This window comes from Planctomycetia bacterium (assembly GCA_021413845.1).
Classification (GTDB): Bacteria; Planctomycetota; Planctomycetia; order Pirellulales; family PNKZ01; genus PNKZ01.
Genome location: JAIOPP010000094.1, coordinates 115,344 through 165,185, shown reverse-complemented (window position 1 = coordinate 165,185; position 49,842 = coordinate 115,344). Strand labels below are relative to the sequence as shown.

The 49,842-nt window shown below is 62.0% G+C and carries 33 protein-coding genes (1 of these 33 cut by a window edge); 18 read left to right on the top strand and 15 right to left on the bottom strand.

From position 1 onward, the window contains the following. On the top strand, nucleotides 1-829 hold an 829-nt coding region (locus K8U03_17515), incomplete at its 5' end, for a molybdopterin-dependent oxidoreductase (GenBank protein MCE9606691.1). A 130-nt stretch (nucleotides 830-959) separates the two neighbouring features. Here K8U03_17515 and K8U03_17510 read toward each other — a convergent pair. Both K8U03_17510 and K8U03_17505 read right to left on the bottom strand, forming a co-directional pair. Further along, nucleotides 960-1,328, bottom strand: a complete 369-nt coding sequence (locus tag K8U03_17510; GenBank protein MCE9606690.1) for a DoxX family protein — start codon at nucleotides 1,326-1,328, stop codon at nucleotides 960-962. 31 nt (nucleotides 1,329-1,359) lie between these two features. After that, nucleotides 1,360-2,295: an FAD:protein FMN transferase gene (locus K8U03_17505; GenBank protein MCE9606689.1), complete on the bottom strand. Its 936-nt coding sequence runs from the start codon at nucleotides 2,293-2,295 to the stop codon at nucleotides 1,360-1,362. A 230-nt stretch (nucleotides 2,296-2,525) separates the two neighbouring features. Here K8U03_17505 and K8U03_17500 point away from each other — a divergent pair, with 230 nt between their 5' ends. The 6 genes from K8U03_17500 (at nucleotide 2,526) to K8U03_17475 (ending at nucleotide 15,231) form a co-directional block, all read left to right on the top strand. Then, on the top strand, nucleotides 2,526-3,614 hold the full coding sequence (locus K8U03_17500) for a formylglycine-generating enzyme family protein (GenBank protein ID MCE9606688.1): 1,089 nt from the start codon (nucleotides 2,526-2,528) through the stop codon (nucleotides 3,612-3,614). Nucleotides 3,615-3,686: 72 nt separating this feature from the next. Then, nucleotides 3,687-5,024, top strand: a complete 1,338-nt coding sequence (locus tag K8U03_17495; protein ID MCE9606687.1) for a Gfo/Idh/MocA family oxidoreductase — start codon at nucleotides 3,687-3,689, stop codon at nucleotides 5,022-5,024. Between the two features lie 406 nt (nucleotides 5,025-5,430). Next, entirely contained in the window at nucleotides 5,431-8,346 is a 2,916-nt protein-coding gene (locus K8U03_17490; GenBank protein MCE9606686.1) for a protein kinase, read from the top strand. Between the two features lie 224 nt (nucleotides 8,347-8,570). After that, nucleotides 8,571-11,270: a HEAT repeat domain-containing protein gene (locus tag K8U03_17485; protein MCE9606685.1), complete on the top strand. Its 2,700-nt coding sequence runs from the start codon at nucleotides 8,571-8,573 to the stop codon at nucleotides 11,268-11,270. A 43-nt stretch (nucleotides 11,271-11,313) separates the two neighbouring features. Beyond that, entirely contained in the window at nucleotides 11,314-13,110 is a 1,797-nt protein-coding gene (locus tag K8U03_17480; protein MCE9606684.1) for a c-type cytochrome, read from the top strand. Nucleotides 13,111-13,173: 63 nt separating this feature from the next. Further along, nucleotides 13,174-15,231 carry a PAS domain-containing protein gene (locus K8U03_17475; protein MCE9606683.1) on the top strand — a complete coding sequence of 686 codons (2,058 nt, stop codon included), beginning with the start codon at nucleotides 13,174-13,176 and terminating at the stop codon, nucleotides 15,229-15,231. On the opposite strand, the gene K8U03_17470 is transcribed toward K8U03_17475, so the two are convergent. Then, nucleotides 15,204-19,010, bottom strand: coding sequence for a tetratricopeptide repeat protein (locus K8U03_17470; protein MCE9606682.1), 3,807 nt, complete (start codon nucleotides 19,008-19,010; stop codon nucleotides 15,204-15,206). The genes K8U03_17475 and K8U03_17470 overlap by 28 nt on opposite strands. Before the next feature lie 334 nt (nucleotides 19,011-19,344). Here K8U03_17470 and K8U03_17465 point away from each other — a divergent pair, with 334 nt between their 5' ends. The 3 genes from K8U03_17465 to K8U03_17455 all read left to right on the top strand — a co-directional run bounded on the left by K8U03_17465 (nucleotide 19,345) and on the right by K8U03_17455 (nucleotide 23,645). Continuing rightward, nucleotides 19,345-19,962: a LemA family protein gene (locus K8U03_17465; protein MCE9606681.1), complete on the top strand. Its 618-nt coding sequence runs from the start codon at nucleotides 19,345-19,347 to the stop codon at nucleotides 19,960-19,962. A gap of 57 nt (nucleotides 19,963-20,019) precedes the next feature. Further along, on the top strand, nucleotides 20,020-22,080 hold the full coding sequence (locus K8U03_17460) for a M48 family metalloprotease (protein ID MCE9606680.1): 2,061 nt from the start codon (nucleotides 20,020-20,022) through the stop codon (nucleotides 22,078-22,080). Between the two features lie 164 nt (nucleotides 22,081-22,244). After that, a complete protein-coding gene (locus tag K8U03_17455) occupies nucleotides 22,245-23,645 on the top strand; it encodes an RtcB family protein (protein ID MCE9606679.1) in 1,401 nt (466 codons plus the stop codon). A 7-nt stretch (nucleotides 23,646-23,652) separates the two neighbouring features. On the opposite strand, the gene K8U03_17450 is transcribed toward K8U03_17455, so the two are convergent. The 3 genes from K8U03_17450 to K8U03_17440 form a co-directional block, all read right to left on the bottom strand. Further along, nucleotides 23,653-24,783 carry a glycosyltransferase family 4 protein gene (locus tag K8U03_17450; protein ID MCE9606678.1) on the bottom strand — a complete coding sequence of 377 codons (1,131 nt, stop codon included), beginning with the start codon at nucleotides 24,781-24,783 and terminating at the stop codon, nucleotides 23,653-23,655. Nucleotides 24,784-24,823: 40 nt separating this feature from the next. Next, nucleotides 24,824-25,714, bottom strand: a complete 891-nt coding sequence (dapA, locus tag K8U03_17445; GenBank protein ID MCE9606677.1) for a 4-hydroxy-tetrahydrodipicolinate synthase — start codon at nucleotides 25,712-25,714, stop codon at nucleotides 24,824-24,826. A 71-nt stretch (nucleotides 25,715-25,785) separates the two neighbouring features. Then, a complete protein-coding gene (locus K8U03_17440) occupies nucleotides 25,786-26,496 on the bottom strand; it encodes a pyridoxine 5'-phosphate synthase (GenBank protein ID MCE9606676.1) in 711 nt (236 codons plus the stop codon). A 124-nt stretch (nucleotides 26,497-26,620) separates the two neighbouring features. Here K8U03_17440 and K8U03_17435 point away from each other — a divergent pair, with 124 nt between their 5' ends. After that, complete coding sequence (locus K8U03_17435; GenBank protein ID MCE9606675.1) at nucleotides 26,621-26,812, top strand: hypothetical protein; 192 nt, start codon at nucleotides 26,621-26,623, stop codon at nucleotides 26,810-26,812. Between the two features lie 243 nt (nucleotides 26,813-27,055). Continuing rightward, entirely contained in the window at nucleotides 27,056-27,391 is a 336-nt protein-coding gene (locus K8U03_17430) for a hypothetical protein (GenBank protein ID MCE9606674.1), read from the top strand. On the opposite strand, the gene K8U03_17425 is transcribed toward K8U03_17430, so the two are convergent. Continuing rightward, nucleotides 27,370-28,773, bottom strand: coding sequence for a hypothetical protein (locus tag K8U03_17425; GenBank protein MCE9606673.1), 1,404 nt, complete (start codon nucleotides 28,771-28,773; stop codon nucleotides 27,370-27,372). The genes K8U03_17430 and K8U03_17425 overlap by 22 nt on opposite strands. 313 nt (nucleotides 28,774-29,086) lie before the next feature. Beyond that, entirely contained in the window at nucleotides 29,087-30,676 is a 1,590-nt protein-coding gene (locus K8U03_17420) for a Do family serine endopeptidase (GenBank protein MCE9606672.1), read from the bottom strand. A 558-nt stretch (nucleotides 30,677-31,234) separates the two neighbouring features. Between K8U03_17420 and rnc the strand changes: the two genes are divergently transcribed. Then, nucleotides 31,235-31,993 (top strand): ribonuclease III, encoded by a 759-nt coding sequence (rnc, locus tag K8U03_17415; GenBank protein ID MCE9606671.1) that lies wholly within the window; start codon nucleotides 31,235-31,237, stop codon nucleotides 31,991-31,993. A gap of 19 nt (nucleotides 31,994-32,012) precedes the next feature. Here the strand turns inward: rnc and K8U03_17410 are convergent, their stop codons facing one another. From K8U03_17410 to thiL, 3 genes are all read right to left on the bottom strand, one after another. Then, nucleotides 32,013-34,868 carry a hypothetical protein gene (locus K8U03_17410; protein MCE9606670.1) on the bottom strand — a complete coding sequence of 952 codons (2,856 nt, stop codon included), beginning with the start codon at nucleotides 34,866-34,868 and terminating at the stop codon, nucleotides 32,013-32,015. Nucleotides 34,869-34,944: 76 nt separating this feature from the next. Next, nucleotides 34,945-35,436: a tRNA (adenosine(37)-N6)-threonylcarbamoyltransferase complex ATPase subunit type 1 TsaE gene (tsaE, locus tag K8U03_17405; GenBank protein MCE9606669.1), complete on the bottom strand. Its 492-nt coding sequence runs from the start codon at nucleotides 35,434-35,436 to the stop codon at nucleotides 34,945-34,947. Then, nucleotides 35,433-36,368: a thiamine-phosphate kinase gene (gene thiL, locus K8U03_17400; GenBank protein ID MCE9606668.1), complete on the bottom strand. Its 936-nt coding sequence runs from the start codon at nucleotides 36,366-36,368 to the stop codon at nucleotides 35,433-35,435. Before thiL ends, tsaE begins: the two co-directional genes overlap by 4 nt. A gap of 144 nt (nucleotides 36,369-36,512) precedes the next feature. Between thiL and K8U03_17395 the strand changes: the two genes are divergently transcribed. Further along, a complete protein-coding gene (locus tag K8U03_17395; GenBank protein ID MCE9606667.1) occupies nucleotides 36,513-38,039 on the top strand; it encodes an efflux RND transporter periplasmic adaptor subunit in 1,527 nt (508 codons plus the stop codon). A gap of 69 nt (nucleotides 38,040-38,108) precedes the next feature. Further along, a complete protein-coding gene (locus tag K8U03_17390) occupies nucleotides 38,109-41,222 on the top strand; it encodes a CusA/CzcA family heavy metal efflux RND transporter (GenBank protein MCE9606666.1) in 3,114 nt (1,037 codons plus the stop codon). On the opposite strand, the gene K8U03_17385 is transcribed toward K8U03_17390, so the two are convergent. Then, nucleotides 41,219-41,617, bottom strand: a complete 399-nt coding sequence (locus K8U03_17385) for an NUDIX domain-containing protein (protein MCE9606665.1) — start codon at nucleotides 41,615-41,617, stop codon at nucleotides 41,219-41,221. The genes K8U03_17390 and K8U03_17385 overlap by 4 nt on opposite strands. A gap of 341 nt (nucleotides 41,618-41,958) precedes the next feature. Between K8U03_17385 and K8U03_17380 the strand changes: the two genes are divergently transcribed. Next, the gene (locus K8U03_17380; GenBank protein ID MCE9606664.1) at nucleotides 41,959-43,194 is read left to right on the top strand and encodes a sulfotransferase; all 1,236 of its coding nucleotides are present in this window, start codon (nucleotides 41,959-41,961) and stop codon (nucleotides 43,192-43,194) included. 27 nt (nucleotides 43,195-43,221) lie between these two features. Here K8U03_17380 and acnA read toward each other — a convergent pair whose 3' ends face one another. After that, nucleotides 43,222-45,945, bottom strand: a complete 2,724-nt coding sequence (acnA, locus tag K8U03_17375; protein ID MCE9606663.1) for an aconitate hydratase AcnA — start codon at nucleotides 45,943-45,945, stop codon at nucleotides 43,222-43,224. A 490-nt stretch (nucleotides 45,946-46,435) separates the two neighbouring features. On the opposite strand from acnA, the gene K8U03_17370 reads away from it, so the two are divergent. After that, nucleotides 46,436-47,953: an AAA family ATPase gene (locus tag K8U03_17370; protein MCE9606662.1), complete on the top strand. Its 1,518-nt coding sequence runs from the start codon at nucleotides 46,436-46,438 to the stop codon at nucleotides 47,951-47,953. 92 nt (nucleotides 47,954-48,045) lie between these two features. On the opposite strand, the gene dcd is transcribed toward K8U03_17370, so the two are convergent. Together dcd and nth are read right to left on the bottom strand one after the other, a co-directional pair. After that, nucleotides 48,046-48,624, bottom strand: a complete 579-nt coding sequence (gene dcd / locus K8U03_17365; GenBank protein MCE9606661.1) for a dCTP deaminase — start codon at nucleotides 48,622-48,624, stop codon at nucleotides 48,046-48,048. Next, nucleotides 48,621-49,397, bottom strand: coding sequence for an endonuclease III (nth, locus tag K8U03_17360; GenBank protein ID MCE9606660.1), 777 nt, complete (start codon nucleotides 49,395-49,397; stop codon nucleotides 48,621-48,623). The genes dcd and nth overlap by 4 nt, the downstream gene beginning before the upstream one ends. A gap of 255 nt (nucleotides 49,398-49,652) precedes the next feature. On the opposite strand from nth, the gene K8U03_17355 reads away from it, so the two are divergent. Continuing rightward, nucleotides 49,653-49,842, top strand: partial view of a DUF309 domain-containing protein gene (locus K8U03_17355; protein ID MCE9606659.1) — the beginning only. The gene runs 224 nt beyond the window's last position; only the first 190 of its 414 coding nucleotides appear in the window; it begins with the start codon at nucleotides 49,653-49,655; its stop codon lies off the right edge, out of view.

Below are 49,842 nucleotides of genomic sequence, written 5' to 3'. Positions count from 1 at the left end.
AAAGTTTTTCTCCGCCGCAGCTCCGTGTCCCGGCGCGCCCTGGCACATCGGCGCGGTGGCTAACGTGCGATTCGGCGGCGTGCCGCTGCGGCAGGTGATTGAGATCCTCAAGTTGAACGTCGATGATCGTGCGCACTTCATCACTGCCGAAGGAAGCGACGGCCCCCCGAAGCCCGACGCCGCTGACTTCGAACATAGTTTGCCGCTCGGCGACGCGCTCGACCGGACGATCCTCGCGCTCACGCTGAACGGCGAACCCCTTCCGGCCGCGCATGGCGGACCCGTGCGGCTCGTAACGCCGGGCTACTACGGCACGATGCACGTAAAGTGGTTGAACCGGATTCGCTTCGAGGCGAGCGAAACGGCGAACCATCATCAAGTGCGCCGCTATCGAACACCGCTCGCCCCGATCAAGCCCGGCGCGAAGTTTGAATACGACCTCGGCAATAGCGAGCCGAACTGGCGGATGCGCACCAAAAGCATCATTCTTTCACCAAGCGACGAGACGAAAATCGAAAAGTCGGCCGGTGCCGACAACAAAATCAATGTGGTCGGCGTCGCCTTCAACGACGGCGGTTGCCGAATCGATCGGGTCGAGCTGTCAACCGACGGCGAAGTTTGGCGTCGAGTGGAAATTGTAGTTCCCGACAGCCCTTACGCTTGGTATCGCTGGCACACGGCGGTCGATCTTAAGCCGAGTGAACACACGCTCCGCTGCCGCGCCATCGATGCGCTCGGCCGAACCCAACCGCTCGACGGCGCGATCCATTGGAACCCCGCCGGCTACGCCTGGAACGGGGTGCATACGATACGGGTCAAGGTACTATGAGTAGAGGGGAGCGAGATGCACCTTCGCGTTGCGCTCTACGCTTCTCCAATACCCCAGATGTATATCCGGGGCGCGGGCCATCCTGATCGCTCGAAGCCGCCCGTGGCGGACGGCACGTGTAACGTGCCTGCTACTTGGGCGTTCGCGTGAGCGAAAAGGCCCAGAGAATGAACATCGCTTGAAGCGGCAGCCGCCATAGATGCACGTAGGGCGGGGCCGGTAGAATCTCTTGGTGTTGATAAACGTAGATGTTGGCCGGGAAGATCGCGATCATCAGCGCAATGATGCCCCACGCCGCAAGCCGCGTGTAGCCCGGCACGAGCAACAGAGCCCCCAAGCCCATCTCCGCCACGCCGCTCAAGTACACCAACGGCAAATGCCACGGCAGATACGGCGGCATGATCTTCACATAAAACTCGGGCCGCAAGAAGTGCATCGCTCCGGCACCGAGGAGGAAGATCGCGTAAAGGAACTTCGAGATTAATTGCGGTTTCGACATGGATTGGTCCGTTGATACGAAGGACCGGGGGCTAACGCCCTGCGGCTGAGGGAGGACTCGTTGCCGTGGATCGAAAACCTTTCGATTGCGTCGTGACGGTCATTCCCGACTCTTCGCGCACGATGAACGCTTCGGCTCCCGCCGTCTTCTCTACCAACTGCAATCCTCGTTCCGGCCCGAGCACGCTGACTGCCGTGGCGAGGCTGTCGGCGGTGATGCAATCTCGGGCTGTGATGGTGACGCTCGAGCGCGTCGTGAGGCCGAGACCCGTGTGTGGGTCGACGATGTGCGAATAGCGGCGGCCGTCGAGCTCGACGAATTGAAACGCATCGCCCGAGGTCGTGAGGGCGGCGTTGACGAGTTCGACGTACCGGCTCGGCGGTCCTTTCGATTCCGTCAGCGGTGCGATTCCGATCGTCCACGCACGCTTACCCGGCGGAGGATCGCCGCAGAGGATGTCGCCCGAGGCGTCGATCATGGCGCGCGTAATGCCGTGCGATCGGATGACGCGCAGCGCTTCGTCGGCCGTGTAACCCATGGCGATGCCGCCGAGATCGAGCAGCATGCCGGGCACCAGCAATTCGGCGGTGCGCGCCTGCGGATCGAGCCGCAGATTTCTAAAGCCGACGCTCGCGCGGGCCTTCGCGAGCCGCTCTGCCGACGGAAAGGTCTTCGTGCGCCGCGCGCTGCGCCAGGCTTTCACCAGCGGCCCGACGGTCGCATCGAACGCGCCCTCGGTCGCCGCGGCGAGCTTTTGCGAGCGTTCGAGCACGAACCATAAATCTTCGCCGAGAGGGACGGCCTTCCCCGTGCCGGCCGTGACGCTAAGGCGAGTGAGTTCACTCGCCGGATCGTAGTCGCTCAGTTTCTTATCGAGTTCGGCGACCCGCGCATAAGCCGCCGCGGCGGCGAGGTTTGCGGTTCGTTGCTCGGCTGCATACAATACCAGCTTGAAATCCGCACCCATTCGGACTTCGGAATACTCGTAGCGCAAGAGTCGCGAATCGTCGGCAAGTGTCGTCTCGGTAACGGGCGTCTCGGCGGAGGTCGTCTCGATCGCTGCCGAGAGGAGCGCCGCGAGGAGTGCGATGAAGCCCGCCCCGAGTTGAAACCGCGCCGAACCTGTTCGTCGAATCCCGTTTTGCATCCCGCCGCTCGCTGATACAGTATCGTCTTCCCTCGAGGATTTCCGCCGACATGCTCAGCCTAGTCTCCCTCCGCTCCGTTTGCCATTCTTCTGTCGGCGTCCGTTTCGTCGGCTTGGTTTGCTCGGGAATCTTTTTCGTCGCCGCCGCGAACGGATCTTCGGCCGCTGAAAATGACGCGAAGAAAGCGCCGCCGGCCGAAGTCGCAGGCCTGGCGAAAACGGCAGCCGAGATGAAGCCTTATCTCGAGCAGATCAAAGACTCCGATGCCGAGTTCGAGATGCTGCCGATCCCCGGCGGCAAGTTCAAGATGGGGAGCCCGACCTCGGAAGAGAAGCGAGGCGAAGACGAGGGGCCGCAGCACGAAGTCGAGATCGCGCCGTTTTGGATGGGCAAATACGAAGTGACGTGGGACGAGTACGAAGTCTTTATGTTTCAGCTCGACATCGCGCGCCGCAAGCTCGACAACCGCGAGCCGACCGCCGCGGAAAAGATCGCCGACGCTTGCTCGAAGCCGACGAAGCCCTACACCGACATGACGTTCGGCATGGGCAAAGACCGCTTCCCGGTGATCTGCATGACGCAATACTCGGCGATGAAGTATTGCGAATGGATCAGCAAGAAGACCGGCCGCTACTATCGCCTGCCGACGGAAGCGGAATGGGAATATGCCTGCCGCGCCGGGTCGACCACGCCGTATAGCTTCGGCGAAGACGCTTCGCAGATCGGCGACTATGCCTGGTACTACGACAACAGCGACGGCAAGTACCATGAAGTCGGCAAGAAGAAGCCGAACCAGTGGGGCTTGTACGACATGCACGGCAACGTCGCCGAGTGGACCTTCGATCAATACGACCCGACGTTCTACGCGAAGTCGCCGGCGAAAAACCCTGTGAATTCGCCGAAGAAGTCGGAGCCGTGCCCGGTTCGAGGGGGCTCCTGGGACGACGATCCGGAAGCGCTGCGGAGCGCCGTCCGGATGCCTTCGACGACCGAATGGAAGCAGCAAGACCCACAAATTCCGCAAAGCATCTGGTACTATACCGACGCCCTCTTCGTCGGCTTCCGCGTCGTTCGCCCGTTGGAAGAGCCGAGCGCCGAAGTGAAAGCGAAGGTCTACGCGCCGGGCCCCCCGCAGTAACACGCGAATCGTTTTTTTCGAATTCAAGATCGAACACGTCTTTCCATTCCCCTTCTTTTTTGGAGCCGATCCATGGAACCTTCTCCTCTCAAGCTGCCGAGCACTTCTCGGCGCGACTTCATCACGAAGAGTTCGCTCGCAGTCGCCGCCGGCGGCTTGGCGCTCGAGCTCGGCTCAGCTCGCTTCGCGCATGGAGCCGAGAAAGACGACACGATTAAGATCGGCGTCATCGGTTGCGGCGGTCGCGGCACCGGTGCCGCACTGCAAGCGCTTTCCACCGAAGGCTCCGTGAAGCTCGTTGCGATGGGGGACGCCTTCGAGGACTCCGTCGAGAAGGCTTATAAGAATCTCGAAAACAGCAAAGGCCGCGACGGCCAAAAGCTCTCGACCGATCGGCTCGACTGCCCGAAAGAGCGCCGCTTCTCCGGCCTAGATGCTTATCAAAAAGTTTTGGCGTGCGATGTCGATCTGATCGTCTTGGCGACTCCGCCCGGTTATCGTCCCGTGCATTTCGAAGCGGCCGTGAAGGCCGGCAAGCACGTCTTCATGGAGAAGCCGGTCGCGGTCGATGCGCCGGGCGTGCACCGCGTGCTGGATGCCGTGGCCGATGCGAAGAAGCAAAAGCTCGCGGTCGGCGTCGGTCTGCAACGGCACCACGAGAAGAAGTACATCGAGACGATCAAGCGTCTGCAAGACGGCGAAATCGGCGACATCATTGCGGCCCGGGCCTATTGGAACGGCGGCGGCGTTTGGGATCCGCGCGTCACGCGCGATCAAACGAAGTCGGCGATGGAGTACCAAGTGCGCAATTGGTACTACTACAATTGGCTCAGCGGCGACCACATCTGCGAGCAACACATCCACAACCTCGACGTCATCAACTGGGTGAAGAACGCTTACCCTGTGAAGGCCGAAGGCATGGGTGGCCGTGAAGTCCGCGTCGACCCGAAATACGGTGAGATCTACGATCACCACGCCGTCGAGTTCGAATATGCCGACGGCTCCCGGATGTTTAGCTATTGCCGCCACATTCCGAACTGCTGGAACAGCGTCAGCGAACACGTGCACGGCTCGAAGGGAACGGCGAACGTCGGCAACGGCGAGATCTTCGTGAAGGGGGGCGACTCCTGGAAGTATCGCGGCAAGGGAGACGGCAACCCTTACCAAGTCGAACACGACGACATGCAAGCCAGCATCCGCGCCGGCAACCCGATCAACGAAGGTTACAACGGCGCGATGAGCACCATGACCTCGATCCTCGGCCGCATGGCGACGTACGGCGGCAAGGAAGTGAAGTGGGAAGACGCGCTCAACTCGAAGATCGTGCTCGGACCGAGCGACGCCATCAGTTGGGACACCGAACCGCCGGCTCCGGTTGTCGCGGTGCCGGGCCAGACGAAGGTCGTCTAAGACTTCGAGCTGCGGCAGAGAATGGTTATTCAAGGGGAGGTGCTTCGATCATCGAAGCGCCTCCCCTTTCTTTTTTTCCTATTTACTACCGAAACGGGTAACCAAGGTGCCGGCAAGGCAAACGTATGGTTGAGCTGTCGCCGGAAAGCAGTCGTAATAATCCGGCAGCCCCTTAAACTAGGCAAACCGGGGGCCTGCGGTTGCCGAAAAGCGTTGACGTTCTTGAACCGCGAATTTACGATAAGTGAATCACATCGAATAAGACCCGAACATTCGTTCGGAAGAAGATAGCCTCCTATCACTACGGAAAACATTGCGGCTCGTCACCTCAAGGGTGACGTTTGCAAATCTTTCCGTTTACCGGAACCGCGACAGGATGTCGCAGGACAGGGACGAGACCAGGGACATGGGTTCTTCGGCACGCATACCTCCCGAGCAGCCACCGGTACCCGAACCGCCCGCCGGTTCGTTGGCCGACTCGACGGAATTGCACGTGCCCGACAGTCGGACCTTCTGGCCGGAGCAGCTCGGTGAAAGCGTCGCCGATGCGACCGTGATCTCGAAGCCGGGCCGCTCGACCGAAGAGAACGCCGGCAATCCGGCGGTAGGCGGCACGGTCGTGCCGGCCCCTTCGCACGAACTCTCTAAGCTCTTAGCCGGCGAACGGCTCGGGCACTACGAGCTGATCGAATTCGCCGGCGGCGGCGGCATGGGAGCCGTGTTCCGCGGGCGCGACTGCACGCTCAACCGCGAAGTCGCGATCAAGGTTCTCTCGCGCACGCAAGCCTGCGACGACGAGACCCTCAAGCGATTCAAGAACGAGGCCCAATCGGCTGCGCGGCTGGACCACGAAAACATCGCTCGCGTCTATTACGTCGGCGAAGATCGGGGCCTGCACTTCATCGTCTTCGAATTCATCGAAGGGGTGAACGTCCGCCAATTGGTCGAGAAGGTCGGCCGCATCCCGCTCGACGATGCCGTGAGCTATACGCTGCAAGTCGCCGATGCGCTCTCGCATGCGTCGGCGCGCGAGATCGTGCATCGCGATATCAAGCCGTCGAATATCATCATCACCGCGCAAGGCCGAGCGAAGCTCGTCGACATGGGGCTCGCCCGCCTACACGGCATCCAGCCCGGCGCGGAAGACCTGACGGCCAGCGGCGTGACGCTCGGCACGTTCGACTACATCTCTCCCGAGCAAGCTCGCGACCCGCGCGGGGCCGACGTGCGCAGCGACATCTATTCGCTCGGCTGCACGCTCTACTACATGCTCACCGGCCGGCCGCCGTTTCCCGAAGGGACCGTGTTGCAGAAGTTGCTGCAACACAACAGCGACGACCCGATCGACCCTCGCGAATTCAACCCGACTTTACCGGAAGCGGTCACGACGATCTTGCGCAAGATGCTCGCGAAAGATCCGCTGCGTCGTTATCAAACGCCGGCCGATCTGATCGCCGACTTGCTCCATCTCGCCGAGCGCATTGGAATTCGCCGCAACGAAGTGCGCCTCGCCACGAAATGGGAGTCGGGCCCGCAAGCGGCCACGGCTTGGCAACGGCATCTCCCGTGGATCGTGCCGATCGCGGCCCTCGCGGCGATCATCGTCGGCTTGGAGTTCTACGATCGGGCCCGCGACGACGACTGGAACTCGCTCCGCCTCGATCCGCGCATGGCGCAAGCCCCCGGCACCCCCGAAGAGAATCGAAAGCCGGCCGGCAACGACAACGGGCCGCCGACCGCGATTCCCGATCCCGGCGCAGCGCCGGCGACACCGGTCCCCACCGGCTCGGGCGCCGCGAGTGCCGTGGCTGTGCAACCGGTTCCGACCGGCACGGCCGCCGCGAACACGACTCCTGCCAATGGCAGCACTCCGCTGACGCTGCCGACGACGCTTACGAAGATTGACCTGAGCACGCCGTTCGTAAAGAGCACGACCCCGGTTGTCCCAATGATCGACCCGACCGTCGCACCCGCCGGCGTGACGCCTGCCGTCGCGACGCTTCCCACGCCCCCGGCAGACCCTGCGGCGGTTGCTCCCGTCGGGCCGCGCAAGCTGCCGGCACCGCGCGACGGCGTGCTCGTCGTTTGCGATGCGCCGGACGATTCCGGTCGCTACATGAGTTTGCGAGCGGCATGTTTCGCAGCCAAGAACGGCGATGTCGTCGAGCTTTGCTACGACGGCGAGCGCGTCGAACGTCCGCTGGTGCTGAACAACCTCAAGCTCACGGTGCGGGCCGGCGAAGGGTATCGCCCGAGGATCCGCTTCCGCCCGGCCGAAGCGGCGATCCCGAACTTGCCGCACATGATGGCGACAATCGTCGGCGGCCGGCTCACGATGGTCGGCATCGAAATCGGCTTCGACGTTCCTTCTCCGCAAGATTTCCCCGCCGATCATTGGTCGCTGTTCGAGTTGCAACATGCCGAATATCTCGGCTTGGAGCGCTGCGTGTTGACGATCAACAACGCCTCGGCCGACGGCCGAGCTTATCATCCGAACGTCGCACTGCTCGGCACGAGCTTGCCGCCGGGTGCGCCGTCGTCGATGAACATGCCGATGACGACCGAAGGAGCCACGCCGGCGCCGACGGTCGAACCGGTCGAGGTATGGCTCGAACATTGCGTAGTCCGCGGCGAAGCATCGTTGTTGCGGGCCGCCGAACTACAGCCGATTTCGCTGCACTGGAACGATGGCTTGCTATCGGTCAGCGAATCGGCCGTCGTCGTGACCGGCGGAGCGATCTTGCCGAAGGACGTCGACGTGCGGATCGATCTGAACCATCTCACCGCGGTCACGGCGGCCCCGTTCGCGCAGATCAGCGACAACTTCGATGCCCCGCATCTTCCTTCGATCGCGATCACCTGCTCGGACTCGATCCTCTATTCGCTCACCGGCGCTCCGTTGGTCGACTACGACGGCATCGACGTCCGCAACGATTTCCTCAAGACCTTCCAATGGACCGGCGAACGGGTCTTCTATGAAGGTTTCAAGCCGGAAGGGTTTTGGCGTTTGGCCTCGGGCGACGACGTGGCGCAAATGCTGACGTTCGACGATTGGCGCGCGCAGTGGGGCCCGCAACGGGAATTGCAAACGGTCTGGCGCGAGGTGCGATGGAAGCGGCCGATCCCGCTCTCGCCGATTTTCCACTCAATGCATCCCGACGATTTCGCCCTCGACGACGCCGGCGCCGCGCAACGGGCCGTCCGCGGAGCGGCCGACGGCAACGACGTCGGGATGGTCCGGGCGCTGCTTCCCCTTTTCAGTTCCCTCTCCAAAACCGACGGCGATCTCCGAACGCAGTCCGTCGGGTCGCGCACGCCGTAGCGCCGCCGTCAGGCCGGAGCGGCGTGCCTCGGCCGAAATGCATTCAGCGCTGCGACGCTTGGCGATTCGCCGGGTCGGCAATGCCGCTCAACCCCTTGTTTGCCGCGGGTTTCGAGCTTAGCCTTATAAGGCCTCGGCAGGACCTGCCGAAAACGTTCCCTTCCGAAAGAATCGGCCCTCCGGCATACCCTCCCACCTTCGCATTTCCGGATCTTAAACTTATGATGCGCATCGCTTCGCTTTCCCGGCGGTCGATTCCGAGCATTCTGATCGTCGGACTCCTCTCGGTCTGCCTCACGCCGGCCGCCTCGGCCGAGTTGCCGAAGCTCGAGCTTCGCAAGGGCGACCATGTCGTGATCGTCGGCAACACGCTCGCCGAACGGATGCAATATTTCAGCGGTTTCGAGACGCTGCTCCACAGTCGCTTCCCGCAACTCGAGCTCGTCGTGCGCGACCTCGGGTGGTCGGCCGATGAGCTCAGCCTGCGCCCGCGCTCGAAAGACTTCCGCGACCACGGCCACACCCTGGCCGACCACAAGCCGAACGTCCTCCTGGCGATGTTCGGGTTCGACGAATCGTTTCGCGGCCCGGCGGGCTTGAAGCAGTTCGAGAAAGACTTGGAAAGCTTCCTGCAAAGCCCACAACGAATCGACGACTTCGCCACCTCGCGCAGCAATTGGGACAAGACTCCCGACGTCACCAAGGCGCCTCCGAAGCTCGAAACGCTGCGGCAGATTGTGCTCGTCTCGCCGATCGCGTTCGAAAACCTCGGCCTATCGACTCTGCCCGACGGTACCGAACAGAACAAGAACCTCGAACTCTACACGGCCTCGATGAAGGCCGTGGCCGAGAAGCAAGGGGTCGTCTTCGTCGATCTGTTTCACCCCTCGCTCGAACTGATGAAGGCCGGCAAAGCGAACCCGCTGACGATGAACGGCGTGCATCTCAATCGCCACGGGGATCAAGTCGTCGGTAAGTTGTTGGACGAGTCGTTGTTCGGCGCGGCTCCCGTGTCGAAAGTCGATGCTGCCAAGCTGTTGGCCGAAGTCCAAGAAAAGAACCTGCAATTCTTCTACGACTATCGCGCGATCAACGGCTTCTACATCTACGGCGGCCGCAAGGCCCCGTTCGGCATCGTCAACTTTCCGGCCGAGTTCGCCAAGCTCCGCAAGATGATCGCCGTGCGCGATCGGCGCATCTGGGACGTCGCGCAGGGGAAGGAAGTCGCCGCGAAGATCGACGACTCCGGCACCGGCGAATTCACGAAGATCGAAACCAACTTCAAGAACCCGGTCTCCCTGACGTCGCCGGAGGAATCCGCCAAGAAGTTCGAATTGCCCGAAGGTTATGCGGTGAACCTGTTCGCATCGGAAGTCGAATTTCCGGAGCTAGGCAATCCCGTTCAGTTCGCCTTCGACGCCAAGGGCCGACTCTGGGTCACGACCATGGAGTCGTATCCGATGTATCTGCCCGGCACGCCGGTCGACGATAAGATTCTCATTCTCGAAGACACCGACGGCGACGGCAAAGCCGACAAGCGAACCGTGTTCGCCGACAAGCTGCATGTGCCGACGGGCCTGGAATTCGGCAAGGGGGGCGTGTTCGTCGCGCAACAGCCGAACCTGCTCTTCCTGAAAGACACCGACGGCGACGACAAGGCCGACGTCCGCGAACTCGTGCTCCACGGCTTCGACTCGGCCGACTCGCACCATTCGATCAGCGCCTTCACCTACGACCAAGGAGGCGCGCTCTACTTCGAAGAAGGGACGTTCCACCATACGCAAGTCGAAACCCCCTACGGCCCACGCCGCTGCGTGAACGCCGGGGTGTTTCGCTGGGAGCCGCGCACCTGGCGCTTCGACGTCTTCGTCTCTTACGGGTTCGCCAATCCGTGGGGGCATATCGTCGACTCTTGGGGACAAAACTTCGTGGCCGATGCTTCGGGCGGGGCCAACTATTTCGGCGCCGCCTTCTCGGGCGATGTCGACTATCCGAACAAGCACGGCGGCCTCAAGCAATTTCTGACGAAGCAATGGCGACCGACCGCGGGCTGCGAGCTCGTTTCCAGCCGCAACTTCCCCGCCGCGGCTCAGGGGAACTATCTGCTCAACAACTGCATCGGCTTCCAAGGGGTGCTGCAATACAAGATGCGTGAAGAGAAGTCGGGCTTTGCGGCCGACCCGGTCGATCCGTTGTTGAAGTCGAGCGATCCGAATTTCCGTCCGGTCGATATCGAGTTCGGGCCCGACGGTGCTTTGTACGTCTGCGATTGGTTCAATCCGCTCGTCGGCCACATGCAACACAACCTCCGCGACCCGAACCGCGATCACAACCACGGCCGGATCTGGCGCATCGCCTATACCAAGCAACCGCTCGTGAAGCCGGCCAAGATCGCCGGCGAGCCGATCGCGGCGTTGCTGAACCTGTTGAAAAACGAACCGGAAGAACGAACCCGCGCTCGCGTTCGCACTGAACTGTGGAACCGCGACGTGGCGGAAGTGATGACGGAATTGAAAAGCTGGACCGCCGGCCTCGACACGTCCGACCCGAACTACGAGCATCACCTGCTCGAAGGGCTCTGGCTGCGCCAGGCGCTCGACGTCGTCGATGAGGCGTATCTGACGAAGATGCTGAAATCGCCGGAACCGAAGGCCCGCGCCGCCGCGACGCGCGTCCTCTGCTATTGGCGCGATCGGGTAGCCAAGCCGCTGGCGCTCTTGCAACAACAAGTGAACGACGCTCACCCGCGCGTGCGCCTGGAAGCGATTCGGGCCTTGAGCTTCTTCCACACGCAAGAGGCGATCGACATCTCGGTCGAATCGCTGCTCTACGAAGACGACGATTATCTAAAGTACACGCTGGCCGAAACGACGAAGACGCTCGACGCGCGCGTGAAGAGCGCCGCCGCGGCGGCGAAGAAGTAACGCAGCGAAGTCATGTAGCGCCGTAGCTAGGAACAAAGAACGCATGAGCGACAACGTCGCGCAGGTCGTGGCACGCCTCGTCTTTTCGGTTTCCCTCGCGATCTTCGTCTTCGACGGCGGTGCGGCAGCTGCGCAATCGTCGTCCAGCTCCGTCGCTCCGCTGTTGCGGTTGCTGCAAAGCGGCAAGCTCCCCGCCGCGCGCAAAGGAACGGTCGTCGAGATGATCTGCAGCCGGGGCGAGCCGGACGATCTCGCCGTCGTGTTGAAGCAAACGATCGCCGGCGACTACGACGCGGCCCTGTCGACGAAGGTGCTGCAACTGCTGACCGACGCCGCCGTGGTTCGCAAAGTGAAGCCGGCCGGCGATCTCTCCGTCGTGGAGAAACTACTGCAACCGGCCGCCGGCGAGCAGAGCGATGAAGTTCGCTTGGCGGCCGTGCGTTTGGCCGGCATTTGGAAAGTCGCTTCCGCGGCCGATGAGTTGCGAGCGATCGTCGCGGACGAAACGCTGAAAGAAGCGCTCCGCAATGCCGCCGTCGATGGGCTCGGCGGGCTCGGAGGCGACGAGGCGCAGCGAGCCCTCGGCGAAGTGTCGGCGACGGCGAAGTCGGCGAGCCTCCGCTTTCGAGCTGCCGCGGCGCTCGCCAAGCTCGATTTGAATCAAGCTGCCGACGTCGCCGCGAAGGCGCTCGCGGCCGCAAGCCCGACCGATGACGTCGGCCCGTTGCTCGATGCGTTCCTCACGCGCAAAGGGGGTCCCGACAAACTCGCCGCGGCTCTGAAGCCGGCCGGCCTGACGCCCGACGCCGCGAAGCTTTCGCTGCGCTACATTTATTCCGTCGGACGAAGCGATCCGGAATTGTCGAACGTCTTGAGCAGTGCGGCCGGAATTGCGCTCGATCAAAAGCCCCCGACCCCGGAAGAACTGCAAGCGCTCTTGAAGGAGATCGCCGAGCACGGCGATGCCGCTCGGGGCGAGCGGATCTTTCGCCGCACCGATCTCAGCTGCATGAAGTGCCATGCCGTGAGCAGAGCCGGTGGACAAGTCGGGCCGGACCTCAGCGCGATCGGGTCGATCTCGCCGGTCGACTACGTCGCCAATTCGATTCTCGTTCCCAATCTCGCGATCAAGGAACAGTTCGTCACGCGCGTCTTCACCACGGCCGACGGCCAAACGATCACGGGCATCGTCGTCGATCGCGACGACGTACGCGTGAACGTCAAAGATGCCGGCGGCAAGGTCGTCACGATTCCGACGGCCGACATCGATGAAGAAGAGGAAGGCAAATCGCTCATGCCGCAAGGCCTGACGAAGTTTCTCACGCGGCAAGAGCTCGTCGATCTCGTGAAGTTCATCTCCGAGCTCGGCCGGCCCGGCCCTTACGCGATTCGCTCGCTGCCGACGATCCAACGCTGGCGCGTTCTGAAATCGTTGCCGACGGAACTACAGGCCGAGGCTCCGAACGTCGAGCACTTTCGCGAGCATGTGCTCGACGCGCCGGCCGACGCCTGGGCTCCGGCCTACGGTATGACCGCCGGCGTATTGCCGCTCGCCGAACTCGGCAAGCCCGGCAGCGTATTGTTTCTTCAAGGGGAGCTCGAAGTCGTCGAGCCGGGCAGCGTGACTTTCCGCGTCGACTCGACGGAGCCGACGCTGCTCTGGATTGATGCGGAGCCGTTCGAGTCGCAAAGCAAGCCGACCATCGAACTGACCAAAGGGCGGCACCGCGTGACGTTGCGCATCGCTTTGGGCTCCGGCTCGGAATCGCCGCAACTGAAAGTCGAGATCTCGAAGCCGGCGAATTCGAAAGCGCAGTTCGACGTCGTGGGAGGAAGCTGATTCGAGCCGGAGATTCACGAAGGACGTTCGGAGTTTCATTCACGCCCCCGGTCTTCAAGACAAATGACCGAACACGGAACGCTTGCCGAATCCGCGGCGCTCGACTTCGGAAGCCTTTCCGAAGCCGAGGTGCTCCGGCGCTTGCCCGAGTTCACGCTCGACGCCGATTTCATTCGCAGCTCGATCGAGCAATCGGGCCGCGTCTTCATCGCTTTCTCGATCGACGCCACGAAGACCCTCTACGTGAGCCCGAAGTTCGATGAGATCTGGGGCTGCTCGCGACAACGCCTTTACGATTCTCCCTCGTTCTGGCATGAGACCTTGCATCCCGACGATCGTGAATCGGTCGCTAGGTTGGCGCAAACTTATTTCGAAAATGCGACTCACCCTCATCCTCCGCTCGAATACCGGATCGTTCGTCCCGACGGCGAAGTGCGCTGGCTATGGGGTTACCTTTTTCATTGCCGCGACGCCGCACTCGGCCTGAGGTTCATGGGCGGGATCGCGGAAGACGTCACGTTCGCGAAAGCGTCGGCGTTGGAAAAAGAGCGGGCCCGCAACGAGCTGGAAGCGACCGTCGCCGCGCGCACGGCCGAGCTCACGCGGCTCAACGAAGCGCTACGGCGCGAGATCAAACAGCGCGTCGAAACGGAAGACCGGCTCAAGGCTCAACACGGCTTTTTGAAGAAGGTGCTGCAGGTTCAAGAGCTCGAGCGCAAGTTCATCTCGCACGATATCCACGACGGCACCGTACAGAGCGTGATCGCGGCGAACATGCATTTGGATTCGGCGCTGAGCACCGCCTCGTTCGACGAAACCGTCAGTCGCGAGCTGCGCGAAGCGCATCGCCTGCTCGGCGAAGTGCTCGCCGAGACGCGCCGCATGATCGCCGGCATTCGCCCCGCCACGCTCGACGACCTCGGCGTCGCCGCGGCGATCGAAGGGCTCGTCGTCGAGAACGCGCACCATGGATTGAACGTCGTCTTCGTCAACGGCATCGGCGACCGGCGTTGGTCGCCTGCGATCGAAATGACGATCTATCGCATCGTGCAGGAATCTCTGTCCAACGTCCGTCGGCACGGCAACACCGAGCAGGCCGACATTGAGATTCAATGCACCGCCGAGCGCATTACCGTCACCGTGACCGATCGCGGCCGAGGCTTCGACGTCGCCGCGGCCGCCGACGGAGAGTTCGGGCTGCGCGGCATTCGCGAACGGGCCACGGCGATCGGCGGCAATGCCGACATCAAGAGCGTGATCGGCAAGGGAACCATCGTCTCCGCCGTGCTGCCGACCTTAGACCCTGCGGAAGCGGCCTCGGTCGAGCGCGCGCGGGCCGAGGCGGCGCTGCGCAAGTCGAAGGAGCGGCTGCAGGCGATCCTCGATCGAACCTCGACCGTGATCTTCGTCAAAGATCATCTCGGGCGTTACGAGCTCGTCAACAACCGCTTCGAAGAACTGTTTCACGTCGATCGTCGTACGTTCTTAGGCAAGTCGCCCTACGATCTTTATCCTCCCGAGGTCGCCGACTCGTTGATGGCGAACGATCGCGCGGTGCGCGCCGAGGGAGTGCCGATCACGGTCGAAGAGACCGTGCCGACGAACGGCGAACTACGATCTTATTTGGCCGTGAAGTTTTTGATTCCCGGCGCGGAAGGTCCGGAGTCGTCGTTGTGCGGCATCGCGACCGACATCACGGAGCGAAAGCGCGAGCTTCGCGAATTGACGGAAAGCCGGAGCCGGTTTCAGTCGTTCATGGATCATGTGCCGATGCTGGCTTGGCTCAAGGATTCCGACGGGCGCTACGTCTACGTCAACCAATGTTTCTACGGCGTCTTGAAGTTCCGCGAGGAACAAGTGATCGGCCACGACGACTTCGCCCTGTTCGCGCACGACGTCGCAACCGCCGTACGGCAACACGATCTCGAGGTCTTGCAAACCGGTCAAGCACACCGCTACTTGGAGTCGGCTCCGGTCGGAAGCTCGTCGCCGGTCGTGTGGGAGTCGTTCAAATTTCCGGTAGCGGCCGGCGACGGTAGCATCATGGTCGGCGGCGTGGCCTTCGATGCCACGCGCCCTTTCTCTCCGTGCGACTACGACAAGTCCGCCGAAAAGCCGTAGCGCACGGTCGTGACCTTCGCATCTCCCGGCTTCACCCCTTCGTCGGGCTTCGAGTCTTTCCGCACCTTGCGCAACAGTTCTTGCACGGCCGGTTTGCCTTGCAGCGATTTTAGCTCGGGAGCGAACTCGAACCGCGCGGCATTCTCCAAACTCCGGAAGTAGCCGGCATCGTAAGCCTGCGTCAGCAGCGCGAGCGCACGTTCGATCTGTTTTTCGGAGTTCATCGGATCTACGACCGCTAGTTGCGCGCTGCGCTTCGCGGCCAAGAACGAATAGTCGCCGTTCCGCGCGTCTAAAGTCGCGAGCCGCTCGACGGCCGCTCGCGCTTCGTCGTACTTCTTCGCCGCCGTTAAGGTCGTGATGCGAAAATCGAGCAGATCGCCGAGCAAGGCCGGATCTTGTTTTTCCAGCAGCGTCGCGTCGGCGGTCGCTTTCTCGGCGAGCGCGCAACGGGTTTTCAGCGTCGTCAGCTCGGCGATCCATTCGTCGTACTGCTTCCGATCTTTCTCGGCGGCTTGCGTCCGAAGTGTGCTAACCTGCTCGATCGCTTGATCGCTCCACGTGCCGGCTGCCGACGCGTTGCGCGCTTGCCAGGCTTGCTGCGCCATCAAGGTTTCGACGTTCGCGAGAAACGAACGTCGCGAAACATCCTGTGGCGCGGCAGCGACGAACTTCTGCGCCAGGTCGATCGACGCTTGCAGTTGCTTCGCCGCCGTTGCCGTGTCGCCGAGGCGCAGCTCGACCATGCCGACTCGGAAGCAAGCGTCCGAAACGGTTCGCTGCAGTTGCGCATCGTCGGCCTTCGCCGCCAGCCGGCTCTTCGCCAACTCGGCATAGGCCGCAAAGGAATCGCGGGCCGTCGCCAAGTCGCCGAGCAAGAGCGATGTGTCTCCGACGGCGAAGAGTCCCGTCGAAAGTTCCCGCTGCCATTGGAGATTTGTCGGATCTTCTTTGGCGAGCTTGCCGAGAATCGCCGCCCGCTTTCGATAATGATCGAGGGCCTGCTTCGGTTGATTCTTTCGCTCGCTCACCTTGCCCAAGCGATCGAACGAGGAAGCCAAATCGCTTTGAAAGCGGGCATTCGCCGGATCGCTTGCAGCAAGCTGCTGCGCGATTTCATGATTGAAGAGAAAATAATCTTCGGCCTCGCTCAGCTTATCGCGTCGGAACGAAATGTCGCCGAGCTGCACGTACGACACCAACAAATCGCGCAACGACTGCATATTGTTGGGATCGTCTTCGTACAACGTCTTCCGCAGCTTCAAGCTCTGCTGGTAGAAGTCTTCCGCCGCGGGAAAGTCGCCGCGCTGCGCAGCCAACTCGCCGAGCCGATCCAACGTCACAGACAGATCGCGTACGGCGACGACGTTTTCCGGCGCCCCTTCGACGAGCTTACGCCGCACTTCCAGGCTTTGCTTGAAATATTCGTCGGCCTCGGCGACGTCTCCCTTCGACAATCGCAGGTCTCCCAAGCGTTCATGCGCCACTGCCAAATCGCGATCGTGCTCCGACTTGCCGGGATGTTTGTCGACGAGCTTCTTCGTGATCGCCTGAAACTGCAAATAAAAATCTTCTGCGGCGTCGAGCTTCCCCATCTCTTGATTCACGAGCCCGAGGCGTTGCACGGTCGCGGCCAGATCGCGCTGCACGGCCGCATCGTCGGGCCGCTCGATGCCGGCCGCCGCGCGCAGCGCGAGCGACTTCTCCAACAGCGGCAAAGCACGAACCGGCAGCCCGCGGCGCAAGCTGACGTCGCCGAGCCGCTGGTAAGCGGAACCGAGATCGCGCCGCGCAACGTTATCGGTCGCGTCGGCGGCGAAGCGTTTGCCGGCCAGCTCTTCGGCGATCGCGAACTCTTTTTCCGCCAGATCGGTAGCGTTTCCGCCGTCGAGCGCTCCGGCATCTAAGAAGATATCGCCGAGATCGAGATGCGCGCGAACGAGGCTTTGATCCGCTTCCGGAGCGTTCTTCAAACTCCCGGCCGCTTGCTTCAAGCCGTCGATCACGGTGTTGAGCATGCTTTGCCGCACCGTTTGCGCGGCCGGCACGTTCTTCAACTTCGCTTGAATATCGAACAACACCGACTTCAACGTCGCCAACGCGAGCCGACTCTGTTGCTCTGCGCGCTCGGCGTGAGCCATGGCACGGAGCTGCTCCTGCTTCGCGATGTCGGCATTCTCATCGGCGCGGCGACGGGCCTTCTCGGCTTCGTTCCGCGCCAGCTCTTCGTCCGCCAACGCGGTTTGCAAATCGCTGCGCAAGCCCGCTTCGCGCACGTACGCCGTCCCGGCGACCGTCGCCACGGCGACGATCGCCACGGCCGCCGCGCGCGTCCAGGTCTTGTGCCGCCGAGTCCAGCGTTGCCAGCGCTGCAGCCGCGATTCCGGCAACGCCGAGACCGGCTCGTCGGCCAACCACTTTTCGATATCGTCGGCCAGCGTCTTCGCCGCCGAGTAGCGGTCTTCCGGCTTGAGCGACATCGCTTTGCGACACACGGCGTCGAGCCCGATCGGCACGTCGCGTTTCACTTGCCGCGGCGGCGGAAACACCCCGCGCTGCACATCCATCAAAACCTTGCGCACATCCGCGGCGATGAACGCGGCCTGGTCGGTGAGCAAGCAATAGAGAGTCGCACCTAGGCTATAGACGTCGCTCGCCGGGCCGACCAAATCGAGCCGCCCCATCGCTTGTTCAGGGCTCATGAATTGCGGCGTGCCGACAATCGAGCCCATCTGCGTCGGGCGGTTGGTCGTGCTCGCGGAAATCGAGGAGCCGACGCCCGAATCGTCGTCCGAGTCGGCATGCACATGCACGTCGCCGAACGGACGCGCGAGCCCCCAGTCGACGACGAGCGTTTCGCCGTAAGGGCCGAGCATGATATTTTCCGGCTTAATATCGCGATGCGCGATGCCGCGGCTATGCGCGTATTCGATCGTATTGCAGACCGCGACGAAGCGCGTGAGCAAGTTGCGCAGCTCAAGCGCACGGGCCGCAGGATCCGACTTAGGCAAGAAGCCCGCCGCGTGATACTGCTCGATCGCATCTTCCAGGCTCATGCCGCGAATGAAGCGCATCGCGTAATACGGACGACCGTCGATCTGCTTCCCGAGCCCGTAAACCGGCACCACGCCAGGATGCTCCAAGCTGCCGGTCACTTCGGCTTCGATCATAAAGCGGGTGCGGCTCGTATCGTTGTCCGCTTGTCGCGGCAAGATTTGCTTGAGGGCCACTTCTCGTTTGACTTCTTCGTCCATCGCGACGAACACCTCGCCGAGCCCGCCTCGCGCATGCGGGCGCAAGATGCGGAAGCGCGACTTGCCGTTCGGCGTCGTCGCGGCTCCGGCCGAAGAATTCGCCGCATCGCCCGAATCCTCGTCGAGCGTCTGGTGGCCGGCGACCGTCTTATCGCTCGCCAACACGACGTCGGACGCCGCGAGCGTGGCATGCGGCCGGCCGGAGACGATGTCGCACAGCACGCTGCGCAACGACTCGGCCGAGTCGAAGGTCTCGATGGTCCGCGCCGGATCGGCTCCGGCCTCATCGAGCGTACCGGCCGGGTCGTGCGGTGCCGTGCCGGGCGAAGCGGCGAGCGCTTCTTCGACCCGCTTTCGATCTCGATCGCTAAGCTTGCCCATCCGTTTGAGCACCTCGGCCAGGCTGCTGCTCGGCGCGACCGTGCATTCGTACATCGCAGCCATGAGCGCTTCGCGGTCGACGATGCCCAATCGCCACGCCGTCATCCCGAACAACACGTTGCGATCCGATTCTGCGCTCGACATCGAAAAACGTCCTCTTTTTCCAAGAAACGAACGCGAGCCGCGAAGCACTCATAATCCTGCTCGGCCGCGCGGTGCTCGACGCCGCGCGCAAACCGACTTCCGGCCGATCAACACGGCACGCCGAACCAAGTCCTACGGATAACAATGCCTACGGATTGCGACGACCGTATTCTATACAGTTACGAACTTGCAAGGTACATTACCGGCGTCGTCGAATGCGGGGCTTGCGACATTCCGACGTTGCGGCTCGGCCCGAGCGATCGCATACGCCACATTTCCCTCGTCGCCGCACGATCTATTCCCTGCTATTCACCCTGAAACACGGAGCCTTTCCATGTCGCTGCTGGCCGAATTGTCGACGAACACGATGATCTTACTCGGTGTCGCAGGCTTTGCGCTGTTGGTGTTGATGTATTTCATCGGCATTTACAACACGCTGGTCACGCTGCGCAATCGCTTCAAAAACGCCTACGCGCAGATCGACGTCCAATTGAAGCGCCGCAACGACCTGATTCCGAATCTCGTCGAAGTCGCTAAGGGCTATATGAAGCACGAGCGCGAAACGCTCGAAGCCGTGATCGCGGCGCGCAACCAAGCCGTCTCGGCGAATCAAAAGGCCTCCGCATCGCCCGGAGATCCGGCGGCGATGCAAGGCTTGATGTCGGCCGAAGCGCAACTCGGCGGCACAATGTCGCGGATGTTCGCCCTTGCCGAAAGCTATCCCGACTTGAAGGCCAATCAAAACATGGCGCAACTTCAAGAGGAGCTCACCTCGACGGAAAACAAAGTCGCGTTCTCGCGACAAGGCTACAACGACGCCGTCACTTCGTACAACACGAGCCGCGAAACGTTCCCGAACGTGATCGTGGCCGGATTCGCCGGCTTCACGGAAGCGAAACTCTTCGAGATCGAAGTCGCCTCCGAACGCAACGCCCCGAAGGTGACGTTCTAAGCGCGCCGTTCGTTTCCGGTCCTGTGTTTCGATCTTCAGGCGAGCGAATGAGTCGCAATGAATTTTTTTGAGCATCAAGACGATGCCCGACGCAAGACCGGGCGACTGGTCTACCTGTTCGTGCTAGCCGTCATCACGATCGTCCTCAGCATCTACCTGCTGTTCGCGACCTTGATCGTCTTCGGCAAGGAAAAAGAAAACCAACCGATCGACTATCGGGGACTTTGGAACCCGAAGCTGTTCGTCGCCACGCTCATCGGCGTCGGCGGCGTGATCGGGGCGGGAAGCCTCTATCGCTCGGCTTCGCTCCGTGCCGGCGGTAAGAGCGTGGCCGAATTGCTCGGCGGCCGGTTGCTCGATGCATCCACGCGCGATCTGCAAGAACGCCGGCTGTTGAATATCGTCGAAGAAATGGCCCTCGCCTCGGGCATGCCGGTTCCTCCGGTCTACTTGATGGATCAAGAATCGGGGGTCAACGCGTTCGCCGCCGGGTTCTCGCCGGCCGACGCCGTGATCGGAGTGACGCGCGGCACCGTCAGCGCGCTCACCCGCGACGAGCTGCAAGGGGTGATCGCCCACGAATACAGCCACATTCTCAACGGCGACATGCGGCTCAATCTTCGCCTGATCGGCGTGCTCTACGGCATTTTGCTGCTGAGCATGATCGGCTACATCGTGATGCGCATGATGATGTCGACCCGAACGTCGTCGTCGTCCTCAAGCAGTAGTTCGAGCAGCGACAAGAAAAGCGACAGCGGCGGAGTCATGCTCGCGTTCTTCGTCGTCGGGCTCGGGCTCTACGTGATCGGCTACATCGGGGTCTTCTTCGGCCATCTGATCAAGAGCGCCGTGTCGAGGCAGCGAGAATATTTGGCCGACGCCTCGGCCGTGCAGTTCACGCGCAATCCCGAGGGAATCGCCGGAGCGCTCAAGAAAATCGGAGCGCTCGGTTCGCGCATCCAGAGCGAACAGGCCGAGCAAGCGAGCCACATGTTTTTCGGCAACGGCATGAAAGCCAGTTTCCTCAGCATGCTCTCCACCCATCCTCCGCTGCTCGAGCGCATCCAGCGCATCGAACCGACCTTCAACGGCGACTTCGCCAAAGACAAGCTCCAGTGGCCGGAGGAAACGCAGCCGGCTGCCGTTCCGGAAAAAAAGAAGAAGTCGGGTGCGGGGAAGCGGTCGCCGTTTCCCGCTGTGTTCGGCGGCGTGTTGGCGGGCGAAGCGGCAATGGCGAATCTTGCCGGCGCCGCGGCTCCATCTATGCCGCGCTCGTTGTCGGCGGCGGGCGCGGTGGCGAACGTCGGCGAACCGTCGACGAAACATTTCGAGTTCGCCGCGGCCTTGCTCGACCGGATTCCCGAGAAACTCGGCGAAGCCTTGCACGATCCGCTCGGCGCAACGCAGGTGCTCTACGCACTCTTGCTGCAAGCAGACCCGGCCGACGACGAGCCGGGCCTGCGCTTGATCGCCGATGCGTTCGACGAAGCGACGGCCGGCGACGTGAGCGAGTATGTTGAATTCGTCGCACCCATGGGTGCCGCCGCCCGGCTGCCGATGGCGCAGATCGCGATGTCTGCCTTGCGGCGCCTTACGCCGCCCCAATTCGATCTGTTCCGCAAAACCGTCGTCGGGCTGATTCGCGCCGATCGGCGAGTCAGCATGTTCGAATACTGCTTGCAGCGGATGATCATCAAGCATCTGGTCGATTTCTTCCGGCCGAAGCCGCCGAAGAAAGTCGTTTACAAACGCCTGGGAGACGTCGCCGACCAAGTCGCCGTGTTGCTCTCGGCGACCGCTTACGCCGGCTCCGACGATACGCAGAACGAAATCGATGCCTTCTACGAAGCCGGGCAGGCCAAGCTCGGCGAAGAGTTCCGCCAGCCGATCGCCTCGCGCAGCGAGTGCGGCTTCGCGGCCGTCGACACGGCGCTCGATGCCCTGTCTCGCTCGTCGGGCGCGGTGAAGCAACCGGTTCTCGAAGCTTGCGCCGCGGTGATCGGAGCCGACGGCCGCATGACGATCGACGAAGGAGAGCTTCTCCGTACCATCGCGGACGCACTCGACTGCCCGATGCCGCCGCCGGCCGCCGAGCTGATGGTCGACGAAGCCGCCTAACAGTGCTGTCGCATAACGCAACTGCGGAGCGGCGCTACTCGCCCGGCTTTTCTTCGCCGCGCGCGAACCTCGTCTCCAGCGATTGTCTCTTCTATCACTGGGATAGATGACTTCGTTCCATTCGTTTGCAGTCTCCGTTTACAGTTGGGCCCGGCGGTCTTGCGATGAATCCTCGTCAGTTGGAAAAACTCGGAGTTCCGCCGGCCTGCGTGAATGCCGCTCTGCAAGCGATTCACACGGCAGCCGAGGCGGGACTGCTCCGCACGATGGACATCAAGAAGACGATTCGCGCCGTCGCGGAAGCGCCCGGCGATCACCTCGACGACGCGCTCTTCGGCCGGCTGGCGCAAGAGTTGATCGACTACGGCGATCCCTGGACGCCGACCGCCGCCATCGACTTTCGCACGTGGGGCGCGGCCGGGATCGATCAAGGCTCGTTCGACCAGATGAAAGCCGCCTGCTCGCTGCCGAACGTCGTCGCCGGGGCGCTGATGCCCGACGCGCACATCGGCTACGGTCTGCCGATCGGCGGCGTGCTGGCGCTCGACAACGCCGTGGTGCCGTATGCCGTCGGGGTCGATATCGCATGCCGCATGAAGCTGTCGGTGTTCGATCTTCCCGCGAGCCGGCTCGACGAAGAAAAGCAAGCCGAGCGTTTCGACACGGCGCTCGAGAAGGGAACGCGGTTCGGCGTCGGCGGCGAGTTCGCCAAGCCGCTGAAGCACGCCGTCATGGATCTGGATTGGACCGTGAGCCGCGTCGTGCGCGAAAACAAAGACAAGGCCTGGCGGCAACTCGGCACCTCGGGCTCCGGCAACCATTTCGCCGAGTTCGGCGTGCTGACGCTCGACACCGGCGACGAACAACTCCGCCTCGCGCCGGGGCGCTACGTCGCCTTGCTCACGCATAGCGGCAGCCGCGGCACCGGCGCGGCCGTGTGTTCGGTGTTCAGCAACATCGCCCGCGCGAAGCTGCCGCGCAAATACGAGGCGGTCGGACGCCTCGCCTGGCTCGATCTCGATACCGAGGAAGGGCGCGAATACTGGGACTCGATGAACCTGATGGGAGAATACGCCGCCGCGAATCACGACTGCATCCATCGCAACGTCGCGGCGCTCGTCGGTGCCGAGATCGTCGCCGGCGTAGAGAACCATCACAATTTCGCCTGGAAGGAAACGCACGCCGGCCGGGAACTGATCGTGCATCGCAAAGGAGCGACCCCGGCCGGCAAGGGAGTGCTCGGCGTCATTCCCGGCTCGATGGCCGATCCGGCTTTCGTCGTCCGCGGAAAAGGAAACGCCGCGAGCATCGACTCCGCCTCGCACGGCGCGGGCCGGCGCATGTCGCGCACCGCGGCCAAGTCGAAATACACTTGGCGCGCGGTGCAGAAAGATTTGGCGAACCGCGGCGTGCGGGTCCTCTCGGCCGGCGCCGATGAAGTGCCGGGCGTTTACAAAAACATCCTCGACGTCATGCGCGAGCAGCAAGACTTGGTCGACGTCGTGGCCCGCTTCGATCCGCGCGTGGTGAAGATGTGCGGCGACGGGAGCAAGGCGGAGGATTAACCGTGCGTTACGGCCGACGGCCCGCTACTTCGGTGTAGTGCCGCAACAACCCAGCCGCCGATCGCTCGGCGGAGAATGCTTCGACGATTCGAGTGCGACCCGCGATCGACATTTTTGTTGCGAGGGCGCGGTCGTCGAGAATGCGATCGAGCGCGGAATGCGTTGCGGCGACGTCGCCGACCGGAACGAACAGCGCTCCGTCGCGCTCTTCGCGCTGATAAATCTCGCGCGTACCGCCGACATCGGTCGCGACGACCGGAACGCCGCACGCCGAGGCTTCGAGCAAGACTCGGCCGAGCGGTTCTTGCCGCGCGGTGTGAACGAGCAGGGAGAGTTCCGGAAAAAGACGGGGCATGTCGGTGCGCGTGCCGAGAAAATGGATGCGCTGCGCCGGCCCGAGACGTGCCGCGGCCGCATGCAGTTCTCGCTCGAAGGCGATCGTTTCCGGTTTCTCGGAATGCCGCGTGCCGATCACGACGACATGTACGTCGTTGCGCATGAGCATACTCTCGATCGTGGCCGCGAGGGCGATGTTCTGCCCTTTTCGTAAGATCAACTGGCCGACGATTCCGACGAGGCGCGCAGTCGCCGCCAGGCCGAGTTCGCGCTGCAAGTACAAGGTCGAGGTCGCCGGGTGAAACCGGGCGAGATCGATGCCGTTGTAAAGTACGTCGGTCTGCTCGGCGGCAAGGCCTTGCCCGATGTGATGCCGCTGGACGGCCTCGGAGACGGCCAGGAGACGCGGATGCCGGTTCAAATCCGCGACGGCCGCGTGGTTCAAGCCGACGATATCGCGCAAGTGCGCAATGCTCGGCACTTTTGCCTGCTCGACGACCGGGCCGCTTAAGCGCCCCATCGCGAGACTGTTGGCATGCACCAAGTCGTACGGCGGGCCGGCCGCGAGCACGCTTCGCAGATCGGCGCGGCGCTCTTCGAGACTCGAGCGTGGATCGAGAATGGGCCGCTGCGCAATGCAGCGAATGCCGATTGCCGTGAAGGCTTCGACAATGGGGCCCGAGCCGGGACACCAAGCGTCGAACTCCCAGCCGGCCTGCTGCAACGTCGGCAATACGGCCAGCAGCGAGCGTTCGCCGCCGTTCAGCGCGGGATATTCACAGAGCAACAGAGCGCGCGGCATCGTACGATCCTCGGCTTGCGCTGTTGCTTCCGTCGCCGGCTTAGCCCAACACGCCGTACTTGATCAGCGTCGTGCGGAGCTTCGCTTCTTCGGCGCCGGAGAGTTGCGTCATCGGAAGACGGAGTTCGCCGGTGTCGCGGCCGAGCAGGCGCATCGCGGTCTTGATCGGAATCGGGTTCGTCGAGAGCCCGAGCATATCGCGACAGAGCGGAAACAATTTCTTATGCAACCGGAGGGCCTCGGCGAAGTTGCCGGAATCGAACGCTTTGCAAAGCGCGATCATATCTTGCGGAATGATATTGCCGACGACGGAGATTACGCCCCGACCGCCGACCGACATGAGCGGTAGCGTCAGACTGTCGTCGCCGGAGAGGATCGTGAGGTCGGTAGCCACGGCGATCTGCGAGGCTTGATCGAGTTGGCCGGTCGCCTCTTTGACCATCGCGATGTTCGGGAGTTCCGCCATCCGGCAGATCGTTTCCGGCTCGATGTTCTTGCCGGTTCGGCCGGGAATGTTGTACACGCAGAGCGGTAAGCCGACTGCTTCGGCGAGCGCCTTGTAGTGTTGATAGAAGCCTTCCTGCGTCGGCTTGTTGTAATAGGGAGCGACGATCAGCAGCGAGTCGGCGCCATCTTTTTCGGCACGCTTCGAGAGGCGGAGCGCTTCACGCGTGCTGTTCGAGCCGGTCCCTGCCATCACGAGGATGCGCCCCGCCGCGATCTGCACGACTTCCGCCACGACCCGTTCGTGTTCTTCGTGTGACAAGGTCGGGCATTCGCCGGTGGTGCCGACGGGAACGACGCATTTCGTGCCGGCCGCGATTTGAAACTCAACCTGCTCGCGGAGCCGCGCGTAGTCGACTTCGTCGTTCAGAAACGGAGTGGTGATCGCGACGGATAGTCCGGCGTAGGCTTCGCCTTTAGTGCTCATGGTTGCTGCTCGTTACGTTAGTTCGAATCGTGTCGATATTTCGAATCGTTGCAATGTGTGAATCAGTTCGGTTACTTGATCAATTCCTTCATCTCGCGCACCGCTTCTCGAAAGCCGACCATGATCGCGCGAGCGACGATGCTGTGGCCGATGTTGAGCTCGTCGATCGCGGGCAAATCGGCGATCGGACGAACGTTTTGGTAGTTGAGCCCGTGACCGGCGTGCAACGTCATCCCCGCGGCCCCGATCTGCTTGGCGGCGGCCGTCAGCTTCGCCAGCTCCGTGGCACGGGCTCCGCCTTTCGCAAGCGCGTAGCAGCCGGTATGCAGTTCGACGGCATCGGCACCGAGCTCCTTGCCCAAGGCAATTTGCTTCGGATCGGCATCGAGGAACAGGCTGACGATGATTCCGGCATCGTGCAACCGGCGGATCGTTTCCGCGGTGCGGTCGCGAAGGCCGACGACGTCGAGCCCTCCTTCGGTCGTCACTTCTTGTCGACTCTCAGGGACCAACGTTACTTGGTCCGGCTTCACCTCGCACGCGATCTGCGTCACCGCGGCGTCGCAAGCCATTTCCAAGTTGAGCTTCACCGTGACCGTGTCGCGCAAGACGCGCAGATCGCGGTCTTGAATGTGGCGGCGATCTTCGCGCAGGTGCAGGGTGATTCCGTCGGCGCCGCCGAGTTCGGCCAGCGCGGCGGCCCAAACGGGGTCGGGCTCATAGGTGCGGCGAGCTTGCCGAACCGTCGCCACGTGATCGATGTTGACGCCGAGGTGTGCCATACGCTGTTAGTTGAAAAATTAGGTAAACTGCGATTATATCGGTACGCATCCGAGTCACAAGCGGCGAACTTGCCCGAGGCGGCGGAGCATGCGGCGGCGAGCCTCTTTCACTGTGAGCAGCGTTATGAATTCCGTCGGTTGGGTCACTTCAGTCGCGGCTTCGATCTTCTTGCTCGAAGGGTTCGTGCTGACCGTGTTTCCCGAGCAATTCAAGCGAATGCTCGTCGAGTCGGACACGCGGGCGCTACAGATCGCGGGAGCCGTCGAAACGATCGTCGCCGTCGGGTTGCTCGCGGGCCTGCTCATGGGGCGCTGAAGCGGCGCGAGGCCCGCGATGGCAAGACACGGGCGGCGGCGTTCGGTTCGGTTATGACGACGGAGCGGAGCCCCTTTGGCCGAAGATGCTCATTTTCGCCGACCTTTTTTGCCTCCTGCCGATTCTCGAACTAGGGTTTCTATTAACCCGGCCGAGCCGCCGGGGCCACGCAAATCGAACGACGCTCGTCGTCGATGCGCGATCACGTCTTCCAGCCGATCGGCTTCAGGAACTTCGCTAATGATGACATGCCGCGACTTGGCGTCGAGAATCGAAGAGCTGCAGCCCGACGCCTCGGCACGCGAAGTCGCGCGGCTTTGTTTGCTGTTGGCGAACAGTGTCGAAGACCTCGACGAATTGTTCGAAGAAGAACGGCTGTACGAACAATGGCGCCGAACCGGCCTGCGGCTGCAATCGGTGACCGACCAGCATGCGGCGATGACGGAAGAGTTGGAAACGCTGGCGCAAGAAAGCCCGACGGAGTTATCGTACGAAGAGCTGTTTCTATTGTTTCGAGCGATCAAGGTGCAGAGCCGCGTGCTCGACCTGTACGTCGGTCAGCCGACGCCGACCGTGTGAAACGGCGCCGCCACGGCAGGCTGAAAGAAGCTCCGTAAGAGCGAAGGCTGAGCCGAGAGATGCATTTGCAGCCGGCCGCCGAGCGCGTTGCCCGCACGAAACAGGCCGGGCTCGTCGTCGACCCGGCAGAGCGCATCCGACGCTTCCAGCACGTCGAACTTCCAATGATCGCTCCGATACGCGCGAAGCGATTCGCCGACCGGCAGCAACCAGTTCTCCGCCTCGACCGTGAGCTCGATCGGCTCCGGAGCGGCGTGCGATTCGCGCCGTGCGGCCGCTAACGGAAACAGGTTGACCATCGGAAACGAAGCGCCGGCGACCGAGCGCAACGTTCGCCCGAGATAGGCCAAACCGCCCCCTTCGGCATAGATGCGCCCGCCGCGACGGGCGAAATTGCGTAGCGACGACATCATGCAATGGTTCGTCGCCAGCGCTTCGGCATGGACGTCGGGTCGCCCGCAGCCGAGCAACACCACGTCGGTACGCTCGGGCAAGGCTTCATCGCCGAGCGGAGAGAAATCGACGACTTTGGCACCATGTCGCTCAAGCGATTCGAGCATGTCGGCGAAGTAGCCGCAAAACGCGTCGTCGTACGCCACGGCAATCGTCGGCCGGAACGAACCGCCGGCGAATTCGTGCGGCGTTTCGGAGCGCGCCGGAAACGTCGGCAAGTTGGCGCGCCGCGTGATCGACTCGAGCAGGCTCGGTTGCGCGAAGTCGGCGAAGGAGCGAACCAGTAGGTCGCACGTTTCTTTCGGGACGACGCTCGCGGGCGGTAGGCTCGCCAGCCGCTGTCGCACGGCCTCGTTGCGGCGCAACCCTCCGACGACCGGCACGCCCCAGGCCCCTTCCAAGCAAGTTTGAATACGAACGAAGTGGGAGTCTTCGAGGAGGCCATCGACGAGGACGCCGTCGACCGCTTCCGGTCGAGACGGGATACGACAATCGACGGCCTGAGCCGCATCGAGCACGATCAACCGAGGAAGATCGAGCATGCGACAAAGCGCGTCGAGGTTGCCGCCGCGAGCCAAGCGTTCGGAATTCGAGTGCGGTTCGCTGCCGGAATAACCATCGCTTGCAGGTTCGCCGGCAGAACGAGACTCGGCGAAGGAACCTTCGAAGAGAGCAAACTCAGCCGATTGATACGACTCGGCCAGGAGGCTTCGGCAGTCGTCGCGGCCGGTCAGCCAAGAGTCCATGTAGCGCGAGGCCATGCCGGTCGACGTCAGCGCTCCTTGAAGCGAGCAGTAGCAGGCGCGCGAAAAGAAGTGCCGAACCTGTCGTCCCTGCTGCGTGAGGAAGCCGGCCAAGGCCCAGACGATCGGGCTCGGCGACGGATGATTTCCCAAAGAGCCGACGGCTACGCGTGGGAAACCGGACATTTCTCAAACCTCTGACACCATGCGGGTCCGGCCGGGCGTGTTCGGCGATCAACACATACCTACTCCGGCGGAAGTACATCGTTATTGTTTGGCCGGCTTAGGAATGAGTCAAGCAAACCGGTTAGTAGCCCCCCGCCGGCGAACCGACTTTTCGCCACTGGTTTTCCCCTTTTCGTCTCGTAAAACCGGCATTTCATCGTTTCCAGCCATGCCAACGCAAAGGGCCGAGCGGACACTTCACAGCGTCCGCTCGGCCCCCCGTTTTCAGCCTTCCGCCGGCGGCAAATAGCCCCCAGCGACCATCGTGCATCGATTACTTATTCTTCAGCACGACGTATCGGTTTCCGTTCGCCGTGCGAACGAGCAGCAAGACCCCGTCGGCAACCGGCTGCTTCTCGACAGCCGCTTGGAATTCCTCCGGCGAGGTGACGTCTTGTTGGCCTACTTTGCGGATCAGCATCCCTTCCCGCAGCCCGGCCTCTTGAGCCAGGCTCTCGGGATCGACGTTCGTGATCAGCACTCCCTTATAGCCCTCAAAGCCGAGTTGCTTGGCTTCGTCGGCACCCATCTTCGCGACCTCGACGCCGAGTTCCTTGCTGGCGACAGACTCGTTCTTCGACGGACCCGGTTCTTCGGCCGGGTCGAGCCGTGCGGTGCGACCGAAGTCTTTCGGCAAGGCTCGGGCCGTCACTTCGACGACGATCGACTTACCGTCGCGAAGCACGTTGGCCTTTTGCTTGGTGTTCAACACGGTGCGCTCGACCACTTCTTGCAACTCGCGCGGCGTATGCACCTTCACGCCGTTGTAGTCGAGGATGATGTCCCCTTCCTTCAAACCGGCATCGGCGGCCGGAGTGTTCGGATGGACTTCGGTGATGAGCACGCCGGTGCCTCGTTGCACGCCGAACTTGCCGGCGAGTTCGCTATTCATCTGCTCGATGCCGACGCCGAGATAGGCTCGCTCGACCGCACCGCTCTTCGACATGAGCTGCGGCACGATCCACTTCGCCAAGCTCGAAGGAACTGCGAACCCGATGCCGTCGTTGCCGCCGCCGTTGGAGGCGATGGCCGTGTTGATGCCGATGATCTCACCGTCGAGATTGACGAGCGGGCCACCGGAGTTGCCCGGGTTGATCGCGGCATCGGTTTGCAGGAAGTTGGCACGCTGCGCCGCACCGATGCTCCGACCCTTGCCGCTGATGATGCCCGCACTCACCGTTTGCTCGAGGCCGAACGGATTGCCGACCGCGATGACCCAATCGCCGATCTCGAGGCTATCGGAGTCCCCTAATTTGGCCGCTTTCAAGTCCTCGGCCCCTTCGATGCGGACGATCGCGAGATCGGTCTGAGGGTCGGTCTTGATGTCGACCCCTTTGAATTCCCGACCATCGGCCAAGCGGACCGTGACGACATCCGCGCCACGCACCACATGGTTGTTCGTAAGGATCACGCCGCTCTTGTCGATGATCACGCCGGAACCGGCTCCGTCGGAACGGGGCGAGCGTTGCGGGCCATCGCCGCCGCGGAAGCCTTCCATGCCGTGCTGGTTGAAGAACTCTTCGAACGGCGTCCCCTTAAACGGATTCTCGCCGCCGGCACCGCCGCGCGGATTCAGAGGGCCCATGTTCGGGCGTCGGCCGTCGCTACGCACGACCTTAGCCTTCGTCGAAGTCTCGATCGTAACGACCGTCGGCAAGATGGTCGTCGCGGCGCTGCGGAAAGCGTGCGAGAGCCCGTTGGCATGCGACTTCGCTTCCGCGTTGGCCGGCGTATTCGGCACGATCGCCGGCCCTTGCGCTACGGTATGCGCTTCTCTCCACAGCAATCCGCCGCTTGCGACAGCCAGCGTCAAGATGCCCGTGCCGAGCAGCGATCTGCGTTTTGTGAATTGGTGCAACGTCATTTCATTTCCTCCCTGTGAACACGCGAACGGATTTTTAAAAAGTTCTTACGGCGAACTGATTCGGCAACTTACTTCGACCTCGCACGTCGGACCCAGCTTCCGGAGAAACACGAACCTTGTCGCGACCTTAATTCATGTTTCTACGGAACTCGCGTCGACGCTGTTTGCTTAAATCGTCGTCATCGACTCGGACTGCTGCGCGTGGTTGTACACGCGTCTACCTCTTATCGTTTCCGCAGCGCGGGCAATCTTGCAGAGATTCATGTTCGCCCGGCCGGCCCTGAGCGGGCAAGACGAGTTGTTTCCGTGGACTCCTATCGATTCTCGCTAAAACAGGGCTGCGCCATCACTTACGCCAAGCTTCGACGAGGCCCTGAAACAAGCACTTTCCTTGACAAAACTCCCTACGCCAATTAGGGTTGGATTAGATTCGCTACCTTCCTCCCTCTCCCTCCGGAACGATGTTGAATAAGGGAACGGGCTCCGCGGCTTTCTCCGGCGCTAATGCCGGCAGACGAAAGCGCTCGGTGCTCCTTCCCATGTTCAACGCAAAAAACTATGGGTCCGAACGACTCCGTCTGTCCGTCGATCGTCAACGAGCCGATCCTTTCCGAGGCTGATGAACTCTTCGGCCGCTGCGAACAAAAAATCGGCTACGTCTTCCGCGATCGGCAGATGCTCCGCAACGCGTTGACGCACGCCTCGGGCGCTCAGCATCGCCTCGCCTCGAACGAGCGCCTCGAATTCCTCGGCGACTCGATTCTCGGGGCCGTCATTTGCGAGATGCTCTACACGCGCTTCCCCGAATATCTCGAAGGGGAGCTTACGAAGATCAAATCGGTCGTCGTCAGCCGGCAAACTTGCGCGAAGGTCAGCGAGTCGCTCGGGCTCGATGAGTTCCTATTGCTCGGCAAAGGAATGGCCGTCGCCGATGGCTTGCCGTCGTCCCTCTTGGCCGACGTATTCGAGTCGCTCATCGCGGCCGTGTATCTCGACGGCGGACATGAAGCGGCCCGCTCGATGATCGAACGGCACATTGCGCCGGAGATCGATATCGCGGTCGGAGGGGAAAACGCCGGGAACTATAAGTCGCTCTTGCAGCACCTCTCGCAGCGCGAATACGGCAGCACGCCGACCTATCAACTGCTCGACGAAAAAGGGCCCGACCACAGTAAGTGCTTCCAGATCGCCGCGGTGATCGGCCGCAATCGCTACTCGCCGGCCTGGGGCCGCAACAAGAAGGAATCGGAACAGCGCGCCGCTCATAACGCTCTGTGCCAGATTCGCGGCGAAGAAGTACCGTATCCGGGCGAGTAAGTACGGGACCTCACCGATTTCACTTCTTCTTCCGCGTCAGCTCGCCGCGCGCTCGCAGACCTTGTTCTTCGAACGTGAGGCCGAAGCGTACGCGTGAGAAGTCGCTTAGTTGCGGCGGTGCGCCGGAGCCGAGTTTTGGTTCGCCGGGATGGCCGTAGAGGGTCGACTCCATCGTTTGCCAGGTGTCGTTCCAAACGTATTTCCCGCCGCCAGGGCACGTGAGCCGCACGCCCCACAGGCGCTCGTGCAGTTCGATCGGATCTTGCTGCGGATAGAGCCGATGCATTTCGTTTAAGATCGGCAGATTGTCCCAGGCGAGCCGCTGCAAGTTGTTCTGATATTCGCGCGCCGAAAGCCCTGCGAACACTTGCAACGCGAGGTTCGTCATCTCCAAACAAAGATTCTCCCCCAGCCAAGTCGCACTAGCGGCACTCGCCTTCGGATCGCCCTTCGCTTGCGGTTTCGCAGCCCCCTCCGGCTTCGCATCGCGCACCCCTTTCCGCGCCAGCACGTCTTGAATCAGCTTTTCGTTCGGCGAGATCGTGAGCGATTCGGCCGTCAGCGCGTAGTAGATCGCGATCTTCGACTCCGGCTGATCCCGCGGGATCGCCTTCGGCGACGGGGAAATTTTCACGTACGAGTCTTCGCCGACTTGCTTATTCTCCCAGATCGTCATGCCGGGACCGGTTTGCTCGATGAAGGCTCGAATGCCGACGAGAAACGCGGTCGCCTTGAATGCGCTGGAGACTTCCACGCTCAACGCCACCGGCAGGTCGTAACCTCGGCCTCGTACGAACTCTTGCATCTCTTTTTCGGTCTTGAGCTTCGCGATCTCTTCCCAAATCGGCGAGTCGTCGGCGTAGATCGAAATCCAACTTCCGATCCAAGAGAGCAAATCGACTTTCAACTGCGGCACGAAGATCGACGCCATGCCGGCGTACTGCTTCACGACCGCCGCCTCTTTGTTCAGCGCGAAAGCGACCTGCACCGCGGCACCATGCGGATCGGCCGAGTCGTCTTTCAATTTCGCGCCGCGCGAGAGTGCGATTGCTTCCCGGTATTCGGTGTTGTCGATAAGCGGCATCACGGTGAGATCCGCCGCAAGCTTGCCGGCGTCGACCGTGAACCGCAGCGCGATCGGATCGAAGGCCCAACTGAAGTTCCGTTGATATCCGTCGCGCCATCGTTCATAAGCCGTGGCTTCGGCCTTCGTGACCCGTTCAAGCGGGAGTTCGATAATCGGAGTCATGAACTCGAGCGACCCCAGAGTGCTCGACGTCACGCCATCGGTCGTCAGGCGGACTTCTCCGGAGGACGAGAATTGCAAGTCGGTCGAGATCAAGCTCGGCTCGACTTTGCCCGCGGCGAGCTTAGGCAAATTCGCCGCCTGCAACTCGGCCAACACGCCCAGATCGCGCACGCGACGCGAGTCGCCGATCCGCCAGCGCGGGCCGCACCAGCGGCGAATCGTCGCGTCGCTCAAGAAGAGAAACGCCGTTTCGTTTCCTTCGCCGAGCTTGTAGCGATCGCGGAAGAAGCGGTATTCGTCGAGCGAGGCGATGGCCGGCGTCTTTCCTTGTTGCACGTCGATGAGCCGCTTCAATTGCGCGAGCGAGTTCGTCACGACGGCCGCTTTTCCGAGATCGGCGAGGTAACTGCTCACGACACGGTCGGGCGTTTGCCACGCGGTATAAGAGACACCGCCGTACTCGCCGCCCGCTTTCGTCAGCCCCTTTTCGGCAGCCGTGTTACTTGTGATCTGACCAAGCAGCGCGAGCTTCAACGCACCGCCGTCTTGCGGCTCGAAGACGATCGCGAAATCAGTGCCGATGCGGAAGTAAGCATCGCTGCCGGTGATCGCGACGCTGCGGATCACTTGCGGCCCTAGCATCCGACCGAGCGCGGTTCGCCCGAGGCCGATCTGCCGTTGGTAGCGCTCGAGCACGTTCACCTGCTGGCTCTGCGGCTCGGCGGCTTGCAGCAAGGGGGTTCCTTGTCGATCGGCCTCATCGGCCAACAGCATCATCGACTCGAAGCCGGCAAAGAAGATCACATGCTGGTCGGCCGGTACGTTCGTCGCCAGCGGATCGAGCGCCGGCTGCTTGTCTTTCAACAGCGGCTTCCAATCGATCTCCTTGACCGTGACCCCTTCGATCGAGCTAAGCGCCACGACTCCGCCGTCCGCCGCATCGCCGGCGCGTGCCGCAGGCAACACCCGATCGAGTTGCAGGTTTTCGCTGATGGCTCGATTGCCCGAGAACAGCGAATAGGTGTCGTCGAAGTCGTCGCCGGGTTGAAACAAGCCTCTCGAAGCCGTCGGGATCGGGCTGTTCGTCGAAGCCTTGCCGTTCAATTCGATCGACGCTTCGCGCCCCTCATGACGAAACCAAGCCGCGCCGGGAATGTTGCGCGATTGCAATTTTTGATAATGATCCAGCTTGGCGGTAAGAAAATCCTTCCGCTTTTCGGCCGTCGCCTTATCGGCCCCGATTTTGAACTTCACGACGTCGTAGGAATTGAAGTCGCGCTTCGGATAAAAGAATCGGCCCGACACGCCCCGACTTCCATGCGGCAAGCGGACGGCGATCACGCCGCGTTGTGCGCGGTCTTCATTCAAGCGAAATCCGCCGCCGAAGCCGGAATCGCTCGTCGCATACCAAAACGCCTCCCCTTCCCCGTCGAGCACGATATAAGGTAGCGATGTCGACATCCGGCTCCAAGAATAGCCGGTCAACTCGGTATCGTCGGCAAGCTTTCCTTCGCTGATGTCGAGATCGCCGACGGCAACGGAAAAGTAAGCCGGCTCGGCCGCGCCGGCGAAGGCCGACGAAAGCAGCAGCAACGTAAACGATGCAAGACGCAAGAATCGCGACATGACGCCCTCGGCTCTCGAAAATAGGTGCGGTGTTCGCTGAGTATATCCGCCGGGCGACGATTTGGCGTCAGGCTTTTTACGAGAGCGTTTCAGGTGCCGGCTTCAATTGCCGCACCACTTCGTCCGCCGCCGTACCATGGCCCAGGAACGTAAACTCGCGCCCCGTCGCATGGAACGGGCGGATCGTGATCTGGAGGAACTCGCGCGGTAAGCACGCTTGCACCTTCTCGGCCCATTCGATGATCGTCACCCCGCCGGCCACGAAGTATTCCTCCGGCCCGAGGTTCAGAAACTCATCGTCGTCGTGCAGACGATAGGCATCGAAATGAAACACGGGGCGCGGTCCGCGATACTCTTGCACAAGCGTGTAGGTCGGGCTCACGACGTCGCGCGCGTCGATCCCGCGTGCCGCGGCGATCGCTTGCACGAGCCGAGTCTTGCCGGCACCGAGCGGACCGTTCAAAGCCACGACGATGCCGTCGGGCAGCAGCGCGCCGAGCCGAAGGCCGAGCGCGTGCGTGTCGGCTTCGCTATGCGATTCGTAGATCAACGATTGTGCCATGCTCATGTCATTCGATGTTCATAGCCGCGCGGTGCGAGAGGAACGCGTGCGTCGGCAGCGTCGAGGCTCCACAAGCCACGCTCGGCCGTGAACTCGCCGACGATCGTTAAGCGCGCGGCGAACGGCCGGTCGCGAATCGCCCGCGCGGCCGCTTCGGCCGGCATCGCCAGGAGTAGCTCGAAGTCTTCGCCGTCGCTCAGCGCATGTTCCAGCGCCGAGCCGGTTGCCGCATCGCGCGCGGCGAGTCGGCGGGCGTCTTCCGAGATCGGAATCGCATCCGGCCGGAGCACGGCTCCGCAGCCGCTCTCGCTGCACATCCGGCTCAGGTCGAGCGAGAGACCGTCGCTCACATCCATCGCGGCATGGACTTCGTAGCGTTCGGCGAGCACGAGCGCTTCGCGCACGCGCGGCGTGAAATCGAAATGCTTTCCCAAGATGCTGCCGCCGAACTCGCCGGTCGCCACGATCACATCGCCGGCTCGGGCTCCGCTGCGCAAGAGGGGCCCACGCTTTGTGGTTCGTCCGAGCGCCGTGATGCTCAGCACCAACGGCCCCTGCCAAGTGTTCGTATCTCCCCCGACCACGGCGACATCGAACTCCGCGGCGAGCGGCAACAGCCCTTCGTAAAGTTCTTGAGCGAGCGCGAAGCCGCCGGCGTGCGGAAGTGCGAGGCTCACGACGACGGCCGTCGGAATCGAGCCCATCGCGGCGAGGTCGCTCAGGTTCACGGCCAGCGCTTTGCGGCCGATCCGCCGAGGGTCGGCTTCGGCGAGCCGAAAATCGACCCCATCCATCAGCATATCGGTCGTGACGACTGTATCCCCCTGCTCCGACTGCGCCAGGACCGCGGCATCATCGCCGGGCCCGACGAGCACGCCGGCCGTTGCCGGAGGCAAGCGCGAGCGAAGCCAAGCGATGAATTGCGATTCCATAAGGATCAAGAATGAAAGCTTGCAGGGGTTTCCCCGGCACGCCGATTTGCGGGCGGTGGGGAATGCCCGGCATACGGACGACGAGCGTTCAAGTAACTTCGATGCTGTAACTTAAAACAGGCCGGCACTTCGCACAATCGACGAAACCCTATGACGACGCGCATCGCCCCCCCGCTCGTATCTCGCCGCACTTGGTTCGAGCTCACGCTCGCCACCGTCGCTCTACTGCTGCTCGGCTTCATGGTCTTGAATTGGCGCAAGGCCGGCGGCGAAGTTCGTTCCTTGAACGGGAACGGCAATGAGAACGGAAACGCAAGCCCGACCGCAGCGGCGGTTGCCGAACAACCGAAGCTTCCGGCCGTCGATCGGGTGCGCTTCGAGCGCTCGCGCTGGGGAGCGGCCGGTGTGCGGGTCGAGCCGGTGCGGCATCTCGCGTTGAACGACGTCCTTTCCGTGACGGGGAAGCTCGCGGTCGACGAAGAACGGCTGGCGCATATCTATTCCCAGGTCGAGGGAGTGCTGCGCGAGGCGAAAGTGCGACTCGGCCAAGCGGTGAAAGCCGGCGACGTGCTGGCGATCGTCGACAGCAAGGAGGTCGGCCAAGCGAAGCTCGACTTGGTTCGCAACCGGATGAACCTCGGCTTCGCCAAGACGACGCACCAGTGGTCGGAAACGATCATGACCAATACGTTGGCGTTGACCAACTTGCTAGAGCAAGGGCCCGAAGTAACGACGCTCGATTCGCAAATTCGAGACCAGCCGATGGGCGACAATCGGCAACTGCTGATCTCGTCGTATGCGAAACGTCATCAAACGCAGGCCGACTACGAACGGTTGAAGACGTTGCGCGCGCAGAACGTCGGCGTCGAGAAAGATTTCATTCGCTCCAAGGCCGAGTACGAATCGGCCGCGGCGACTTACCAAGCGATCGTCGAGCAATTGAAATTCACGACGAAGCAGAAGCGGATCGAGGCCGATCAAAAACTGCAAGAAGCCCTCACCGCCGAACGGATGAGCCGGGCTTCGCTTTTGATTCTCGGCTACGGCGAGAAAGAGATCGACGCGATGGACCCGCTGGCCGAAGGAGAAAAGATGGCGCACTACCCGATTCGCGCGCCGTTTGACGGAACCGTGGTCGAGAAGCATGCAGTGTTGTCGGAGCACGTCGGCCCGGCGCATCAGTTGTATGAGATCACGGACCTCGCGAAAGTTTGGATTCATGCGGCGGTGTTCGAGAAAGACCTTTCGTCGCTATTGCGCATGTCGGACAAACCGCTGAAGTTTCATTCCGCCGGCTATCCCGACCGCGAATTCACGGCCGAGCTGTTTCACATGGGAGACGAAGTGGATGAGAAAACGCGGGCCGTCACACTGATCGCCGTCGCGCAGAACAACGAGCATTTGCTTAAGCCGGGGATGTTCGTCGACGTTCGCCTGCCGATCGGCGAATCGGCGGCGCGCGTGCAGATTCCGGAATCGGCCGTGCAGCGACAGGAGCAGAATTACGTTTACGTCCTGATCGGCGACGATGAATTCGAGCGGCGCGAAGTGCGGCTCGGGAGGACGATCAAGCCGTATGTCGAAGTCGCAGCGGGGTTGAAAGAGGGAGAGTCGATCGTCGTGGAAGGGTGCTTCGAGTTGAAGAGCTTGTTTATGAAAGACCTACTGGCCGATTAACCTCGCCGCCGTTCTTTCGCGCAAGCTTCCGCATCTTCTTCTTCGCCTCGAACCTTGAAACCTCGCACCATGATCAATAGCCTCATCAACTTCGCTCTGCGCAATCGCTTCGTCGTCGCGCTCAACACGCTGTTGCTGATCGCCGTCGGCATGTGGGCGACCGTGAATCTGCCGATCGACGCCGTGCCCGACGTGACGAACGTGCAGGTCCAGATTCTTACGGTCTCGCCGGCGCTCGGGCCGCTCGAGGTCGAGCAGTTCATCACGTTCCCCGTCGAGACGGCGTTGAGCGGCGTGCCGCGCGTCGAAGAAGTGCGCTCGGTGAGCCAGTTCGGCTTGTCGGCCGTGACAGTCGTGTTCGCCGAGGGGACCGATATCTATTGGGCTCGGCAAATGGTAGGCGAACGGCTGCTCATCGCGCGCGGCAACATTCCCGACGGCATGGGCCGGCCCGAGATGGGTCCGATTTCGACGGGGCTCGGGGAGATTTATCAATTCGAGGTCCGCTCGAAGCCGGGCTACCACCACTCGCTCATGGAGCGGCGCGAGATTCTCGATTGGAACATCGCCTACGAGCTGCGGCGCGTGCCGGGCGTGATCGAGGTCAATACGTTCGGCGGGCAATTGAAGACGTACGAAGTGCAGCTCGATCCGAACAAGTTGCTGAACTACGGCGTGTCGATCAGCCGCGTATTCGAGGCGCTGAAGAACAACAACTCCAACGCCGGCGGCGGCTATTTGGTCCATCAGCAAGAGCAGCGCGTGATCCGCGGCGAAGGCTTGATCCAGTCGCTGGCCGACGTCGCCGACATCGTGCTCGACCAGCGCTCCGACGGGACACCGATCTACGTGCGCGACGTCGGCGAAGTGCGGTTCGCTCCGATGCTCAGGCAAGGAGCCGTGACGCGCGACGGCCGGGGAGAGGGGGTCGTCGGCATCGTGATGCTGCTGATGGGAGAGAACGCGCGGACCGTGGTCGACCGCGTCGAGCAGAAGAAACGCGAGATCGAAAAGACGCTGCCCGAAGGGATCGAGATCAGCACGTTCTACGATCGCACGGAGCTCGTGCGGCACACGATCGCGACGGTGACGAAGAACCTCATTGAAGGGGGCGTGTTGGTGATCGTCGTGCTGTTGCTGTTGCTCGGCAGCGTGCGCGCGGGGCTGATCGTGGCGCTCGCCGTGCCGTTGTCGATGCTCGGGGCGTGCATCGGGATGGTGCTGACCGGACTCTCGGGCAACCTCATGAGCCTCGGCGCGATCGACTTCGGGCTGATCGTCGACGGCTCGGTCGTGTTGATCGAAAACATCGTGCGCCGGGCGGCGGAACATTCGCACGCACATCCGGGCGAGCGCGTGCCGCGGAGCTTGATTCGCGAGGCATGCCATGAAGTGGCAAGGCCCGTCGTGTTCGGCGTCGGCATCATCATGATCGTGTATTTGCCGATTCTTTCGCTGCGCGGACTCGAAGGAAAAATGTTTCGGCCGATGGCGTTCACCGTGATCTTCGCGCTGCTTACGTCGCTCATTCTGGCGCTCACGCTGATGCCCGTCTTAGGCTCGATCTTCTTACGCTCGAACGTGAAAGAGAAAGAGACGTTTCTGATTCGCTGGGCGAAGCGCCTCTATCGGCCGTTGCTTGCGAAGGCGATCGCACATCCCGGCCAGGTCGTGGCGATTGCGTTGGTGATATTCGGGCTGAGCGTCGTCGCGGCGTTGCAGTTGGGGGCCGTGTTCGTGCCCCGGCTCGATGAAGGTTCGCTCGCGATCCAAGCGATCCGGCTGCCGAGCGTCTCGCTGGAAGCCTCGACGCAGATGACGACCACGCTCGAAAAGGTTCTGATGGGCTTCCCGCAGGTGACGTCGGTCGTTTCGAAAACCGGCCGGCCGGAGATCGCCAACGATCCGATGACGGTCAACCTCACCGACGTGCTCATCACGCTGAAGCCCACGGCGGAATGGCCCGAGCCAATTAAGAAGGAGGTTCTCGTCGAGCAGATGGAAGCCGCGCTCAAGGAGGCGCTGCCGAACAGCAACAGCTTCAGCTTTACGCAACCGATCGAGCTGCGCGTGCAAGAGCTCGTGGCGGGCGTGCGGAGCGATGTCGGCATCAGCCTCTACGGCGACGACTTAGCGAAGCTGAAAGCGACGGCCGACAAAATCGCCGAGGTCGTCGGCAAGGTGCCGGGCGCGGCCGACGTGCAGGTCGAACATACGGCCGGCTTACCGACCTTGCGGGTGAAGATTCGTCGGCAAGACATGGCCCGCTACGGAATCAATGCGAGCGACGTGCTCGCTGCGGTCTCGGCCATCGGCGGGCATGCGGTCGACCAAGTCTTCGAGGGTCAAAAGCGTTTCCCGTTGCAAATTCGCCTAGCTCCTGAGTGGCGGGAAGATCTCGACGGCTTGAAACAATTGAAGATCGCGGACCCGCAGGGGAGGCAGATTCCGCTGGAACAACTGGCTGACCTAACGCTGGAGGAAGGGCCGGCGCAGATCAGCCGCGACGGGGGCAGCCGCCGCATATTGGTACAAGCCAACGTCCGCGGGCGCGATCTCGCGGGCTTCGTCGCGGAAGCGCAGCGAGCCGTCGAGGCGGGAGTGAAACTTCCCGACGGCTATCGGATCGCCTGGGGAGGTCAATTCAAGAACTTACAAGAGGCCAGCCTGCGGTTGATGATCGCCGTGCCGGCCGCGCTGCTGTTGATCTTTGCGCTGTTGCATCTGACGTTCGATTCTTCGAAGGCGGCGCTCCTGATCTTTCTGAACGTGCCGATGGCGGTGACCGGCGGCGTGTCGGCGCTATGGCTGCGAGGGATGCCGTTTTCGATCTCGGCCGGCGTCGGCTTCATCGCCCTCTTCGGCGTGGCGGTGCTGAACGGCGTCGTGTTGTTGACGTCGATCTTGGAACATCGACGCCGGGGCGAACCGCAGGCCGAGGCGGTGTTCAACGCGGCGATCGCTCGGATTCGCCCGGTGCTCATGACGGCGCTGGTCGCGATGCTCGGGTTCATCCCGATGGCCTTTGCGACGAGCTCCGGGGCGGAAGTGCAACAGCCGCTGGCGACGGTCGTGATCGGCGGGCTCGTGACGTCGACGCTGCTGACGCTGTTCGTCGTCCCGGCGATCTACCGCTGGTTCGAGCCGCGGGCTGTGCGTTATCCGACGGAAGCCGAAGTTTAATCCAGCGTGAACTCGGCGGCGGCGAGGCGCAGCAGGAACTCCATGTTGCCGGCCAGCAAGTCCGGATGCGCGGCCAAGTCGGCAGGCGCAAACCAGAAGACCTCGGCGACTTCCGCTTCGTTCAAGCGCAGATCCGCCAAACGATCGCAACGAACGGCCCACCACGAAAGCTCGACTTGCCAGGGGGTCACGCTGCGCCAGAGCAGCTTCACCGGCTCGACCGTTAGGTTCAATTCTTCGCGCAGCTCGCGCACGACGGCTTGCTCGTCCGTCTCGCCCAGTTCGATACCGCCGCCGGGGAAGCAAAGTTTGCCGGGAGCGGCGACGCCGGCCGCGCGACGAATCACGAGGAACCGACCGTCGGCGACGATCACGGCGACAGCCCCTTTGCGCATTACCGAGTTCTCCGTTTCGTAACCTTCGCACGATGCCGACGATGCCGGTTCGTGCGTAGAAAGAGTCGTGGCGTTTAGATTGCGCCGGCTTTAGGCATGGTGTTTGCGTTTACTATCGTGTCGCCGTGTTCGAGGCGGTTCGCGAATTGTGTGTCAGACTTCATTAGACGCGAACGACAGGGCCTTGGTGCCGACGGGCAAAGTTATATCAACTTTAACGACCGCTTGATCGTGAATGTCGAAGTAGTCGACAGAGCCGATTTCAGCGATCGCAACTACGTCTGATCCACCGGTGAGCGGGTTTCGATCAACCAAACGCTGCCATTGACTTAGGAACGATCATGGGTTGGCGAGAAAGCTTCTTCAAGCATGTCGGGCCCGGGATGTTTTCGGGAGCGACGTTCGGCGCCTGGCTGTCGGCACTCGAAGCGAATCGGTTTCGAGTCGCGCCGCGGTCTTGGCTCAAGGCCGGCGTGAGTACGGCGCTGTCGCTGTCGACCTCGCTGGGCCGGCTGACGGAAGAAGCGTTCGTCGGGCAGCGGGTTCGCGCATTGTCGGTCGAGAAGCCGATCTTCGTGCTCGGGCATTGGCGCAGCGGCACCACTCATCTGCAAAACTTGTTCTCCGTCGACGAGCGATTCGCTTACCCACAGTTCCTCGACACCATGTCGCCGCACACGTTTCTGACGTCGGGAGCGCTGGTTTCCAACACCTTCGGCCGGATGATTCCCAGCACGCGGTTCGAACTCGACAACATCCCCTTCAAGGCGGAAGCGCCGTACGAAGACGAGTTCGCACTGGCGATCATGACGGGACTCTCCCCCTACCTGAGTTGGGCATTTCCGGAGCACGCCGAGCGTTACGATCGCTACGTTACCCTCGACGACGCCCCGGCAGCGGAACGGCGGCTGTGGGCCGAGGCGATGATGCTGTTCGCTCGGAAGGTGACGTACAAATACGGCAAACGGATGGTGTTTAAATCCCCTCCGCACACGGCGCGAATCCGCATGTTGCTGGAGCTCTTCCCGGATGCGAAGTTCGTCCATATTCATCGCCACCCGTTCTCGGTGTATCGTTCGACGAAGCATCTGCAGTCGAATTCGCGACAGTATTTCAGCATGCAGCAGCGCGAATACGACGACCACGAAAGAATTCTTTCGATGTACGGGAAAATGTACGAGGCCTACTTCGAGCAGAAGAAGTTGATTCCCGCCGGTTGTTTTGCCGAGGTCGCCTACGACGACTTGGAGAGCGACCCGACCGGCCAACTCGGCCGGATCTACGAAGAGCTCGACCTCCCCGACTTCAGCGAGGCGCGGCCGGCCGTGGAACGTTACATCGCGAGCCTGGGAACGTACGAGAAGGGGAACCACGCACCGCTCTCCGAACCGGTGCGCCGCGAGATCGCGGCCCGTTGGCGACGGACGTTCGAGGAATGGAACTATTCGACGACGGTCATCGGCCGCAAAACGGCGAAGATCGCTCGGATTCGGAACGTCGCTGCGATGCCACGCCCGGCCGAAGCGGCTTCGTCGATTCGTAACCTCGCACCGGGCACTCGCTCGGCGGCGCGATAGCGCCTCCGAGGCGAGCTTCGTGGCTCTTTACGATTCCAGTAAGAGCTTGCGGAGCACGGTTTGGAGGATGCCGCCGTTGCGATAATAGTCGCGTTCGACTTGCGAATCGATCCGCACGCGGGCTTCGAACTCGATCGCCTTGCCGGCCGGAGTGGTCGCGTGGACCTTGAGGATGCTCCGCGGTTGAAGGTTGTCGTCGAGACCGGCGAAGTCGAAGATTTCCTCCCCCGTCAGGCCGAGCGTTTGCCAGGTGTGGCCGCCGGTGAATTCGAGCGGCAGAATTCCCATGCCGACGAGGTTGCTCCGATGAATGCGCTCGAAGCTCGTCGCGATCACGGCGCGAACGCCGAGCAGGTAGGTTCCCTTAGCGGCCCAATCGCGGCTGCTGCCGGTGCCGTATTCGGCCCCCGCTAGGATCACGAGCGGGACCGACTGGGCCTTATAGCGCATCGCAGCGTCGTAGATCGAGAGTTGTTCGCCGTCCGGAAGGTAGCGCGTCACGCCTCCTTCGACGCCGGGAACCATGTGGTTGCGGATCCGAATGTTGGCGAAGGTGCCGCGCGTCATGACTCGGTCGTTGCCGCGGCGAGCGCCGTAGCTATTGAAGTCGACCGGTTGGACCCCCTTCTCCATGAGGAACCGCCCCGCGGGGCTATTCTTCGCGATGTTGCCGGCCGGCGAGATATGGTCCGTCGTCACGGAATCGCCGAGGACGGCCAAGACCCGAGCGCTGTGGATCGCTTTAATCGGCGAGGCTTCTTTCGGGAGGTCGATCAAGAACGGCGGCTCTTGGACATAGGTGCTCGCTTCGTTCCAGGCAAAGAGATCGCTTTCGGTGATCTTGATCGCGTTCCAACGAGGGTTGGCGTTGAAGACGTCGGAATAGCGAGTTCGGAACATCTCGGGCACGACGCAGCGCTCGACGACTTCGCTTACCTCGGCGGCGGTCGGCCAAATGTCTCTCAAGTAGACCGCCTTGCCGTCGTTGCCGATGCCGAGCGGCTCGGTCGTCAGATCGATATCGGTCGAGCCCGCCAGAGCGTACGCCACGACGAGCGGCGGGCTGGCGAGATAGTTTGCCTTGACGTGCGGATTGACACGCCCTTCGAAATTGCGGTTGCCGCTGATCACAGCCGAGGCAACCAAGTTGCTATCGACCACCGCCTTGGCGACGGCATCGGGCAGCGGCCCGCTATTGCCGATACAGGTCGTGCAGCCGTAGCCGACGATGTTGAAACCGAGCGCGCGGAGGTCGTTCATCACGTCGGCCCGCTCGAGGTAATCGGCGACGACGCGCGAGCCGGGAGCGAGGCTCGTCTTCACGTAAGGCTTTACCTTCAAGCCTTTGGCAACGGCGTTGCGAGCCAAGAGGCCGGCCCCGAGCATCACGGACGGATTGCTGGTGTTCGTGCAGCTCGTGATCGCGGCGATCACAACCGCTCCGTGCGTGATTTCGGCCGAGTGGCCGTTGTCGACGACGTTGCCGATCCGCTTAAGTGCGGCATCGTCGAGCGCGAAGCCTCGCTTATCGACCGAAGCCTTAAGGGATGCGGCGAACTCGCTCTTCACGTTCTTGAGCGCCACCCGATCTTGCGGCCGCTTCGGGCCCGCGAGGCTCGGCTCGACCGTCGAGAGATCCATCTTGAGCAGCTTCGTGAACGAGGGAATCGGCGTCGCATCGGTACGGAACAGACCTTGCTCCTTCATGTAGCGCTCGACCAGCTCGACCTCGGCGGCGGTGCGACCGGTGCGGCGGAGGAAGCTCAGCGTCTCGTCGTCGATCGGGAAGAAGCCCATCGTGGCGCCATATTCCGGAGCCATGTTGGCGATCGTCGCGCGGTCGGCGAGCTTCATCTTCGTTACGCCGGGGCCGCAAAACTCGACGAACTTCCCGACGACCCCTTCTTTGCGAAGCATCTGCGTCACGGTAAGCACTAGGTCGGTCGCCGTGGTGCCGGCCGGCAATTCGCCGGAGAGCTCGACGCCGATGACGTCGGGCAAGAGCATGTACATCGGTTGACCGAGCATGGCCGCTTCGGCCTCGATCCCGCCGACCCCCCAGCCGAGCACACCGAGACCGTTGATCATGGTCGTGTGGCTATCGGTGCCGACGAGGGTGTCGGGCAGCGCGCAAGGGCCGAGCCCGTCGTCGCGCACGAAGACGCATTTGGCTAAGTACTCCAAATTGATTTGGTGGACGATGCCGAGCCCCGGCGGGACGACGCGGAAGTTGTCGAGCGCCTTTTGGCCCCAGCGGAGGAATTCGTCGCGTTCGCCGTTGCGCTCGAATTCGAGCTCTTCGTTTTCTTCGAGCGAGGCGTCCGTCGCGAAACGATCGACCTGCACCGAATGGTCGACCACGAGATCGACCGGAATCAACGGATTGATCTTGTTCGGGTCGCCGCCGAGCCGGTCCATCGCGCTGCGCATGTGGGCCAAATCGACCACGCAAGGGACGCCGGTGAAGTCTTGCAACACGACGCGCGCACACTTAAACGGAATTTCCGTTTCGGTCGTCTTTTCGGCCTTCCACGAGGCCATGCCGCGTACATCGTCTTCGGTGACTTGGTAGCCGTCGCAGTTGCGCAACACGGCTTCGAGCAGAATGCGAATCGAATACGGCAGCGTCGACAATTTGCAAAGGCCGAGTTGCTCCAGCTTCGAAAGACGATAAATACCGACCGGGCCGCTGGAAAGTGAGAATGTATCGCGGGCACCGAAGGGATCGCGAGGACGAGCCGAAGACGACATGCAAACGGTCCTTTACTGCTGAGCCGAAGGGAAACGCCGCCTTGCGCTGGGCAACAGGCGACGTGCCGGGAGGTACTGCGCGGGTGTGATCTCAATCCCGTTCGCCGAACGACAAGGACTTGGCAATCGCTTGCCGCGGCACGCAGATTCTAATGGATGGAGCCCCGTTATTCCATGCACCGACGAATGAAGAATGCTTAAGCGGCTCAGGTATAAAAAGCCGCGGATTCCGCAAGATTCGGATTGACGTCGCTCCGTGTCGTTACAGGCCGTAAAGATCGCACAATCGGTCTTTCTGCGACCATCAAACCGACGCCGAAGCAGCCCGACCCGATATCGCGAATTTGACCGCTTCGCCCGGCGACGTACGTTTTCTGCGTGAACTGACATTTCCGAGGGTCTAAACCCGAACGGGGAGGTCGCGCCACATCGAACGCGCATGCCTCGACGCATGCCGCGCCGAGTTCCTGCTTCCGGTCCATGACTTCCTATGCCAGTAACGCAACCATCTTCGGGCGGAAATGCTTCGGCGGGAGGCGCAACTCCTGCGCCTACGACCGACGTCCGACTCGATGAATTGCTCGGCCGCATCAAGGCCCTGGCGGCCAAGACGAACGGTTCGGCCACAGCATCTCCCGCCGCGGTCGACACGGCTGCGAAGCAGACCGGCCCGACCGCCGGCGCAACGCCTGCTTCAACCGGAGCGAAGTCTGCCGACGCCGCAACCGTGCCCTCGACGGAAGAGGTTGATCTGTTCGTTCCGCGCGAGCCCGAGACGTTTCGCGAGGCAATGCTGAACGAAGCCGAAGCGGAGAATATCGCGCTTAAGTATTTGCTGTCGTGCGGATCGGCCTCGGGACGGCAGGTCGCAGACCAGATGAAGCTCTCGTTCAAGATGGTCGACGAGATGCTTTTCCAATTGAAGTCCGATCAACTCGTCATCTATCGAAACTCCGCGGTCGCCGGCGACTATCAATACCAACTCACGGACATGGGCCGTGAGAAGGCCAAGAGACTAACCGAACATTGCACCTATTACGGTTCGGCTCCGGTGAGCCTGCGCGATTATGTCGCCAGCGTCGGGCTGCAATCGTTGACGAAGCGACAACCTTCCTGCGAAGACTTGAGCCGCGCGTTCTCCGACTTGAAGGTGAACGACAAGATGCTCCGACGGCTCGGGCCGGCGATCAACTCCGGGCGCGGGCTGTTCCTCTTCGGCGCTCCGGGTAACGGCAAGACGAGCATCGCCGAACGCATCACGCGCGCCTTCGGCGACACGATCTGGATTCCGCGCTCGATCAGTATCGACGGCGAAATCATCCGACTCTTCGACCCGAGCAACCATCAATCGGCGCCACTCGATCGAGGCGACGGATTGATCAACAACATCAACGTCGATCGTCGCTGGATCCGCATTCAACGCCCGACGATCATCGCCGGCGGTGAGCTGACGATGGACTCGTTGGAAGTGACGCTCAACCGCTCGACCGGCATCAGCGAAGCCCCGCTGCAACTTAAGAGCAACTGCGGCACGCTCGTCATCGACGACTTCGGCCGGCAACGGATGAGCACCGACGAGTTGTTGAATCGCTGGATCGTGCCGCTGGAAAAGCGCTACGACTTCTTGAATTTGCCGAACGGCAAGAAGATTCAGGTTCCCTTCGATCAGCTCATCATCTTCTCGACGAATCTCGAACCGAAACAACTCGTCGACGACGCGTTCTTGCGACGTATCCCTTACAAGATCGAAGTACAAGATCCGACGGAGCAAGAGTTCCGCGACCTGATGGCGCTCATGGCCGAGAAGCTCGGCTTCGAGTACGTCGAGTCGGCGGTCGACTATCTCGTCGAGAAGCACTACAAACGTGTCAAGCGACCGTTCCGCTGCTGCCAACCGCGCGATCTGCTGCTGCAGATCAAGAACCTGTGCCTCTTCGAGCGGACGCCGACCGTGATGTCGCCGGCGACGTTCGACTTCGCAGTGGAAAACTACTTCGCGGTGATGTAGTTCGTCGCGGCGGTGTTGGGTGGCTCGCGAAACCGCAAGCGGCACTAGGATGCGTCTCGGTCACGATTTCTATCTGACCACCGACCACTGCATCAAGCGTGCGAGCGCTCGATGCCGAAATCGAGCTTGAGTTGCGGGTCTTCTTCGCACTCCGGGTTCAGCTCTTTGAAGAGCAAGCTCGGTTGAATGTCGTGGTTGTTCTGATACTTGTCGCTGACGTAGTTCGCATACTCGCCGACGATCTGGTGGTAGAAGATCTGGCAGATCGGCACGCCGGGATAGATCCGCACCGGTTGCACGGCGAACATTTCCAACGTCCAAAAGCCGCGAAAACCGACGTCGCCGAAGCCCGCGGTGACATGCACGAACAACCCGAGCCGGCCGATCGACGAGCGCCCTTCGATCATCGGCACCAAGTCGTACGTCTCCGTCCGCTCGATCGTGCGCCCCAAGTACAACTGATGCGGGCTCAGCACCAAGCCCTCGGCGGGAATCGTTAGCCGGCGCACACGATTGGCCTTGCGCATATCGAGCACGACCTCCTCGTAGGTCATCAGTTCGTCGTGCAACGTCATGTTGTAGCTGTTGGGGTTCAGATTCCGTTCATCGTACGGCTCGATGACGATCTTCGTTCCCAGTTGCTTACGAATCTCAAGACCTGAAAGGATCATCGGAATCTTCCTGGTGACTGTTCGGCGTTACGGACCGACGCTCGCGCTTCGGCGGCTCGCTTCGACTGCGGACTCCTCTGCTTTACCGACTGCTTCGGCTTGCTCTTCGACACCTTCAATACCGGCTTAGCGACCCCGATCTTCGGGCAAATCTCGGCCAGCACGCATGCTTCGCAACGAGGCTTACGCGATTGGCAGACAAGGCGTCCGTGCCAGATCAACCGGTGGCTGAAATCAATCCATTCTTCCGGCGGCAACTTCTGCATCAGGTCTTTCTCGATCTTCACGGCATCGGTTTGCTTCGTGAGCCCGAGGCGATGCGTGAGACGGGTGACGTGCGTATCGACGACGACTCCGGAAGGAATTCCGAAGGCCGTTCCCAGCACGACATTGGCGGTCTTGCGCCCGACGCCGGCGAGAACGACCAGCGCCGCCAAGTCTTGCGGCACCTCGCCGCCGTAGCGCTCGACCAATTCGCAACAGCAGGCTTTGATGTTCTTCGCTTTGTTGCGAAAGAAGCCGGTCGTGCGCACGGCCTGTTCGAGATCTGCGAGGGGAGCGTCGGCGAAGTCTTGCGCCGTGCGATAGCGGCGAAACAGATCACGCGTCACGATATTCACCCGCACATCGGTGCATTGGGCGGAGAGGATCGTCGCCACGAGCAGTTGCAGCGGGCTATGGAAATTCAAAGCGCAATGCGCTTCGGGATACAATGCCGCCAGGCTCGAGGCTACAGCCATCGCTTTCTGTTTGGCGGCGGCAGTGACGGCCATCCAAGATCCTGTGCGGTAGAAGGAGTGCAGGGTCGTGGTCGGTTGCGGAACGCCGTCATTCTCCGTGAAGGGGGAAGGCTGTCAAGAATTGCGATTCATGGCGCAGGATCGCGACGGACGTGTTTGACCATGTCGCCGTAACGTGTTAGGTTCGATTCGAGGACGATCGTGGAACCCCTTTTTCTCCCGATCGCAAGTCGGCCGCCGCAAGACTCGGCCGAGCATGCCAAATCACGGGACGTCGGGACCGCATCTATGGATGGCGCAGAATACAACCCGCTCTATCTACAAGGGATCGAGCTGTTCAACGCCTGCGATTTCTTCGAAAGCCACGAAGCCTGGGAAGAAATCTGGCAGGAAGAGTTCGGAGCGTCGCGCAAGTTCTATCAGGGCTTGATTCAAGCAGCCGTGGCGTTGCATCACTTCGGCAACGGTAACATCCGCG

Excerpts from the sequence above, each read along its gene's own strand:
- nth (MCE9606660.1), bottom strand. The coding sequence starts at position 49,397 with ATGGCCGTCACTGCCGCCGCCAAACAGAAAGCGATGGCTGTAGCCTCG.
- K8U03_17490 (MCE9606686.1), top strand. The coding sequence starts at position 5,431 with ATGGGTTCTTCGGCACGCATACCTCCCGAGCAGCCACCGGTACCCGAA.
- K8U03_17510 (MCE9606690.1), bottom strand. The coding sequence starts at position 1,328 with ATGTCGAAACCGCAATTAATCTCGAAGTTCCTTTACGCGATCTTCCTC.
- K8U03_17395 (MCE9606667.1), top strand. The coding sequence starts at position 36,513 with ATGACGACGCGCATCGCCCCCCCGCTCGTATCTCGCCGCACTTGGTTC.
- K8U03_17435 (MCE9606675.1), top strand. The coding sequence starts at position 26,621 with ATGAATTCCGTCGGTTGGGTCACTTCAGTCGCGGCTTCGATCTTCTTG.
- K8U03_17465 (MCE9606681.1), top strand. The coding sequence starts at position 19,345 with ATGTCGCTGCTGGCCGAATTGTCGACGAACACGATGATCTTACTCGGT.
- K8U03_17410 (MCE9606670.1), bottom strand. The coding sequence starts at position 34,868 with ATGTCGCGATTCTTGCGTCTTGCATCGTTTACGTTGCTGCTGCTTTCG.
- K8U03_17380 (MCE9606664.1), top strand. The coding sequence starts at position 41,959 with ATGGGTTGGCGAGAAAGCTTCTTCAAGCATGTCGGGCCCGGGATGTTT.
- K8U03_17455 (MCE9606679.1), top strand. The coding sequence starts at position 22,245 with ATGAATCCTCGTCAGTTGGAAAAACTCGGAGTTCCGCCGGCCTGCGTG.
- acnA (MCE9606663.1), bottom strand. The coding sequence starts at position 45,945 with ATGTCGTCTTCGGCTCGTCCTCGCGATCCCTTCGGTGCCCGCGATACA.
- K8U03_17495 (MCE9606687.1), top strand. The coding sequence starts at position 3,687 with ATGGAACCTTCTCCTCTCAAGCTGCCGAGCACTTCTCGGCGCGACTTC.
- tsaE (MCE9606669.1), bottom strand. The coding sequence starts at position 35,436 with ATGAGCATGGCACAATCGTTGATCTACGAATCGCATAGCGAAGCCGAC.
- K8U03_17440 (MCE9606676.1), bottom strand. The coding sequence starts at position 26,496 with ATGGCACACCTCGGCGTCAACATCGATCACGTGGCGACGGTTCGGCAA.
- K8U03_17460 (MCE9606680.1), top strand. The coding sequence starts at position 20,020 with ATGAATTTTTTTGAGCATCAAGACGATGCCCGACGCAAGACCGGGCGA.
- K8U03_17480 (MCE9606684.1), top strand. The coding sequence starts at position 11,314 with ATGAGCGACAACGTCGCGCAGGTCGTGGCACGCCTCGTCTTTTCGGTT.
- rnc (MCE9606671.1), top strand. The coding sequence starts at position 31,235 with ATGGGTCCGAACGACTCCGTCTGTCCGTCGATCGTCAACGAGCCGATC.
- K8U03_17500 (MCE9606688.1), top strand. The coding sequence starts at position 2,526 with ATGCTCAGCCTAGTCTCCCTCCGCTCCGTTTGCCATTCTTCTGTCGGC.
- K8U03_17390 (MCE9606666.1), top strand. The coding sequence starts at position 38,109 with ATGATCAATAGCCTCATCAACTTCGCTCTGCGCAATCGCTTCGTCGTC.
- K8U03_17430 (MCE9606674.1), top strand. The coding sequence starts at position 27,056 with ATGACATGCCGCGACTTGGCGTCGAGAATCGAAGAGCTGCAGCCCGAC.
- K8U03_17470 (MCE9606682.1), bottom strand. The coding sequence starts at position 19,010 with ATGTCGAGCGCAGAATCGGATCGCAACGTGTTGTTCGGGATGACGGCG.
- K8U03_17420 (MCE9606672.1), bottom strand. The coding sequence starts at position 30,676 with ATGACGTTGCACCAATTCACAAAACGCAGATCGCTGCTCGGCACGGGC.
- K8U03_17385 (MCE9606665.1), bottom strand. The coding sequence starts at position 41,617 with ATGCGCAAAGGGGCTGTCGCCGTGATCGTCGCCGACGGTCGGTTCCTC.
- K8U03_17450 (MCE9606678.1), bottom strand. The coding sequence starts at position 24,783 with ATGCCGCGCGCTCTGTTGCTCTGTGAATATCCCGCGCTGAACGGCGGC.
- K8U03_17505 (MCE9606689.1), bottom strand. The coding sequence starts at position 2,295 with ATGGGTGCGGATTTCAAGCTGGTATTGTATGCAGCCGAGCAACGAACC.
- K8U03_17425 (MCE9606673.1), bottom strand. The coding sequence starts at position 28,773 with ATGTCCGGTTTCCCACGCGTAGCCGTCGGCTCTTTGGGAAATCATCCG.
- K8U03_17485 (MCE9606685.1), top strand. The coding sequence starts at position 8,571 with ATGCGCATCGCTTCGCTTTCCCGGCGGTCGATTCCGAGCATTCTGATC.
- K8U03_17370 (MCE9606662.1), top strand. The coding sequence starts at position 46,436 with ATGCCAGTAACGCAACCATCTTCGGGCGGAAATGCTTCGGCGGGAGGC.
- dcd (MCE9606661.1), bottom strand. The coding sequence starts at position 48,624 with ATGATCCTTTCAGGTCTTGAGATTCGTAAGCAACTGGGAACGAAGATC.
- dapA (MCE9606677.1), bottom strand. The coding sequence starts at position 25,714 with ATGAGCACTAAAGGCGAAGCCTACGCCGGACTATCCGTCGCGATCACC.
- K8U03_17475 (MCE9606683.1), top strand. The coding sequence starts at position 13,174 with ATGACCGAACACGGAACGCTTGCCGAATCCGCGGCGCTCGACTTCGGA.